41 protein-coding genes (1 of these 41 running past the window's edge) are annotated in these 57671 nt (G+C 45.1%); 32 read left to right on the top strand and 9 right to left on the bottom strand.

All coding sequences use genetic code 11. The annotated features are described in order from the left end of the window. On the top strand, positions 1 to 1458 hold the 3' portion of the coding sequence (locus ACED46_RS05610) for an ATP-binding protein (protein ID WP_371721055.1). 261 nt of this gene lie to the left of the window's left edge; 1458 of the gene's 1719 nt are visible here — the last part of the coding sequence; its start codon lies beyond the left edge, outside the window; the stop codon is at positions 1456 to 1458. Between the two features lie 162 nt (positions 1459 to 1620). Here the strand turns inward: ACED46_RS05610 and pabB are convergent, their stop codons facing one another. Continuing rightward, a complete protein-coding gene (gene pabB, locus ACED46_RS05605; RefSeq protein WP_017065426.1) occupies positions 1621 to 3000 on the bottom strand; it encodes an aminodeoxychorismate synthase component I in 1380 nt (459 codons plus the stop codon). Positions 3001 to 3254: 254 nt separating this feature from the next. On the opposite strand from pabB, the gene ACED46_RS05600 reads away from it, so the two are divergent. The 8 genes from ACED46_RS05600 (at position 3255) to ACED46_RS05565 (ending at position 11182) form a co-directional block, all read left to right on the top strand. Then, a complete protein-coding gene (locus ACED46_RS05600) occupies positions 3255 to 4772 on the top strand; it encodes a fumarate hydratase (RefSeq protein WP_102320448.1) in 1518 nt (505 codons plus the stop codon). Positions 4773 to 4936: 164 nt separating this feature from the next. Next, a complete protein-coding gene (locus ACED46_RS05595) occupies positions 4937 to 5122 on the top strand; it encodes a hypothetical protein (RefSeq protein ID WP_004734731.1) in 186 nt (61 codons plus the stop codon). Between the two features lie 223 nt (positions 5123 to 5345). After that, positions 5346 to 6719 (top strand): YcjX family protein, encoded by a 1374-nt coding sequence (locus tag ACED46_RS05590; RefSeq protein ID WP_371721054.1) that lies wholly within the window; start codon positions 5346 to 5348, stop codon positions 6717 to 6719. A 14-nt stretch (positions 6720 to 6733) separates the two neighbouring features. Next, the gene (locus tag ACED46_RS05585; RefSeq protein ID WP_371721053.1) at positions 6734 to 7786 is read left to right on the top strand and encodes a YcjF family protein; all 1053 of its coding nucleotides are present in this window, start codon (positions 6734 to 6736) and stop codon (positions 7784 to 7786) included. Between the two features lie 123 nt (positions 7787 to 7909). Continuing rightward, the gene (tyrR, locus tag ACED46_RS05580; protein ID WP_017067720.1) at positions 7910 to 9454 is read left to right on the top strand and encodes a transcriptional regulator TyrR; all 1545 of its coding nucleotides are present in this window, start codon (positions 7910 to 7912) and stop codon (positions 9452 to 9454) included. A gap of 18 nt (positions 9455 to 9472) precedes the next feature. Continuing rightward, positions 9473 to 10060: a ribosomal protein S5-alanine N-acetyltransferase gene (rimJ, locus tag ACED46_RS05575; protein ID WP_017065430.1), complete on the top strand. Its 588-nt coding sequence runs from the start codon at positions 9473 to 9475 to the stop codon at positions 10058 to 10060. Between the two features lie 164 nt (positions 10061 to 10224). Next, positions 10225 to 10698: a DUF2947 domain-containing protein gene (locus ACED46_RS05570; RefSeq protein ID WP_017060433.1), complete on the top strand. Its 474-nt coding sequence runs from the start codon at positions 10225 to 10227 to the stop codon at positions 10696 to 10698. A gap of 268 nt (positions 10699 to 10966) precedes the next feature. Beyond that, the gene (locus ACED46_RS05565) at positions 10967 to 11182 is read left to right on the top strand and encodes a hypothetical protein (RefSeq protein WP_017065431.1); all 216 of its coding nucleotides are present in this window, start codon (positions 10967 to 10969) and stop codon (positions 11180 to 11182) included. 171 nt (positions 11183 to 11353) lie between these two features. On the opposite strand, the gene ACED46_RS05560 is transcribed toward ACED46_RS05565, so the two are convergent. The 3 genes from ACED46_RS05560 to ACED46_RS05550 form a co-directional block, all read right to left on the bottom strand. Then, positions 11354 to 14194, bottom strand: a complete 2841-nt coding sequence (locus tag ACED46_RS05560) for an Hsp70 family protein (protein ID WP_371721052.1) — start codon at positions 14192 to 14194, stop codon at positions 11354 to 11356. Positions 14195 to 14347: 153 nt separating this feature from the next. After that, positions 14348 to 16312: an Hsp70 family protein gene (locus ACED46_RS05555; RefSeq protein WP_371721051.1), complete on the bottom strand. Its 1965-nt coding sequence runs from the start codon at positions 16310 to 16312 to the stop codon at positions 14348 to 14350. Continuing rightward, positions 16312 to 16944, bottom strand: a complete 633-nt coding sequence (locus tag ACED46_RS05550) for a DUF2760 domain-containing protein (protein WP_371721050.1) — start codon at positions 16942 to 16944, stop codon at positions 16312 to 16314. The genes ACED46_RS05555 and ACED46_RS05550 overlap by 1 nt, the downstream gene beginning before the upstream one ends. 350 nt (positions 16945 to 17294) lie before the next feature. Here ACED46_RS05550 and ACED46_RS05545 point away from each other — a divergent pair, with 350 nt between their 5' ends. Both ACED46_RS05545 and ACED46_RS05540 read left to right on the top strand, forming a co-directional pair. Beyond that, positions 17295 to 18833, top strand: coding sequence for a sensor domain-containing diguanylate cyclase (locus ACED46_RS05545; protein WP_017067723.1), 1539 nt, complete (start codon positions 17295 to 17297; stop codon positions 18831 to 18833). Positions 18834 to 18920: 87 nt separating this feature from the next. Beyond that, complete coding sequence (locus ACED46_RS05540; RefSeq protein WP_017060438.1) at positions 18921 to 19451, top strand: 3'-5' exonuclease; 531 nt, start codon at positions 18921 to 18923, stop codon at positions 19449 to 19451. A gap of 122 nt (positions 19452 to 19573) precedes the next feature. Here ACED46_RS05540 and ACED46_RS05535 read toward each other — a convergent pair whose 3' ends face one another. The 3 genes from ACED46_RS05535 to ACED46_RS05525 form a co-directional block, all read right to left on the bottom strand. Further along, positions 19574 to 20023, bottom strand: a complete 450-nt coding sequence (locus tag ACED46_RS05535) for a TerB family tellurite resistance protein (RefSeq protein WP_371721049.1) — start codon at positions 20021 to 20023, stop codon at positions 19574 to 19576. 153 nt (positions 20024 to 20176) lie between these two features. Further along, entirely contained in the window at positions 20177 to 22204 is a 2028-nt protein-coding gene (locus tag ACED46_RS05530) for an alkaline phosphatase family protein (protein ID WP_371721048.1), read from the bottom strand. Between the two features lie 24 nt (positions 22205 to 22228). Next, on the bottom strand, positions 22229 to 22714 hold the full coding sequence (locus ACED46_RS05525) for a hypothetical protein (protein WP_371721047.1): 486 nt from the start codon (positions 22712 to 22714) through the stop codon (positions 22229 to 22231). An 81-nt stretch (positions 22715 to 22795) separates the two neighbouring features. Here ACED46_RS05525 and ACED46_RS05520 point away from each other — a divergent pair, with 81 nt between their 5' ends. From ACED46_RS05520 to ACED46_RS05460, 13 genes are all read left to right on the top strand, one after another. Continuing rightward, positions 22796 to 24124 carry a MipA/OmpV family protein gene (locus ACED46_RS05520; protein ID WP_371721046.1) on the top strand — a complete coding sequence of 443 codons (1329 nt, stop codon included), beginning with the start codon at positions 22796 to 22798 and terminating at the stop codon, positions 24122 to 24124. 409 nt (positions 24125 to 24533) lie between these two features. Next, entirely contained in the window at positions 24534 to 25835 is a 1302-nt protein-coding gene (locus ACED46_RS05515; protein WP_371721045.1) for a hypothetical protein, read from the top strand. Positions 25836 to 25850: 15 nt separating this feature from the next. Then, positions 25851 to 26813, top strand: coding sequence for a hypothetical protein (locus ACED46_RS05510; RefSeq protein ID WP_371721044.1), 963 nt, complete (start codon positions 25851 to 25853; stop codon positions 26811 to 26813). Between the two features lie 154 nt (positions 26814 to 26967). Further along, positions 26968 to 28092, top strand: coding sequence for an ABC transporter ATP-binding protein (locus ACED46_RS05505; protein ID WP_371721043.1), 1125 nt, complete (start codon positions 26968 to 26970; stop codon positions 28090 to 28092). 44 nt (positions 28093 to 28136) lie between these two features. Next, positions 28137 to 31481 carry a GH36-type glycosyl hydrolase domain-containing protein gene (locus ACED46_RS05500; protein WP_371721042.1) on the top strand — a complete coding sequence of 1115 codons (3345 nt, stop codon included), beginning with the start codon at positions 28137 to 28139 and terminating at the stop codon, positions 31479 to 31481. A 95-nt stretch (positions 31482 to 31576) separates the two neighbouring features. Then, positions 31577 to 32566, top strand: coding sequence for a LacI family DNA-binding transcriptional regulator (locus ACED46_RS05495; RefSeq protein ID WP_137001156.1), 990 nt, complete (start codon positions 31577 to 31579; stop codon positions 32564 to 32566). Between the two features lie 7 nt (positions 32567 to 32573). Next, positions 32574 to 33821, top strand: a complete 1248-nt coding sequence (locus ACED46_RS05490; protein WP_137001155.1) for an extracellular solute-binding protein — start codon at positions 32574 to 32576, stop codon at positions 33819 to 33821. A 22-nt stretch (positions 33822 to 33843) separates the two neighbouring features. Continuing rightward, a complete protein-coding gene (locus ACED46_RS05485) occupies positions 33844 to 34719 on the top strand; it encodes a carbohydrate ABC transporter permease (protein ID WP_137001154.1) in 876 nt (291 codons plus the stop codon). A 2-nt stretch (positions 34720 to 34721) separates the two neighbouring features. Next, positions 34722 to 35543, top strand: a complete 822-nt coding sequence (locus tag ACED46_RS05480) for a carbohydrate ABC transporter permease (RefSeq protein WP_102553179.1) — start codon at positions 34722 to 34724, stop codon at positions 35541 to 35543. Next, on the top strand, positions 35543 to 36028 hold the full coding sequence (locus ACED46_RS05475; protein ID WP_137001153.1) for a hypothetical protein: 486 nt from the start codon (positions 35543 to 35545) through the stop codon (positions 36026 to 36028). The genes ACED46_RS05480 and ACED46_RS05475 overlap by 1 nt, the downstream gene beginning before the upstream one ends. A 3-nt stretch (positions 36029 to 36031) precedes the next feature. Next, positions 36032 to 38188 carry a glycoside hydrolase family 3 N-terminal domain-containing protein gene (locus ACED46_RS05470; protein WP_371721041.1) on the top strand — a complete coding sequence of 719 codons (2157 nt, stop codon included), beginning with the start codon at positions 36032 to 36034 and terminating at the stop codon, positions 38186 to 38188. Positions 38189 to 38410: 222 nt separating this feature from the next. Then, the gene (gene hrpA, locus ACED46_RS05465) at positions 38411 to 42478 is read left to right on the top strand and encodes an ATP-dependent RNA helicase HrpA (RefSeq protein ID WP_371721040.1); all 4068 of its coding nucleotides are present in this window, start codon (positions 38411 to 38413) and stop codon (positions 42476 to 42478) included. 143 nt (positions 42479 to 42621) lie between these two features. Continuing rightward, a complete protein-coding gene (locus tag ACED46_RS05460) occupies positions 42622 to 43116 on the top strand; it encodes an outer membrane beta-barrel protein (RefSeq protein ID WP_017065440.1) in 495 nt (164 codons plus the stop codon). Between the two features lie 155 nt (positions 43117 to 43271). Here ACED46_RS05460 and ACED46_RS05455 read toward each other — a convergent pair whose 3' ends face one another. Together ACED46_RS05455 and ACED46_RS05450 are read right to left on the bottom strand one after the other, a co-directional pair. Further along, positions 43272 to 44054, bottom strand: coding sequence for a hypothetical protein (locus ACED46_RS05455; RefSeq protein WP_017067728.1), 783 nt, complete (start codon positions 44052 to 44054; stop codon positions 43272 to 43274). Further along, complete coding sequence (locus ACED46_RS05450; protein ID WP_136982501.1) at positions 43975 to 44760, bottom strand: hypothetical protein; 786 nt, start codon at positions 44758 to 44760, stop codon at positions 43975 to 43977. The genes ACED46_RS05455 and ACED46_RS05450 overlap by 80 nt, the downstream gene beginning before the upstream one ends. A gap of 545 nt (positions 44761 to 45305) precedes the next feature. On the opposite strand from ACED46_RS05450, the gene ACED46_RS05445 reads away from it, so the two are divergent. The 8 genes from ACED46_RS05445 to ACED46_RS05410 all read left to right on the top strand — a co-directional run bounded on the left by ACED46_RS05445 (position 45306) and on the right by ACED46_RS05410 (position 57664). Next, positions 45306 to 46091, top strand: coding sequence for a TetR/AcrR family transcriptional regulator (locus ACED46_RS05445; protein ID WP_004741595.1), 786 nt, complete (start codon positions 45306 to 45308; stop codon positions 46089 to 46091). Positions 46092 to 46262: 171 nt separating this feature from the next. Beyond that, the gene (locus ACED46_RS05440) at positions 46263 to 48725 is read left to right on the top strand and encodes an RND family transporter (RefSeq protein ID WP_371721039.1); all 2463 of its coding nucleotides are present in this window, start codon (positions 46263 to 46265) and stop codon (positions 48723 to 48725) included. 44 nt (positions 48726 to 48769) lie between these two features. After that, complete coding sequence (locus ACED46_RS05435) at positions 48770 to 49576, top strand: outer membrane lipoprotein-sorting protein (RefSeq protein ID WP_136974813.1); 807 nt, start codon at positions 48770 to 48772, stop codon at positions 49574 to 49576. A 9-nt stretch (positions 49577 to 49585) separates the two neighbouring features. After that, the gene (locus ACED46_RS05430) at positions 49586 to 50794 is read left to right on the top strand and encodes a hypothetical protein (protein ID WP_371721038.1); all 1209 of its coding nucleotides are present in this window, start codon (positions 49586 to 49588) and stop codon (positions 50792 to 50794) included. A gap of 202 nt (positions 50795 to 50996) precedes the next feature. Then, complete coding sequence (locus ACED46_RS05425) at positions 50997 to 52106, top strand: GGDEF domain-containing protein (RefSeq protein WP_371721037.1); 1110 nt, start codon at positions 50997 to 50999, stop codon at positions 52104 to 52106. 218 nt (positions 52107 to 52324) lie between these two features. Next, the gene (gene pheS, locus ACED46_RS05420) at positions 52325 to 53308 is read left to right on the top strand and encodes a phenylalanine--tRNA ligase subunit alpha (protein WP_004734764.1); all 984 of its coding nucleotides are present in this window, start codon (positions 52325 to 52327) and stop codon (positions 53306 to 53308) included. A gap of 18 nt (positions 53309 to 53326) precedes the next feature. Beyond that, positions 53327 to 55714, top strand: a complete 2388-nt coding sequence (gene pheT, locus ACED46_RS05415; protein WP_371721036.1) for a phenylalanine--tRNA ligase subunit beta — start codon at positions 53327 to 53329, stop codon at positions 55712 to 55714. Positions 55715 to 55966: 252 nt separating this feature from the next. Next, entirely contained in the window at positions 55967 to 57664 is a 1698-nt protein-coding gene (locus ACED46_RS05410; RefSeq protein ID WP_371721035.1) for a hypothetical protein, read from the top strand. Positions 57665 to 57671 lie beyond the last annotated feature (7 nt).

The following is a 57671-nucleotide window of genomic DNA, read 5'->3' as shown; positions in this document are numbered from 1 at the left end:
ACGACCAACGTGACTAACAGTTACTTAATCGAAGCCAGTCGTTTGATTCTACCTCCCAAGCTCATCCCTCAGTTACAGACCTATGATTATGGCGATGAGACTGTCGAGGTGTTAGAGCAAGACATTCAAGAACCTCATTGGCAAGACAACCTACTGACCGTGCCCTTAGAGGTTGAAAAAGTCATAGTTGGTGCGTTAATCGTCAGAGTCAGATTGTTAGACCAAGACTACGAGTTTATCCAAAGCCAACTGTTGTTGGTCACGGACCTTATCTGCAGTGTCTTAACCCATCAACTAGCAATCAACCGAAATATTGAATCACGTAAACGAGCGGAAGAGTCCGAAAGGGCAACGCGTGACTTTGTGGCCATGATTAATCATGAGTTAAGAACTCCACTTAATGGCTTACTAGGCAGTGCCGAGTTGATCAGTGATACCGAACTGAATAGCTCTCAGCGTGAGATAGTGAACAACCTGAGCCAATCTGGAGAGTTTCTCCGAACCATCATTAATGATCTATTGGATTACAGCAAAATCAATGCAGGGATGTTGGAGCTTATTCCAAAGAAATTTGCCCTACGTGATTTGAGAAACACGATTGAAAGCATCTTCGTCAATCGAGCAATTGAGAAGCAGCTCGAATTCAATATCAGTGTTACGTCAAACGTTCCCTCCCATTTCCAAGGCGATTTAGAGCGCATCACACAACTGTTTGTGAACTTAATAGGTAATGCGATTAAATTTACAGAAGAAGGGCATGTGAATGTTGATATTGAGTGGGACAAAAACCAATTTGTTTTCTCTGTAGAAGATACCGGAGTCGGAATTGCTGAATCAGCACATAAGACGCTGTTTGAACCTTTTACGCAGGCAGATAACTCAAGTAGTCGGAACTATGAGGGTACAGGACTTGGGTTAGCGATTTGTCGCAAACTGGTGGCTCTGATGAATGGTGATATTGGGGTGACCAGTGTCGTTGGTTCAGGCACGACGTTTACCATCTCGATTCCTCTTCAAGTTGTCGATGTTCCGGCAGAGAGTGATAGTGTCGCCAAGGGCTTTGAGTATGAGGCGGAATTGTCACTACTTAAAGTGCTGGTGGTTGATGATATTAAGATGAACCAGATCATCATCCAACAGATGCTCCGTAAACATGAGATTGAACCAGCTATTGCAAGTAATGGTGTCGAAGGGTTTGAGCTCGCGTCAGACAACGAATACGACATTGTATTCATGGATTGCAGAATGCCTGTTATGGACGGGTTTGAAGCAACAGAGAAGCTAAGAGAGAAGGGTTACGTTAAATCTATTGTGGCACTGACCGCCGGAACGACATTGGAAGAACGCGAACGTTGTATTCAGTGTGGAATGGATGACATTTTGAGTAAGCCTTACACCGCCAACGATCTGAAAGAGATGCTCAAGAAGTGGGGTGTCTCAGCGGTGAAGGTCGCTTAAACACGCGAATAAAGCGTTGTGAGTTATGTACTCTAACTTACAGACTAAAAAACCGAAGTGATCTTACGATCCTTCGGTTTCTTTTTATATCGAACTTTTGCTAGCCGTTAAGCTACGGAACTCGTCATTAAGTCGCGGAACTCGCAGTTAATGACACTAGGTTTAGCAATCTTCAAGTACCGGTAGAATTCGACTCAGCTTATCCAGTGTTTCTTGGTATTCAGAAGCACAATCACTATCAAATACCACACCACCGCCAGCCCAAGCATAAAGCGTGTTGTTCTCGGCGACTAATGTACGAATGGTAATACTGGTATCCATTCTGCCATTTCGGCTGATGTAGCCAATACTGCCGCAGTACGCTGAACGTCGATGCGGTTCTAACTCTTCAATGATCTGCATCGCGCGAACTTTTGGTGCGCCAGTAATCGAGCCTCCAGGGAAACAGGCTCTCAGAAGGTCAGTTGCAGAGTATTGGTCATCAAGGTCCGCTCGTATCGTGCTCACTAAGTGGTGCACGGCAGGGAAGCTTTCAATATCGAAGAGCTTTGGTACATGCACTGTGCCCGGTTTTGCTACTCGGCCAATGTCATTACGAAGTAGGTCGACGATCATCAAGTTTTCCGCCTGATCTTTATCGGCGCTTGCTAGGTCTTGCGCGTTGGCATTATCAATCATCGGGTCCTCAGAACGAGGTCGTGTGCCTTTGATTGGCTTGGTTTCAATGACGTTGTCTTTGAGTTCTAAGAAACGCTCTGGCGAAACACTGATGATTGCGCAGTCGGCCAAACGGATAAAACCCGAAAAGGGCGCTGAGTTGTACTGTTCTAACTTGTCATAAGCCAGCCATTCACTACCTTGGTATTGGGCATTGAAGCGCTGAGCTAAGTTAATCTGATAGCAGTCCCCGGATAACAGGTACTCTTGAACACTATCGAACTTAGTGGCGTAGCTCTCTTCGCTCATATTGGATTGCCACGGTGTGGTTAACCCAAAGGGCGCATGTGATAGGTGTGATTGAGCCATCTGCTGCATTAGCCAATCATGATGTTCATCGATATTGCTACCGACAATACACGCCGTTTTCAATTGGTGGTCAACGATAACAGCCCATTCATACAAGCCAACTGCCATGTCAGGTGCTTCAATATCACGCTTTGCGAGTGATGGAAGTGTCTCGACTCTGCGCCCTAAATCATAGCTAAAATAGCCTAAAGCGCCGCCAACGAATGGCAACTGAGTGTGCTCTTTAGTCGCAGGCAATAATTGTTGCTGATATTGGTCGAGTAGTTCGAAAGGATCAGAGTCTGAAACCTCGCACGTCTCATTAACATTAACGGTCGTTTCTGCACCGATTGTCTCGAAGGTGGCGATGGGTTGAGCAACTAAAATATCGTATCGACTATCAACGTGGCTTTCTGAAGCGGAGCGTAATAGCATTGCCCACGGCAGGTTTTCAATATGGGAAAACAGCTGTTTAGCTAAAGTTGATTGATATTCAAGCGGCTTGATTTGGATAGAGCGAAATTCGTTGTTATTCATTTGTTTAATTTGTGACAAAGAGTTCGATCACTGCATGGCGTGTGAGAGGAAGCAAGAGTATCATAAATTGAAAATAAAATGGGTTCTTGATTAGAACGGAGTAATCCAAGTGGTTTAGTTTAAAGCTATGCAAGCGATTGCTAAAGCAACTAAATACAGCTCAACACAATAAAAAGCTAAACCACCTAATTCGATTTGGCACATATAGTCAAACTGTGAACCCACATGGAACCAGAACAATAAAGAGGCATGCAATGACGGTTATTCGTAAGCAAGATGTGATCAGCAGTGTCGCTGACGCACTTCAGTACATTTCTTATTATCACCCTTTAGACTTTGTCCAAGCCCTAGAAAAAGCGTACGAGAAAGAAGAGAGCCAAGCAGCTAAAGATGCGATCGCTCAGATTCTTATCAACTCGCGCATGTCTGCGGAAGGCCATCGTCCAATTTGTCAGGATACGGGTATTGTTACTTGTTTCGTGAACATCGGTATGGATGTTAGGTGGGAAACGGATCAAACAGTACAACAGATGGTTGATGAAGGCGTTCGTCAAGCTTACAACAACCCAGATAACCCATTGCGTGCATCTGTCCTAATGGACCCTGCAGGTAAGCGTATTAATACCAAAGACAACACACCAGCGGTTGTCCACATTAATATGATTCCAGGCAACAAAGTTGAAATTCAAATCGCGGCTAAGGGCGGCGGTTCTGAGAACAAAACCAAGATGGTTATGCTGAACCCTTCTGATGATATTGCAGAATGGGTAGAGAAGACGCTGCCAACAATGGGTGCAGGCTGGTGTCCACCGGGTATGCTAGGTATAGGCATCGGCGGTACGGCTGAGAAAGCAGCTGTGCTAGCGAAAGAATCTTTGATGGAACACATCGATATCCAAGAGCTTATCGAGAAAGGTCCTGAGAACGCAGAAGAAGAGCTTCGTTTAGACATCTTCAACCGTGTAAACAAGCTTGGCATTGGTGCACAAGGTCTTGGCGGTCTCACTACTGTGGTTGATGTAAAAATCAAAACAGCACCAACTCATGCTGCTTCTAAGCCTGTATGTTTGATCCCGAACTGTGCAGCAACGCGTCACGTTCACTTCACACTAGATGGCAGCGGCCCAGCAGAGCTAACGCCACCTAAGTTAGAAGAGTGGCCAGACATCACTTGGGAAGCGGGCGCAAATACACGTCGTGTTAACCTTGATGAAGTGACTAAAGAAGACGTACAAGAGTGGAAGACCGGCGAAACGGTTCTTCTGTCAGGTAAGATCTTAACCGGTCGTGATGCTGCTCATAAACGTATTCAAGGCATGCTAGAAAGCGGCGAAGGCTTACCAGCCGGCGTTGATTTCAAAGGCAAGTTCATTTACTACGTGGGTCCTGTTGATGCTGTAGGTGATGAAGCGGTAGGTCCTGCGGGCCCAACAACTTCAACACGTATGGATAAGTTCACTGACATGATGCTGAACGAAACTGGCATTATGGGCATGATCGGTAAAGCGGAACGTGGCCCTGCAACGGTTGAATCAATCAAAGAGCACAAAGCGGTTTACCTAATGGCGGTTGGTGGTGCAGCTTATTTAGTCGCAAAAGCAATTAAAAAAGCACGCGTTGTTGCGTTTGAAGATCTCGGTATGGAAGCGATTTACGAGTTTGAAGTTGAAGATATGCCTGTAACGGTAGCGGTTGACTCTAACGGCGTGAACGCACACCAGATCGGCCCTGACACGTGGAAAGTGAAGATTGCTGAAGCTGAGAAAGCGTAATTAATCGACGCCAAAAAATCGTAATTGTCGCTAACTTCAGCGTTTGAATTGCAATTTTTGACAGAAAGTTAAAGACAAAAGTGCAGCATTATCTGCACTTTTGTCTTATTATCAATGATATAGTGATAAACACATAGTTTGATATAAGAACATAGGAGAGAGGAATGCCTCGTTTTATTCAGATCCTACAGATTATCTTGGCAGTGGTGATTGGTGCTTTTGTTGGCTACGACCTGATCTTGAAAGGGATCAGTATCTTTGATAATAAATACGTGACGATTACATGTGCGCTTTGGCTAATTGCAGAGATTGCGCTGTTTGTTATCTACAAGTTGATTGAAGACGATTAAACGTCGGATATCGTGCAAAAATTCTAAAGCCCCTGATTATGAATGTAGTCAGGGGCTTTTATTCATCTAGCATTAAGAATGTGTATTGCATACTCATCAACATCAACATCAACATCAACATCAACATAAGCAAAAGCATACAAACTATCCCAATTGGGAAAGAACATAGGCTTGCCTCTCTATTATCATAACCAGCTAGCCTAACTATCACGGAGTCGTTCAAATGAAACACCTAACTCAAGAAATGAGTGACTTTATAAGCAGAGGAACGGATTCTCATATTCGAGTAGCGGTCACGGGGCTTTCTCGTGCGGGTAAGACAGCATTCATAACTTCGCTGGTTAATCAGCTTCTTCACACGTCTACCCATAAAAACCTGCCACTGCTTGCATCGGCGAGAGATGGAAGAATTATTGGCGCAAAGCGCATCCCGCAACACAACATGATGATTCCACGCTTCTCTTATGATGAAGCGATGGAGTCGTTGAATGCACAGCCACCAGAATGGCCAGTGCCAACGCGTGATGTCAGTGAGATTCGTCTAGCAATCAAATATAAGCCTGCGAAGGGCGCGAAAAAGCTACTGAGTAAAAACAGCACCCTTTATCTCGATATTGTCGATTATCCAGGTGAATGGCTGCTTGATTTGCCGTTACTGGATATGGACTTCGATACCTGGAGCCAATCTCAGTTTGCAGCATTGAAAGGCGACAGAGAAACTTACTCGCAACAGTGGAACGTAATGCGTGGTGATATCGATTTGCTAGCAGAAGCGGACGAAAAGAAACTGGTCGCGATTGCCGATAGCTACACTCAGTACCTTCATACTTGTAAAAGTAACGGGTTGCATTGGGTTCAACCGGGTCGATTCGTATTACCTGGTGAGCTTGAAGGCGCGCCTGTGCTGCAATTCTTCCCGTGTATCGCACCTGAGGGTAAGTTCTCAAAAACAAGTAACTATGCGGTACTGAAAGCGCGTTATGAAGAGTATCAACAGAAGGTCGTCAAAGCGTTCTACAAGAATCACTTCGCGACGTTCGACAGACAAATCGTGTTGGTGGATTGCTTACAGCCACTTAATGCGAGCTATGACTCTTTCATGGATATGCGTGGCGCGTTAGAACAGTTACTTAAGAGCTTTAAGTACGGTCGAAGCAATATCTTAAGACGTTTATTCGCGCCGAAGATCGACAAGATCTTGTTTGCAGCCACCAAGGCTGACCACGTGACACCGGATCAACATCCGAACTTGGTGTCACTGTTACAACAGATGGTACATCCGGCTTGGCAGCAGGCGGCGTTTGAACACATCGACATGAGTTGTATGAGTATCGCGTCTATTCAAGCGACCAGCGCGGGTTATATCTCGTCTGGCTCAGACAATGTTCCGGCGTTGCAAGGTGTGACTTTGGATAATGTCCCTCAAACCATGTATCCGGGAGAGGTGCCGCGTAAGTTGCCCAACAAACAGTATTGGGAAACCAACCAGTTTGATTTCACGAGCTTTAGACCGATGGAGCAACATTCCGATGAGCCTTGCCAACATCTAAGAGTCGACAAGGTTTTAGAGTATCTCATTGGCGACAAGTTGAAGTAATTGAGGCAATCAAAATGAGTGAATTAAAAACAAAGCAGGTCTTTAATGAACCGTTGAAGACCTCTTTTGATGAGCAAGACAAGACCGACGTTGGCCTGGATTTAGGTGCTCAACAACTGTTCACAGAGCAAGAGAAATTTGTCCCTGTCGCACCGCAAGTGGAAGCCGAACTTGATGGTGAAGCTGAGCAGCAATTGGAACAAGTGATTCGACCGAGCAAAAAGAAGAAGTGGTTTGGAACGGGTTTATTGGTCGCTTTTTCTGGCCTAGTTGGATGGCAAGCAATTGAATCGGTCATTACCGCAATTCAAACTGCTGATTGGCTTGCGTTAGGTTGGGCAGGCTTTATTGCTGCCATTGCTTCATTGGGTTTAGGCGCAATAGGCAAAGAGCTGTGGAAACTGCGTTCACTTAAAGATCACTTTAGTGTGCAAGAGCAGAGTGAAGAGCTACTCCAAAGTCAAAGTGTCGGCAAGGGCAAAGCGTTCTGTGAAAACATCGCCAAGCAAGGCGGCATTATCGCTGAGTCTCCTTCGTACGATAAGTGGCGAAACAGCATTAACCCTGCACACAGTGATGCAGAAGTGTTGGATATGTACGATGCGTTAGTCGTGAGTCAACAAGACAAAGTAGCGACTCAAATCGTCACTAAGTTTTCGACCGAATCGGCGGCTTTGGTCGCGGTGAGTCCATTGGCGGCGGCTGATATGTTGTTGGTGGCTTGGCGAAATTTCACCATGATAGACAAGCTTGCTGATGTGTATGGCATTGAGCTTGGCTACTGGTCTCGCATTAAGCTATTTAAACTGGTGTTAATCAACATGGCCGCTGCAGGAGCAAGTGAGCTCGCGATTGATGCAAGTATGGATCTCGTCTCGATGGATCTTGCAGGCAAAGTCTCAGCTCGAGCAGGGCAGGGGCTAGGTGTCGGTATCCTTACTGCAAGACTGGGCTTAAAAGCCATGACATTGCTGCGTCCTATGCCTTGGCATAACGAACGAAAAGTAAAACTGGCAGACCTCCGCAAAGCCGTCCTTTCAGAAATAAAGCGTATCACTCTCAAATAAAGCATTTAAAGCTCAATAGTTTGAGAAGAAGAGTAAACATATGTTTACTCTTCTTCTTGACTGAACTCAGAGCTTAATCCACACTACTGTCAACTTATCCTGACACCTATAATAGGACTATTTGTGCGTCTTGAAGTATTGTGTGAAGACAGACTCGGCTTAACACGTGAGTTGCTCGATATCTTGGCCTCAAAAAGCATTGATTTAAGAGGAATCGAAATTGATGTTAAAGGTATTATTTATCTAAACTGCCCTGATATTGATTTTGATGCTTTTAGTGAACTTATGGCTGAAATTCGCCGAATTTCAGGTGTGAAGGATGTACGTAAAATCCAATTTATGCCAAGCGAAAGGCATAACACAGAGCTGATTGCTCTGCTGGCAAACCTACCTGATCCTGTTATTGCGATTGACCTTAAAGGCTCAGTCGATATGGCTAACCACGCTGCATTGAACCTTTTTAATAAGCAAGAAGACGCAGTCATCGGTGAACCGCTAGCGACGTTTGTTCCTAGTTTTAACTTTGCTCGTTGGATCGAAGGCGATGTAACGCGCCATCGTGAAGTTGTCGTGTTGGATGGTTTAGATTTCTCGATTGAGATCCTGCCGATTTACCTTGGTGGTGATGTCAACGAAGCGGTACTGGCAAGCGCAGTAATGACGATTCGTTCTTGTAATCAAGAGATGAACTCGCCAGATTCAATCCCAGAACAGAACAACCTAGGTTTCGAACATTTTGTTGGTGTCTCTAATCGCCATAAAGCCTTGATCAGCCAAGCTAAGAAATTGGCTATGCTGGATCAGCCTCTATTAATTGAAGGCGACACAGGTACAGGCAAAGAGATGTTGGCGAAAGCGTGTCATAACCGTTCAAATCGATCGTCTTTCCCATTCTTGATTCTAAGCTGTGCATCGATGCCTGATGACGTAGCGGAAACGGAATTGTTTGGTCATGCGCCGGGTTCATTCAACCATGAGCAAGGTCATAAAGGTATTTTCGAACAAGCGAATGGCGGTACGGTATTTTTAGATGAAATTGGCGAGATGAGCCCGCATCTTCAAATCAAGCTGCTGCGTTTCCTACAAGATGGTTCATTCCGTCGTGTTGGTGAAGAAGAAGAGATGCACGCGGATGTTCGTATTATTGCATCAACGCGCCACCGTCTTTCTGAATTAGCCGACTCGGGTTCGTTCCGTGAAGATTTGTTCTACCGCTTGAATGTACTGACTCTGTCTATTCCAGCATTGCGTGAACGCTCAAACGACGTAGCGCCACTGTTGGAACTGTTCGTTGCAAAGTACGCGCAGCAGTTAGGTATGTTAAAACCAAAACTGACTCAAGAGTTAGTCGACCAGCTTGGTAATTACCAATGGCCGGGCAACATTCGTCAGTTAGACAACATGGTTCTACGCGCACTAACAGAGTTGGATTCAGACACGCTAACGGTTGAGCAATTCCACTTGCCACAGCTTGAAACAATGACGGCTGGAATGGCGAACCTGAGCTTAGACGGCTCGCTCGATGAGATCATGAAAGACTATGAATCTCAGATTCTAGAGAAGCTTTATCAGTCTTTCCCATCAAGCCGTAAGCTAGCAAAACGTTTGAATGTTTCTCATACCTCAATTGCGAATAAGCTTCGTGATTACGGTATCAGAAAGAACTGATCGAATAAGAACAAGATTATGGAAGATTTGAGTACACCAGAGCGCATTTATAAGCATGATGGTAATCTGATTCTACGCACGGCTGAAATCGATGATGCTGGCATGATCAGCGAGTACTTTCAGGTTAACAGAGAGTATCTGAAACCTTGGGAACCGATTCGCGAAGACGCGTTCTTTGATAGAGCGAGTTGGGCGCAGCGACTGATCAAGTTAAACGAGCTTCATAAAATGGGGCTAGGCTATTACTGTTTACTGATTAACGCTGACTCTAATGAAATGTTAGGCACCATATCGTTCAGTAATTTGTCTCGTTTCCCGTTCTACGCTTGTAATGTCGGTTACTCATTGGCGCAAAGTGCACAGGGCCACGGTTACATGCGCAGAGGTTTGAACATGGCCAAAGACTACATGTTTGATGTGCAGAACATGCACCGCTTAATGGCGGGCTACATGCCTCACAACGAACGCAGTGCTGGCGTATTAGAACATCTTGGTTTTGTCCGAGAAGGTTTTGCTAAAGACTACCTACAGATTAACGGTAAATGGGAAGACCATATACTGACAGCATTAGTTAACCCAAATTGGGAAGATAGACGCGTTATTTAGCGGCAATATTGCTAAGACGTAGTACTAGTTAAAGGCCAATAGCTTTTAAACGTAAACAAAATTTAGACGCAGCGTATATCAAGCTTTGCTAATCGCCGCTGCATCAAAAAGAACAGATAGGCATGGTAAATCCATCAGCCTGAGCAGATATTTGAGGAATTTTGATGTCATACACAACTTTGGACGAATACCAAAGAAAATGGATTTTCACACACCAGTCAATGCCGCTTCCGGCAGAGGACTTGGAAAAGATTAAGCCAATGACACAGGCGAGAGCATCTCAGTTCTGGAAAGAGAACGTGAGCCCTCAAAGCCCAGACGCAGAACGACTGAGCTCGCAAGACTGGCCAAGCAAAGCATCGAACTGGAATGAAGAGATCAGTTGGATGGCGCATTGGGAAGCGGATGAGCCTGAAATGCCAGAAGAGATTCTTAACTTTATTGATTGGCAAGATGACGTAACTGTTTATTTTTGTTACGAAAAGTACAATGTTCTTGAAACCAAATGGGCGATTTTCAAGAAGCATTGGAAGAACTTCTTGTTCTACGATGATGGCCCGATTCTAATCGGTCGTCGTCGTTCAGAAGCCCTTTGGTTTGCTACCAATGGCAAGGTGAAAATTGGTAACCGTGCTTAACCTCGGTGTGATTTAATCGAGCTAGTGCTGGTAATCCGAGCAACAGATAGATAAACAAAAAGCGAGCATTGAGCTCGCTTTTTTTGTGCCTAATGATCTTCGAAGATCATGGAGAAGTGCCCACTATTTGAGTGCTGACAAAGGTGACCATTTTCACTCGTTCAAAGTGGGTAAATTACGAAATTGAGATCGCTATCTCATTGGGTTAGTTGAAGTTTTATGGGGTTGAGCTATCTTTATATTACTGCCTTAGTGGAGGTGAAGTATTATGATTTGGGATACTCTCGAACGTGTAAATAAACTTCGCAAGGAAGCAATGGAGGATCCAGAGTTTTTGGATTCAGCAAAAATGCATGAGGAATGGCTTTTAAGCGAAACTCATAATCAATCGAACAAAGGAGCAAAAGAGAATAAACCGAAAAAACTATCTGACATTTATGAAAATACGGATTTTCCTATCAACCCAACTGGAACCAAACATTAACAATGATGAACTGCAACACGGCTAAGGCTCTTAACCAAAAAGCTATAAGTCGATTACACATACCAGCCTTAAGCCACCAATAAAAAAGCCACTTTCAACGAATCGAAAGTGGCTTTTTCTTTTCTTGCTAGCTTCTTTACCATTAGTAACGAAAGCTAATCGTTTTTAAACCTAATTATTAATGAGGCTTAATCCGCTTGGTAATGCGTCACCAAACACACGCTTAGATTCGCTCTCAGAAAGCTCAGTCACTTCACTCACTAGTGTTAACCATGAATCAGGTACCTTGCTTTGCTTAAGCTTCTCAATCACTTGATTGCGATAGTCATCAGAGATATCAAACTGACGGTCACCAGTTTTACGACAAATCATCACCGCTGCAAAGGCGATCATCTGCTCTTTCTGCCAGTTCTGCTCGAGCAGTTTCGGTAACCATTGTTCAGCTTGTTCTCTAGGAATCACGCTGTGTTGGCTACCATACAAAGGTGTTCTTGAAGCCAATCGACCCAGAGCCCACCAGTGCGCTTGTTCAAATTGGTTATGGTTGATCGCTTTGCTTAAGAACCAACTTGCCAGCAGCACTTTGTCTTCAACCTCAAGTTGCTCAAGTGACGCCGCTAAACGGACCATGGCTTCATAACCGTTATCTTGCGCATCTTTGGCTGTCTTAGGGTTCTTCATTGCACCTGGGTGAAGGTATTTAGCGATGTCCGCCAAGATACTCTCTTGCTGCTCTTGGTTTAGCCCACCAGCGACACGACGCCAGAATACCCACCAGTCTGTCCAGCCTTGGTGGTTCTTGAACTGAATGTTCTGTTGGTAAAGGCCCCAAATCTGTTCGATACGCCATGAGTCAGTCGGATCGCCAAAGCCAGGACGTAGCGAGTATCCCGCCAAACGTAGCCAGTTCTTCTCGTGTGCTTCTGAGCGGCGACGACGTTTACGACCTAATGAGAAGGTATCAAATAGATGACGAAGGGTCGTGAAGTCCCATTCATCGCGTTTACCTAGTCGCTTCTCAAGATCTTTCGATAGTGTTTTGATCTCTTTCGATTCAGCACTCTTCTTGTTGCCGCTGTACAGGCGAGAAATCAACTCCTTACACTCTTCCAATCTTGGGTGAAGCGCGGAGGTATCAGATTCATCGCCTTGCTTGTTTCTTACTTCAAACTCAAGCAACCAACGCTTAGAGTCATCTTCTATACTCACACACTCCATTTTCAATGTGCCGACTTCGGTTAACTGACAAGCGAGCAGTACTTCAACACGCTCTTTTTGGTTGGCTTGAAGTTCTGCAGTACCTGAGCCTTCCAGCGTAGAAATATACGGTGGGAGAGGGGAGAACAAGTCGGCATCCACATTGACCATCACACCGTTTTGAATGGCGGTGTCATGAGCAATTTGATCGTGTGTTGAAGTCAGAAGATTAAATCGTACTGGCTCACCTAAAGTCAGCGAGAAACGACGGCTGTTCAAGCGTATCTCTTGGCCTTCTTCGGTTCCTTTGGCAAGCAGACAAAGCGCTTTACCCATCTTGTTTTTCTCTTGCAGATGCAAGAAGTAAGAACGGGCAGCACCGCCACCGATTTTCAGCTGTGCACCGCGGCGTGCTTTACCAAAGGCAACCGCGCCAAGGGCAACAGACCAATCTGGATGAGGGTTATCAAGCACTGTGATAGGAGAACCGTTCCAGTTGCCCAGTAGCTGAGTAATTCGCTCTGTTACCAGTTCACTGTTAAACACACCACCATTGAGCAGCACGCCAACTGGAATTGCAGGTTTGGTGTCATCGAACTCAATAGAGTCTGAGTTTTCCAATGCGGCTTTAGACACTTGTTGGTGCGTTGCTAGGAATTCTGCAACGTGCTTACTCACCGCAGGGTCAGCCACGTAAGGCAGACCAAACTCAACCACAGCACTGCGGCGTTTGTCGGGTGTTTCAGTAAACTCAGAAAGCGGGAAGAAACCTTCCAATGCGATTTGATGGACTTCTTGTTTAGTTAAACCAATACTCTTAGTACCGCCAAGCAGTTTTGAACCGCTGCCCAGCATGGTGATCTTTACATCATCGGGCGCATTGGCAGAAAGCAGGCTCTCTTTTGCGGCGCGAGTCTGTTGAATCAATTTGGTTAGGCTAGAGGCATTCAGTTTTTTGTTTTGATTGAAGCGTTGCTCTGCAAGGTGGGCAAGGGCTAAATCGAGGTTATCACCACCAAGCATCAAGTGTTCACCAACACCAATACGGTCGAGTGCGAGCTCGTTATTACCGTCGCTGTTCGCATCGAATTTGGCTTCAATTAAGCTTAAATCGGTGGTACCACCTCCAACATCACACACTAGAATCAGTGGGATTTGTTGAAGTTCATCTGCTGCGGTTTGTTGGTGACGGGCATACCAGTCATAACAAACGGCTTGCGGCTCTTCGAGTAATAGAATCTTACCTAAGCCCGCCAGTTCTGCGGCTTCGAGTGTTAGCTTGCGTGCTGTCTCATCGAAGGAAGCAGGAACGGTAACCACAACATCTTGGTCTTCAAGCTTGTTGCTCGGGTTACGGTAGTTCCATGCTTGGCGAATGTGGTTGAGGTAGCTTGCACTCGCCACAACTGGCGAGACTTTATCGACATCTGCTGCGCCTGCCCAAGGCAGAATGTCGGAGTTACGATCCACCGCTTGGTGTGACAGCCAACTCTTAGCACTCGATACTTGGCGGCCTTCAACCTTAGCGCCTAATTCACGTGCCCATTCACCGACGATAACGTTCTTAATATCGCCTTCAACGGGGCTTGGTTCCCACGGCATTGTCAGGTCAGAAGGGGGTATTTGACCTTGTGCTGGGTGGTAACGAAAGGATGGGAGTAAGGGCTTGCGAACCACTTCACCGGGGCCGATGAGTTGGTCAATATCGAAAAGAGAAACGGGAGCATGTTGTAGGTCGTCGTTGATTTCACAGTAAGCGACAACCGTATTGGTTGTACCTAAGTCAATGCCGACTAAAAAACGAGGAGTTGCCATACAAAACCTTATTCTTCCAGAGTGATGACCAGTTTTTTGATAGCTTTGGTCTTATTGTTGTTATTCGTAAACGTCATTCCTGAGAAACAGGCAGGACTAGATTGAGAAATGCATTGATAAAGTAACGGCACCCGCTAAGGTGCCGTTGATTCATTATGCTTGTTCGTTTGAGTCGTTATTCGAGTCTTCACGAACATCGAACTCAACGTGCCACTTCTGACCGTTGTCAGTAGCAATCGCTTCTAGGTGTAAGGTGCCTAGCTCAGTAACGCGAGAAGCCAAAGTCACTGGAACCACTTCACCTTCGCGACGGCCTTCAGAAACCGGCAATGTCACTTGGATTTCAGGAAGCTCATCAAGCTCTTCAGGCGCCCAGTGATCAAGGTGCGTACCCGCTTCATCTTCACGACGAATGGTTGAACCGAAGAACTGGAAGTGTACTGGCTGACCAATCACTAGACCGAATTCTTGGCTAGGTACTTGTACGCTTGAACCTTCTTCCATACCAAATGGTGCAACACACAGTGCTTCCATTGGAGGAGCCATACCTGGGATAGCTGGCATCGCGCTTTCAATTCCAACATAGTAAGAAGATGCGATACCACCACGGATACGAACGCCTTGGCCACGACGAACTGCGCCGTAGTAAGAAGCGCCACTTGCAACCGCTAGGTCTAAGTCGAAACCTGAAAGTTGTTTAGCAAATTCAGCGTCGGCATTAATTAGCCATTCATTGATCGTGTCTGAAAGACGATCAGCAAGTAGATTCGATTTTAGAACACCACCATTGAACAGTACCGCTGTTGGTTTGATGAAGTCTGCCACTGGCGCTTCTGACCCTTGCGCTTCTGTACCGGGCATACCGGGCATGTTTGCAAACGGGTTGAAATCTTGCTGAGCGGTTTCACTATTTCCAGAAAGCGCGTTCGCTTGCTTAGAAAGGAATGCAGCAATGTGACGAGTAATACCTGCGTCTTGAGCATAAGGCAGACCCATTTGAGTCAGTGCGCCACGCGTCTTTTGTACTGGGTGCTCAGTCACCGCTACTTTCGGGAAGAAGCCATCAACCAATGTTTGTTGTACTTCTTGCTGAGTCAGATCGGTTTTCAGTGTTGCGGCCAGTAGTTTAGAACCGCGGCTAGGTACAACGATAGGCACAGATTGCAGTTCAGCATCGTTTAGCAGTGCTTCTTTCGCATCACGACATGCGTGAGTCATTGCTTGAACCTGCCAAGGAGCCAGTTCTTTGCCTTCTTGCGCCAGTTTCATCTTCAAGCGGTAAGCCAGTGCTAAGTCCATGTTGTCGCCGCCAAGTAGGATATGTTCACCTACTGCGATACGGTTCAGGCTTAGGTTGCCGTCATCTTGTGTTACTTCAACTAACGAAAGGTCGGTTGTACCACCACCGATATCGACAACAAGAACGATGTCACCAACGTTTACTTCATCACGCCATGTGTCGTTGCTGTTATCAATCCAGCTGTACAGAGCCGCTTGTGGCTCTTCAAGAAGCGTTAGGTGAGTGAAACCAACATTACGTGCAGCTTCTGCTGTTAGGTCACGAGCCGCAGGATCAAACGAAGCTGGAACCGTGATCGTTACATCTTGGTCTGCCAGTTTGTGTTCTGGGTTTGCGTGGTTCCATGCGTCTTTAAGATGCTCAAGGTACAGTTCAGTTGTCTTAAGCGGAGATACTTTTTCTACTTCTTCAGGGCTGCCTGCAGGAAGGAAAGCATCGCGACGGTTTACACCACCGTGGCATAGCCAAGATTTTGCACTTGCTACCAAACGAATAGGGGTTTTAGAGCCAAGGTTACGAGCAATCGCACCCACTAGTGCTTTCGGCTCTGAAGACCAAGGAAGAACGCGAGAGCCCGCATTCATTTCATGTTCGTGCGGTTGGTATAGGAACGAGCCAAGTTGGCTGCGAGTTTCTACTGTACCTGGCGCCGTCAGTTGAGGGATTTGCATCACCTCAACGCGAGCGTCTTCATTGCTTGTGTCGATGTAAGACAAAACGCAATGTGTAGTACCTAAATCGATACCAACACTGAACTTGGGTGCCTGGTTTTGCTCTTGAGAAGATGGCTCTTGAGCTGAATGACTTTGGTGTTCCATTATAGCTCCACCTCTGCCGGTGCAATTACAGATGCATCGTAGTTTTCAGCAAGCTTAGGCAGGTTCATGTCAGTTGCTTTCCAACCTTTGTGAACTAGTGTGCCGTTGAATGGTGCATTGCCCGTTACGTTGCCAGTTAGGCGAATTTCTTGAGGGTTGAAACCTTCAGCGATAGTGATACGTGTTTCTTCATCTTCAGTGCGGATGTGAGACAGCGTTACGTAATCAGCCAATACTTTTTGACCGCCAGTGTGAATAACACGAGCTGCTGCGCCAACTTCTTCATCAGAGAATGACGTTAGGTCTTCTTTTAAGAAGTCGATAAGGCGCGCTTCTTGCTGCATGATAGACAGTAGCTGCATTGCTGAATTAGTAGGTGCTGTAGCAAGCTTAGATTCAACTTCTACTACTTTTTCGATCACACGTTCAACTTCTACTACTTTCTCTACTTCGACAATTTTCTCAACTGGCTTTTCAACTTCAACGACCTTTTCTACTGGTTTTTCTACGACTTTCTCAACCACTTTGGTTTTACGAGAAACGGCAATTAACAGTAGTAAAACGCTTGATGCAGTTAGGCCTGCGTGAAGCATATCAAACGTTTGTGGGATTAGGTTCAAATCAACGATCATAGTGATTTCTCTTTAAAATTGATTTAACGGTATATTCGTCGGTTTAAAGGAATATACAGGTTGGAAAGAAACTCAGTGGCATAAGGCCGAAATGGTCACTTTCAAGCTATAAATATGGGTGGATACTAGCATATTCAAGGCTTAAGGGCTTTATTTAATGTTTTCAATAAACTGGCTTTTTGGTGAGTTAGCTTAAAAGTTAATCGAGATTTGTTGGTTTATTAGCCGTAAATGTCCATGGGTTGTAAATAGTGTTAGTTTTATCCCATTGTGAGAGTCAAAGATAAATAGAGCCTAGCATTCCGGCAGTGTATACTTTCGACTCAAAATAACATCATATGGGAAGCTGTATGCCCCACACTACCGACCCTATAACAGGGTTGAAGAAACGAACTTTGCCGTTAGTTGTCTTTTTTGCCACATTTTTGATGACGGTGTTGTGTTTTGTTTTGGTTGCGGCGAATCAAAATAGGTCTTTGAATGAGAATCTGGATAGCTTTGCTCAGCATCAAACGCTCAGTTTAAAAGCGTTTATTGATAACGATGTCGCTTATATCGGTTCCGGTGCAAATTTTTTCTATTCTAATGATGTCGATAGTCGGGATCGATTTGATCGTTTTGCTCAGCAAACGATTAACGGTTCGAAAAGCCTGATCGGATTGCAGTGGATGCAAAAAGTAGCGGTAGAAGATATCGCCGAGCATACCGCCAAAATGAAAGCTCAATACCCATCCTATAGAATGTTTACTATCCCTAAACATGGGCCAAAAACTTATGGTTATGTCTTGGATGGCGAGCCCGTATTTATCGCGACAGATATTTATCCGAATGATCCAGTGAACAACGGTGTTTTGGGTTTTTACTCTTCTCGTGAGCGGTTTAATCTGGTCATTGATAACATTAAAAAAACACGTGAAGCGAATATTTCAGACAAAGTTCGTCTGTTGCAAGACGGTTTAGACAGCAACACACCTAAGAGCGGAATGTTGGTCTACCACCCTGTGTTTGATGGTCAAACGGACAATTTGTTAGGGGTTGTGATTGGTGTTGTTCGTACCACATACTATTTTGAGAAACTTCTGGCATCTACTGTCGGCGATATGGACGTTTATGTGCGTGTTACCGATAGCGGTTTTGAAGCTGAAGATGCCCCGATAATGTTCGAAACCAATGGTTATGAAGCGGTAACTGGGCAGCACATTACAAAGACGATTACATTAACTAACCGTGAATGGATTATCGACTTCAAGATAGATGCATGTATTTCATTTAATGGTTACTTAGTGTTGGCGGGAATCGGCATAGTTGGTACCACTATCTCATTACTGCTTGCTTATATTGTGAACCTGCAAATTCGAGAGAAAGAGCGCTTATATCGAATGATTGATGAAAGAACAGAAGAACTTCGCTTTCTTGCCAATCATGACAGTTTAACGGAAATTTATAATCGCCGAGCTTTTAATAAGATGCTTGGTCAATCGATACAAAGCGATAAGCCGTTTAGCTTAATAGTGTTTGATGTTGATAAGTTTAAAGAGATCAATGATAAGTTTGGGCACCCAGCCGGTGATGCGTTACTTATTCATGTGATTAAGGTTATCTCAGTGAGCTTGAAGTCTGGAGATAACCTATTCCGGATGGGAGGGGATGAGTTCGGTATCATTTCGAGCATCACTGAACATGACTCATTGTCTCGCTATTTAGAATGTATTTTAGATACGGTGAGTGAGTCTCATTGCGAGCATTCTGGCCAGCTATTGAGTTGCACTCTAAGCATCGGGGCTACCATCCGCACTAATGAAGACATTGAAGCGCTCCTTCAAAAAACTGACAGCATGTTATACCTAAGTAAGTCAAATGGCCGAAATCGAGTCACAATTGCAGGCTAAATGAGCACTTGATGCAACTGGGGTCGAGTTCTTTATTAGGCTCATGTACAATTTCACGAAATTTTTGACGAGAGAATTAGGCGACGTATGAATCACAATCGAGTGGTGTGTTTCGATTTGGAAATGTGCTGTTGGAGCGAAGACGGTGTAGGAACAACAGGGGAGATCATTGAAATTGGTCTTGCTGAGATCGATCTTGTATCTGGAACCATCGTGAAGCGCGCGCAATATTACGTTAAGCCCGAAAAAGACGAAGTCTCTCTATTTTGCGCCGAGTTAACGGGCATTACCCCTCGTAAAATCGAAAAGCAGGGTCGCCCATTAGAGTCTGTTATCAAGTCGATGATTAAGAACTTCGGTGGCCCAAAGAAAATCTATGCAGCGTGGGGACGCGACGATCTTATCTTACACAAAGAGTGTATTGAGAAAGGCATTGAACCTCCGTTTAGCGAGTTCTTAAACATCGCAACGCTTTACCGTGTTCAGAATCGCTTGAAAGACAAACGCATTGGTCACCGCGCTGCTCAAGAAGCCAAAAATATTGAGTGGGAAGGTCGTCAGCACTCGGGTTATGTCGATGCTTATAATCTTGCGAAACTCACATTAACTATGTTGTAGCTAAATTTTTAGCTCCTCTCAGCCCTGTTTAGTCAGCTTTCAGTTTACCGATTCAAAAAAGCGACCGGTTTCTTAACCCGTCGCTTTTATTTATTTCAGTTTCCAATTCATTATTTCAGGCACTAATTTTCGCCTAAAACACTTAACTTACTCTTGATGAAGTCACAGTGGTCGACGTAGAGCAGTTCTGCTGTTTTACGGATCACAGAATCTTCGATAGGGTCAATTTCCCCGTCGGCATGCGCTACTTCCCACATCGCTTTGATTACGTCGATTCGCACTGGCTGAGATAGGTCTCTGAGTTGCGATGTAAAGTCATACAGCGATACTGATTGCTCTACTTTCGGCTCTGCTTGCGCGAGCAGTACCTTTGCTTGTTCTTCATCTAAATCCAGCAAACGCTGCAGAAGCTGTAGCTTAGCGACTCTTTCTGATTCATTGATCTGATGGTCGGCACCCGCGACTTCACACAACAAACTCGCGATGGCGATATTAGGTGATGTGCCTTGGTTTTTGCTTAGGTCCTGGCCTTCAATCAATTGTTTAAACATTGATGTGAGAGAATTGAACATAACGAGCTCCAGTTAAAATTTGTATCGAGTTCCGTAACGCTGATAGCTATCAACTATAACCATAAGCATAACTATTGGGTCTACAGAGTGTGATCGCAAGCGTCTTTACTAAAAACTGACATTACGGATACGCGAGCGATAAGGAGCATTTTATCAATCGGGCTCTGGGAAACGGGTAATTTTACCGTCGCCACTGAGTGTCGTGATCGATTGCGGTTTCCCATCAGTGTCTAGCCTCAATTCTCCAATCGCACTGCGGTTTGAAAGGCGATAGAAGGTCTGATTGTCAGGGCTTCGCTTTTCGATCTTCAAGCGTTTACGCTTAGTGAAGTAGTTCAAAACTGAGCGAGGGCTGTATAACAGGCGGTCCCATACATCGCAGAATTTAAGCAGCGGAGCAGGGAACTGATTTTTAATACCACTGCAGGTGATTTGATAGATGTTCGGGCTGTTGCGACGATACCTAAGCTTGATGTCATAAGCGAAGGAGTAGTGAACATCGCCAGAAAGTACCACGAAGTTGGTCGGTGTTTTGGTATGGGTAAAGATGCTGATCAGCGTATTAGCACTGCCCGGATGTGCCATCCAGTTTTCAGCGTCAATCACTAATGGCTTGCCGATTGTGGTCGCCATCTTTTGCAGTGTTTCAATAAACTTCACGCCAAACATCGGTGCAGCTGAAACGATCACCACTTTATCTTGATTCATTAACTGATGTTGAAACTCAATCAAGGCTTCCCAGTCCATTAAACCTGAAGGCTTGTTCATGCGAGACTCTGAACGCCAACGACGCGTACGAGTATCCAACACAATGACTTTGGGTGAGGTATCTATTGTGTAATGCCACTCTTCAAAGCGACTCAGCATCTCAATAAGGGCTTGATGCTTGTCTGGCTCGATGTTGCCAATAGAGTGAGTAGTCGCTGCATTGCCGGCTTCATTATGAGTTTGTTTACTAATGCGCGGTTGTTTAGTAATGAGCGGTTGAGCGACAAAAAGCTGTTTTGTTTGCTCGATAAACGTTTCGTCGAAGCTCTCCGGTTTGTTACCCCAACCTTGACACATCCAGTAAGCCGCAAGGCCGTTACCAATGACTTGGGTCGCGAACTGGTTTTGGTCGACGGCATGCTCCCAACCCACGGTAAGGTTCCAATCATCCGTCACATCGTGATCATCAAAGATCATGTACGTTGGAATATGCGCGAACAGACGTTGCACTTGCGGTAAGCCAGCAATGAAATCATCCATGATGACGCTTTCATCACGCCATTGTTGCTGCTCAGTCGGTGTTAATTGGCGTCCACCTTGAGTGAAGTTATTCTCAATTAAACGCTCTCGATTGACGCATTGCCACAGTGTCGGAGACCAAACCAATAAGTACATCGCGATAAACTCAGACAGCGTGACCAAGTGGTTTTCACAATCGGTAGAGCTAAAAATCGGCACGCCACGGTTCGGGAATAACTTATCGATCATCGATTCTGAAGCTGTGTGGTGCGGCAAATAGTGATGACGCTGGTATAAGTGGTATTCACTGTTATACAGAGCGTCACTGTTGTTGATTTGTTTAATTTGCGAGTCAGTCGGTAAGCTTTCGCCTACAAGGCCAAGCAGGTGAATCACTTGTTGAATAGCATCAAGTGTTGGGCCTGCCACATGGTCGGCGTAGATCTGATCGCCGCTCATCATCAGCATGTCGGGTCTTTCAGCGACGGTTTGATCGGCCATCTTGTTATCGGCTGCAACTAGGCTGTCTTTGCTTGGATGATGCGGGTTGCGGCAAGAGCCATGAAGAATGTAATCAGCTGAGGTCGATATCTTAAACTCAACGCGAGATTTACCGTTGTAAACAAGGTGAGGGGCGAGCTCTTTTAGTGAACCTGACTCTGTGTGAATGTCATATTCAAGCAGCGTATTAGTCGGAAACTCACCTTGTAAGCGAATTAGCGTTATCCACGCATGTGTACCGATTTGAATCGAATCATGTTCTTCAAACGATGAGGTATAAAACGGCTGGTCTTGTGCTGCTTCAGAATCGTCTATTTCTTGAGTATGAAGCTCGGCTCTGCCTGTAAGAGGCGAGCTGGTGGCTAACCAAAGTACTACTTCAGTCGCGGTGGTTTTTCTTAAAATGGGTCCGGCGAGTAACAGGGGAAGAGATGATGTCGTAGAGGGTTTCAATACGGTACCTAAAATCGTTGGTGGCTAGTCGTCGTGGTGTTCTTTTGTTTCGAGCTTGTTCGTGTCTGGCTTTGTGGTTCCAAGCGTTGATGCTTCAAATTCTACTGAGTCAGATTCTATTGATTCAAGAACTTCGATAACTTCTGAGCTAGAAAGTTCATGGCCCATTAGAAATATTGCCAATAGGGCATCGGCTTTGGTCTTGGTATCGGAAGGCTCGTCTAATAACAGTTCGAGCTTTTCTCGAATCATAGCAATCTCGTGCTCAACAAAGCCACGGCCTTCTTCATCCCCTTGATTGTCTTCAGGGGCATTATCGAATTCAAGAAATAGCATGTCACCGTCTAGGTTGGTATCCACCAAACGCTCAGGCAACCACGCCTCACCCATAACAATATCTGGATCGGAATCTTTGGGTAAGTGATCTATAATGTTTTGTAATTCGGAGACTTTCACAATACTTTCATTTAACCGAGAATATTCTACATTGTAACGGTCAATGCCGAGCAAACCTAAAAATAGTTAGCCGTCATGGTTAATAAATGTCTAATCAGTAAAACAATATTTTTTTCAAAGAGTAATTACACAAGAATGAAGCTCAAATATTTACCGACTCTTCCTTCATCTGGATTGGTTTTACTAGGTAGCGCTTTCCTAAGTGGCATTTTCGTAAGTGCTAATGCGTGGGCCGCTGAAGAGCAAGAGTGGGGCATCGCTGCAATGTTCCGTACAGCAAGCATCCCTTATGACACGTCTGGTGGCGACCAATCGGTTAGCTCATTCGTACCGATGCTGTTTTTCAAGAACGATTATGTGTTTATTGACGGTACTGAGATGGGGGTATACCTCTATCAAACTGACGATGAGAAGTGGTCTTTCAATGCTATCTCTCGCATGCGCTTTATTGATATTCCTGCATCTGAGCAGAACGCGATTGAAGGCGATACGGCGGACTTTGGTGCTCAACTGACCTACCAACTTGATGATTCTTGGTCTGTCGAGACGGAGTTAATGAGCGACAGTGAATACAACTTCCACGGTAACTTACGAGCTAAAGCCAAGTATGAAACTGGAGATTGGGAGTTTTACCCGAGCGCGACGCTGCGTTATAAAAGTGCTGATTTCAACAGTGAGTATTACTCCGCATCTAATGAAACCATTGGTGCTGGTGTTGACTTAAATGTTGGTGTTGAAACGCGTTACCATGTGGTTTCTAACTTGTACTTATTGGGTTCAACCAGTGTGACTCGATTGGACGATAACGCTTACGATTCTTCGATTGTTGAAGACCGTTATCAGGGGGAATTGTACCTTGGCTTTGGTTTCTTTAACGACAAAGAGAAAGCGCCAAAACCTAAACTGAGCAATGCGCCGTACTTACGTGTCGCACACGGCTGGGGAACGCCATCCAATATTGGCGACATCATGAAGTTCAATCGAGAGAAAGACGAATACAACAACCAGTTGACCTCGTTCTTCTATGGACACCCGTTAACCGATGAGATCTTCGGTTTGCCACTGGATATCTATTTAACCCCAGGTATTGCGCACCACTGGAGTTCAGACGTTCAATCGAGCAGCACCGAATACATTATCGCAATCAAGGCGTACTACACCTTTGATTGGCCAACTCAGTGGCGTGTTGGTGTGGCAGAAGGTATGTCTTACATCGATTCGATTACCTATATCGAAGGCTCTGAGATGGACCGTAAAGGTTACACCGCAAGCCATCTATTGAACTACTTAGACTTCTCATTCGATGTCAACGTTGGCGACTTGATTGGTAAGAATGACTTGAACAACTTATGGTTCGGTTATTCATTGCATCACCGTTCTGCAATCTTTGAAAAATCCTCTCAGTTTGGACGAATCAAAGGCGGCAGTAACTACAACACGGTTTACTTCCAATATGAGTTTTAACGACAACCTGTAGTTTAAAGTTCAGTTTAACGTCATACAAGCCAACTTCCGTTTACGGGGTTGGCTTGTTTTGTATGGCTTTCACAAAAGTGGCGTGATCAATGTATTTTCTGCTTTTTGTATAAACGACTTATGTATCCTTTTTATTTGTAACCTTGCCGTAACAGCGATATTGCCTCACTCGCTCTCTATTTATCTACAGAAAACATGATAACTCTCTCACATGTTTAGCTTAAATGCTTAAAGGTTTAAGCATTAAATTTTGTTCGGGTAATCCCATAATCACAAAAGGTAAATGACCACATTGCTGACAGTGTTACTCAGATGGGAATATCCGTTGTGAAACGTTTATACACAAAGGTCGATACGAGAAATGATAAAAAAAAGCCTTTTAGCTACCTGTACCCTCATGGCTAGCATGTTTGCGTTCGCTGATGTCACAATCACCGAACTTACCGTTAATCCACAGCTCTACCCAGTAGGGTTTGAACAACATTTACAAAGAAACTTGGACTTCTTTGTTGATGGCGTAGGTGTTGATCAAAAAGCCAAAGTTCCATACGACACGATTTTCGTCGATAAAAATGGCCAGATTGAACACGACTATTATGTCAACACAACAGAGATTGGCCTGTACCTAAATGTGCTTGTTGAAGCACATAAAAACGGCAATGCTGATGCACTAATACGTATCCATGAAACACTGGATGCGTTGGCAGGGGCTCCTACTTGGAAAGGTCTGTTCTTCTGGCCTTACGATATTGAGGGAGAGCAACTGAAACCAAACAAAGATGGCATTGTTCCCGCCGTAGATAACGCAAACTTAGCATTTGCTCTTGCTGGTGTAGCCGGCGCTTATCTTGACTCAAAGCAATCCGACGAAAAAGAAGTCGTTGCTAAGGTTGACTCTATTCTTAAGAGCCAAACAGATGGTTGGTCAGCACTCTATGATGAAAGCCGAGGTCTGCTCTATTCTGGGTGGTCAACGAAGAAAGAAGCGCCACTATCATATCATATAGATCGTAAGGCAAATGAGAGTCGATTAGCCCCAGTCTGGGCTCACCTGATTACTCAAAACTCAGAAAATACGGTCCCGAAAACAGCGTTCAATGATATGGAGTTATATACGCAAGACTACTACCTCGATGGCAAAAAATATTCGCCTATGTTGACTTGGGATGGTGCTTACTTCCAAGGCATGCTTTCGATGATTTGGTTGGAAGAACGCTCATTGATCCCAGATTTCTCTATGATCGAAGATATGACAGAGATCCAAAAGTACCACGCTATCAAGCATCAAATTCCTTTCGTGTCGTCCGCAGCAACGGTTGACGATGGTTATGCGGCATTCGGTGTCCCAGAGCTATCAGAGTCTAAAGTCCGTTTTAACAATACTGATATTGCTGGTGGTGATACCGGTACACCTCATGCGCTAGCGCTTTCTTACATGGTGAATCCATTTGAAGCCGTAAAACTGTTGAACACAGTAATCGACTACTACCCACAACTTGAAACGCCATATGGCTGGTATGACGCGATAAACGGCAAAGGTGAAACCTCGACGAAAATTCTGTCTCTAGACCAAGGTATGTTTGTCGGTGCCTTCCTTTCACCGGCTATCAACCAAGATGTGCGTAAGTACCTAGAAAGTAAAAATTACTACGCAGCCATCGTGGATATGTACGAGACCTTTGAACCGAATAATAAATAGAAAAGGATTTGAGTCGTGAATTTTGAAAAAGCAGTGAACATTATCAAAGCAGCAAGCATTATCCCATTCATGGCAATTGCGATCCCATCCGTTGCTTATGCTGATGAAGCGCAAGAAGAGGTGGAAGTGGGTTTGTGGAGTGACCATCAATACCGCGAGTTGATTCTGGAAACGGAGTCGGCCAAAAGTAGTAATGCGTCACCTCGAACTCGTGCACTAACGGGTATCGAATACGAACACATTGATAACGAAAATCAACCCAATGAAGAGCTTCTTCACTATATCTACGCTGATGGTTTCACCCGTGTGACGGATAACTTCAGTATGGGTTACGTACTTAAAGAAATACACCATAGCCGAGGTGGTGAAAGTACTGGATTGAGTAATTATTCAGAGCTGATTCCAAGTTTTTACTGGCGTCAAAATGACAACGTTGCTTACAACTTGATGTTGTCGTACGAAAAAACGATCGGTGAATGGCATTATGACAAATACATGGCAAAACCGGGAATTGACCTTAGCTTTGGCCGCCACTTCTTACACTTAAGTGCAGAGCTTGGCTACAAAGATGAAAGGCAAGGCCCGGGCAGCCGAGGCACGTTCATTGAGTCTGAGCCTTTGTACCTTTACCGCTTAGATAACGGCATTAATATCGGTGCAAAGGTCATCTATGTTGAAGAGCATAACGACTTCAACTATGTCGAGTTTGCTGTTAAGCCTTTGGTCCAGTTCAACTTTGATAACGGCAACTACCTAGAGCTGCGTTATGAGAGAGGTACGTTGGACATGGGTTCAGATCCAAATAACCGCGACCATTTTGACTATGATGTTTATGCGTTATACGCGGATTTACCAATCAACGAACACTTCTCTTTCTTGGCAGATATTCAGGTGAAAGATCGTCACGCGGATCCGGCACCTTGGACAGGGGAACAATTGGTTTGGTTCTCTAAAGTCGGGATTGTTTGGAAGTTCTAACAAACAACTTTAGTTATCGTGGGGTTGCTATTCGGCTGAAACAAACGCGGATTTGACAACCCCACATCTAACCACTTGCACTATTGTTTGGATACACCGCGAAGGAAGGTGTGACCTAAATAGTGAGCGCATTTATAGATAGGAATGCAGAATCATGGCGAAAGTAACGCTACAAAATGTAAACAAAGTCTATGACAACGGCTTCCACGCTATTCACGATGTGAGTTTAGACATCAAAGATGGTGAATTCATGGTGCTTGTTGGTCCATCTGGCTGTGCTAAATCGACGATGCTGAGAATGGTTGCAGGCTTAGAAGGTATTACCGATGGGCAGCTTGTGATTGGTGACCGAGAGTGTAATGACTTGCCGCCAAAAGACCGTGGTATCGCGATGGTATTCCAGAACTACGCGCTGTACCCGCATATGACCGCTTACGAAAACTTAGCATTTGGTTTGGAAACGGCAAAGAAATCAAAAGCAGAAATTAAAGAACGTGTCACCAAAGCAGCCGAGCTTCTTGAAATCACGGATCTGCTAGATAGAAAGCCAAAGCAGATGTCAGGTGGTCAGCGTCAGCGTGTTGCCTTAGGGCGCGCAATGGTACGTAACCCGGATGTGTTCTTATTCGATGAACCGCTATCTAACCTCGATGCCAAACTGCGAGTGTCGATGCGTCGCCGAATCATTCGCCTGCATAACCAGCTTCAAGAGTCGGGTAAGCCAGCAACCATGATCTACGTAACCCATGATCAGGTTGAAGCGATGACCATGGGAGATCGTGTCTGCATCCTTAATCAAGGCCAAATCATGCAAGTCGATACACCAATGAATGTGTACCACAACCCAAAAAACAAGTTTGTTGCTGAGTTTATTGGCTCTCCAGCCATGAACATGCTTGAAGGCACTCTATTGGAACAAAGCGGAAAAGTGTGCGTTCAACTCAATGAACACACCATCGAACTGTCGCAAGCACATCAAGAGAAAGCGAAAGAGTGGGTAGGGCACCGCGTCCACCTTGGTATTCGTCCAGAGCACTTATCGGTCTCTAATCAAGCGAATCAAAACACGCTACCGGCAAAAGTTGAGGCGAAAGAAGAGCTAGGGTCAGAAGTCTACTTACACGTCACCATCTTCGATAAACCAGTGGTTTGTAAGCTACTCGATACCGAGCAAACACCTGATGTCGGCACTCATTGTCACATTCAACTTCAAGTCGAGAAATGCCACGTCTTTGATGACGCTTCTCAAGAAAATATCCACTACACAGAATCAAAATAAGTTTGGAGTAAAGCTTTATGCACCACATTCAACCTGGATCACAAATGAGCGTTGGCAATGAAAGCCTAAACCTCACGTTCAACGCAGATGGCGTACTAGGCGCAATTCGCAGTGATCGTTTAATGGTGTCTTTGTTCGATACGCCTGACTCAGAAATGGCGATCTCGAATATATTCCTTCGCGTTAAAGGTGAAGGCAAATTAAATGTCACACCATTGCTTTTTTTTAATAACAAGATTGAAACGTTTAAGCAGAGCGATGGTTCACTACAGTGGGTAACAACAACGGAAGACTTTGAAGCCGTTGTGTCGATTAAAACTGTTGACCATGCATTTTTCTACGATGTGAATATTACGAATCTCTCTTCACAGCCACTGATATATGACCTGATTTACGGTCAGGACGTTGGTCTTGCGGATGAAGGCGCGGTTAAAACTAATGAATTGTACTGTTCTCAATACCTAGACCATCAAATCTTTGAAAACCAAATGGGTTACGTGGTTTGTAGCCGTCAGAACTTACCTCAATCTTCAGGCAACCCGCGCATTCAATTGGGTTCTCTTTCTCCTGTCGTTGGCTACAGCACCGATGGTTTCCAGTTCTTTGGTAAGGAGTTTAAGTTAACAGGCGAGGCCGCAGCATTGAACGCGCCACAACTTGAAAACCAAAAATATCAATATGAGATGGGTTACATCGCGCTTCAAACTGAAGAAGTTACGCTTGCAACAGAATCGTCTAAGGAAATGGTTTTCTATGGTGTTGTCACTGCGGACTTCCCGAAATCAAATTCGGGCGAGCATATCGCACTGGAAGAGATTACAGCTAAGCACACTCAACTGACGTTATCTGAAGAGATGGAACGTGAGCCTTTATCTTGTGTGCACCAACCTAAAGGCGAGTACCTGCAGGGCGGAAAGCTGAGCGAGAAAGAGATCACAGAGTTCTTCGGTGATGATCAAACGTTCGCAGACGTTAAAGACGGTGAATTGCTGTCATTCTTCTACGGCGACAACAAATACGTGACTTTGCCAGAAAAAGAGAAGCACCTAGAGCGTATGACAGGTCATGTGATTGCGTCGGGCAATAATCAAGATTACCAGCAATCTATCATGAGCTCGACACACTACATCGGCGGTGTTTTCAACTCACAGCTAACGCTTGGCAATACCTCATTCAACAAACTATTGGGTGTGTGCCGAAACCCGTTAAACCAATTCACTCATGCAGGGCAAAGAGTATGGGTTGAAGTGGAAGGAACCTACCGCGCATTGGGCATGCCTTCGGCTTACGAAACTGGCCAAAACTATTCGCGTTGGATCTATAAACTACTTGGTGGCTACCTAGAGATCGTTTCGTTCTCAAGTGCGCAAAGCCCAATCATCCAGCTATATATCACTAAACACGGCATCGAGGCTCCGCTTTCAATCAAAGTGTCACACCAACTTGTTTTCGGTAACAACGAAGGTGAAGGCAGTGTTGAGATTGCAAGAGATGGCGAACTGTTCACGGTGACAGGCAAAAATGAACTGATTGATCAATTCATGCCGCAGCTGAGCTATGGCCTTGCAGTGTCAGGCATGGACGTAACGGCTGAAACGATCGGGCGTGCGGATTCTGATTCAGTGGAGTACTTGGTACTCAACGGTTCTCTTGACAGTCACTGTTCTGTCGCGATTGGCGGTAAGACGGGCGCGCTAGATACTACTGCACAATTTATGGCGTTTGAGGCAGAACGCGAGCAATACCAAAAAGGTATTAAGTCTTTGACCAAAGGCTTCAATGTTGATTTCAGTGAAGACAACGGCAACAGCCAGCGCATCAATACGTGTCTGGACTGGTTCACTCACAATGCTTTAGTTCACTACTCAACGCCACATGGCTTAGAGCAATACTCAGGTGCGGCATGGGGTACGCGTGATGTATCTCAAGGCCCATTCGAACTGTTTATGTCGATGCAGGAATACGCAAAGGCAAAAGCGGTACTAGCAGAGATCTACAGCCACCAGTATCAAGAGACGGGTACTTGGCCTCAATGGTTCATGTTCGACCAATACGCGACTATCCAACAAGAAGAAGCGCACGGTGACATCGTAGTGTGGCCGCTCAAAGCTCTGGCTGATTACCTAAATACGACGGGCGACATCAGTATTCTGGATGTTGAACTGCCGTACACGTTAGCAGAAGAAGGTTTTGTAAAGAGCGAAAACAACTTCACTTTAATGCACCACGTACAAACTCAAATTCAGCATATGCTTGATAACCTTGTGCCGGGTACATCGCTATCTTGCTACGGTGATGGTGACTGGGACGATACGTTACAACCCGCGAATCAATCACTGCGTGAGAACATGGTGAGTGGGTGGACAATTCCACTAACGCTACAAGCGCTTAAAGGTATGTACCAAGCACTTAAAGGCAGCGCACATCAAGACTACGCCGTTTCTTTGATGGAATTGGCAGACAAGATGGAAAGCGATTACCACCACTACTTGATTAAAGATGGTGTGATTGCTGGCTTTATCCACTTCGATCGTGATGAAGAGGGTAGTGTTAAGCAAATCGAGCACTTGCTGCACCCATCGGATCAAAAAACGGGTATCAGCTACCGACTATTGCCAGCAAGCCGCTCAATCATTTCAGAAGTGTTTGACCCAGAAATGGCAAGCACTCACATGGACATCATTAAGCAAAACCTTGTTCACCCTGACGGTGTTCGCTTGATGGATAAAATGGCCGAGTACAAAGCAGGTAAGCAGAGCTACTTTAAGCGCGCAGAACTGGCAGCCAACCTTGGCCGCGAAGTCGGTCTTCAATACTGCCACGCACATATTCGATTCATCGAAGCACTGTGTAAGTTGGGTGACGCGGAAGCAGTATTCGACAACCTGTACAAAATTGTCCCAGTGGGTATTCAAGACCACGTGCCAAACGCTGAGCTTCGTCAGTCTAACGCGTACTTCTCAAGTTCAGATGCGAAGTTCAATGACCGCCCAACGGCATACGACAACTTTGACCAAGTGAAAAACGGTCAAGTTGCAGTGAAAGGCGGTTGGAGAATCTACTCAAGTGGTCCAGGTATCTACGTGAACCAACTTATCTCTAATGTATTTGGTGTTCGATTCGCGCACAACGATCTCATTCTTGATCCAGTTATCTCTCCGCGAGTTGGTCAAACGAAGATCCACTTCGAGCTTGATGAGAAGCCTGTGACCTTAGTTATCGATTTGGTTGAAGGTTCACACACTCCAAAAACTATTTCGATAAACGATGAAGTGGTGCCATTCGAACTTACTGAGAACCGCTATCGCGCTGGTGGTGCGAAGATCTCACGCGAATGGTTGCTTCAGAGATTGAGTAGCGAAGAAAACACCCTTCATATCTCCCTTTAATAATCTGTTGGGCTCAGCGATGGGCCCAACCCAAAGGCTGAGTATGAGAAAAATGCAAGGTGTGAAGAGCTGGGCTCTTAAAGGAAGTAAGTGAAATGAAAGTGACCATTAAAGACGTAGCTAAAAAAGCGAATGTCTCCATCGCAACCGTTTCGTACGCAATGAATGACTGCAATCGCGTCAGTGAAAAGACGCGTCAGCATGTTCTCAATATTGCTAACGAGATGAATTATGTCGCTAACACCAATGCTAAGCAGTTGAAGCAGCGTCGTAGCTATGCCATCGGCCTGTTTTTAAACAACTGGTTTGGCCCGATTTACAGTGAGCTTGTCAAAGGTATCGAGAAGGTCTGTCACCAGCGTGGCTATGATGTCGTGGCTTGTAGCATGTATGGCAATGAAGACTCTACGGCTCACAAGTATATTCGAGATCGAGTCGTTGATGGCGCAGTGGTGTTAACCAATTCATTTGATACCGAGTTTCTAAAATCGGTCGCAGGCCCGGACTTTCCCATGGTGGTGCTAGACCGAGAGTTAAATGCTCCCGGCATCTACAACATCCTAATCGACAACTTTGGTGGAGCGTTCAGTGCAACCAAAGAGTTGGTGCTCAAGGGCTGCAAGGACATCTACTTCTTCACTGGACCTGACGACTCATACGATAGCAAAAAGCGATTAGACGGCTATATTTCCGCTTTGGGGTATTTCAATCTACCTGTCAAAAATCATCATTTGATAAAAAGCGACTTTACCGAAAAGACCGCTTACAAACAGATGAAAGACATACTTGAACAAGGACGTAGGCCTGATGCCGTATTTGCTGCCAATGATGAAATGGCGATTGGCATACTTCGCGCAGCTAAGCGTTATGAAATAGATATTCCCAACGAAATGAAACTTGTCGGCTTTGACAATATAAGAATGGCAGAGTTAATGATTCCAAGTTTATCTACCGTTACTCATGAAAAAGAGGGAATGGGGGAGCTAGCAGCATCAACATTGATCAATGCTCTCGATGATAAAACCGAAAAATTACAAGCATTAACGATTTTGCCAACCTCCTTAATTTTACGTGAAACTCTGTAGGATAGTTATGAAAAAGTGGTTGATTGGATGTGTGCTCGCATTAAGTTCGCAGATCACACTCGCAGATAATACCCGTATCGAAGTCATGACCCCAGTAGGTAATTATATGGACTTTGTCCGTTCTGAGTTAGTTCCTGAGTTCAAAAAAAGATACCCAAACGTAGATGTTGTTGTTTCAAATGATGAAAATTTAGAGACTCGTATGGCAGCAGGTGATGTGCCGAATCTCTATGCTGGAGTCTTTGGCTATCAACCTGCGAAATACGCAAAGATGGGCAAGCTAGCTTATTTGGAGCAGTTTGATGGGTTCAATGAAATGGTTGATAGGATTGACCCAGTTTTTATGCAAAAAAACTACGGTAGAAACTACTACATCCCTTGGAATGCAACAACGACATTGATGCTCTACAACAAAGAGTTGTTCATCGAAGCGGGCTTAGACCCAGAGAACCCACCTCAAACATGGGATGAATTCTTATACGCGGCTGAAAAGATTAGCCAACTACCTCCACGAGCAGACGGCAGCCCCGTGTATGGCACGGTTTTTTGGAACGAAGCGCTATCGTGGGGAAGTTGGTATTGGAGCATGTTGGCTCAGATGTACTACAACTTCAACGATGGCCAATACGGCCTGCTTAATCGTTTTGGCACCAATCCTATCTTCGATAGAGAAGAAGCGAATCTAGCGCTGTTCTTCGAAACTATGGCTAAGGCGCAGCAGTATTCTCCACTGACCATGGAGAAGAATTTTTTCTCACGCACTATTGGTATGTGGCCACAGTTTGGTTTCGGCTGGAAAGCAAACCTAACCGAAGCGGCAGGTAAACCGATGGTGGTGGGTGACGATGTTGGACTAGCACCGATTCCGACACTCAACAAAGGTGATACCTCATACTCCACACTCGATGGCCGCGCTCTGATGATCTTCAAAAACAGCGTCGAGAAAGAGCAGCTGTCGTGGGCGTTCTTACAACTGATGATGGAAGACGAGTTTAACCACAAAGCGAATGTAGCGCTGGGACAACTGCCAACACTGATCTCGCTAAAAGACCGACCTTACTACAACACATCAGAAGCCAAACCATTTGTTGAGCAACTACCAAATGCAAAATTGAATGAACCTTTTGCACTGTCATCAGACATGGCTGGCGTCATTCTTGAGCAGTATTCCAAAGCTGTGGTTAAGCAAGATGTTTCTGCTGAGGAAGCGGTAGAAGCAGCGGCAAAGCAAGCTGAAAAACTCATTAACGAATAGTGTGATAGGTCTAAGTGAAACTATGAAAAAAGATAACCTCATAACCGGCTACCTGTTCCTTGCACCATGGATTGTGTACTTTGCGGTCTTTTTGATTTACCCGTTCTTCTTGTCGTTCGAGAGTAGCTTTCTAAGCGTAAACATCTTGATGCCAGAGAACACCAAGTTCATCGGTTTAACCAATTGGATTACGGTGGTGACGGACTTCTTGTTCTGGAAGTCGTTGTTCAATGTGGTGTTTAACCAAGTCATCTTCGTGACGTTGAGCTTCGTGATTGGACTGGGTTTGGCCTTGCTCCTCAACGAGATCAAATTTTTGTCGAGCATGTTCCGCACCATCATGTTCATTCCAGTGGTGACCTCGATTACCGTAGCTATGATCATTTTTGACTTCATATCAGGTCCTTCTGGTCCCATTCAAAATACCATGGTGGGCGCGAACCTCCTTTCAGAACCGGTGTTTTGGAAATTCGAAGAGTGGTTACCAATGCCTGTGATTGCGGTGTTCAGTGCATGGAAGTGGTTTGGTGTTCAGATGATCATTTTCCTTGGTGGTATCGCCAGTATCGACAAATCTCTGTTTGAAGCGGCTGACATTGATGGCGCATCGTGGTGGCGTAAGACCAAGAAAATTACTCTGCCGATGATCATGCCGCAGATCGTGTTTGTGATGACAATGAACATTATCAACGGCTTGCAGATGTTTATCGAAGTGTTTATGAACTTCGACTTAAACGGCGGCCCTTACCAATCGGCACTCACCCCTGTGCTCTACCTCTACCAAACCGGTTTTGAGCAGATGAAGATGGGTGAAGCTTCAACCATTGGCTTAATGCTCGCTTGCGTAATTTACCTGCTGACGATGATGCAGTTAAAAATCACCAGTAAGGAAGACTAATCATGAATGCTGATAAGAAAAAGAACCTACTGATTTACGGCACACTTTTGGTTGCCACCCTTATTGTGTTGTATCCGTTCTTCTACATGGTGATCAACTCATTTAAGACGGGCCCAGAGATCATGCACAGCCCGAACAGCTTGCCAAAAGAGTGGTCGTTTGCTGGCTACATCAAAGTGTTTGATTCAGTGAACTTGGGGAGAGTGTTCTTCAACACCATCTTTATCTCGGTCACTGTCACGGTACTGAACACATTATTCTCGTCGATGGTTGCTTATTCGATTGTCAAAACCAACTTACCTGGCCGCGAGTTTTGGCTGAAAGTGATTCTTGGCTCGATGATGATTCCAGCGATTCTGTTCACCATCCCAACCTACATGATGATGTACGAGTGGAATTGGATTAACACCTATCGTGTGCTGATCATTCCGGGGGCAATCAGTGCGTACAACATCTTCTTGATGGTGCAGTTCATGAAGCAGATAGACAATGCTTACTTGGAAGCGGCACGTATTGATGGTGCGAGTGAGATGCGTATCTTCTTCAAAATCATTCTGCCTATGATGCGACCAGCACTGGCAACGGTCGGTATTCTGACCTTCATGGGTGCATGGAACGACTTTATGGGGCCACTACTTTACGTACGAGACGAATCTCTGATGACGCTGCAGCTTGCGCTGTACAACTTTAAAACTGAAGTACCGGGAACCAACCTGGAGCAACTGTGGGCGATGACCACCATGATTGCGGTTCCTGTTGTGATTGTCTTTTTCTGCCTACAGAAGAACTTCATCAAGGCATTTACTGGCGTAGGGGTTAAGTAATGAAAGTATCGACAGGATATAAATTGTTAGCGTTGGCCTCGGTTATCTTTATCGCATATGGCTCCGCTTGGCTGAGAGCTTACTCACTATCGGAAAACTACTTTGCATACGCAGAGCAGCAATACAAAAAAGGTGAGCTGGTAACAGCGTTAAAAGGGATGAACAAACTCGAACTCAGAATTGAAGATGAGTATTTAGGTGGTTACCAGCAAGTGATTGAAACTTGGCGAAGCGCAACGCTTGGGCCTAAGCCAGACGCTTACTATCAGTCGTTAGAAAAGCCCGCATTGATTATTGAGCAACTTAACGAAAAGCAGTTAATGGAGTTCATCGAGATCTACGTTCAGCTTGATTCTCGATATGTGCCAACGGCGGCCGATCAACTGCGAAGCTTAGCGAAACAGTCTGGTAATGACGCGTTATACCAAGAGATGACCGAGTTTCTAACCGAAGCTTTCCCACGATACAAATTGAAAGAGATCTAATCGATGGCTCTATACAAAGACAGCTCTGTTAGCTACCAAACTAGAGCGCAAGATTTACTGTCTAAGATGACGCTTGCCGAGAAGGTGGGTCAGCTTTGCCAATCGCCAATGCTGGATTATGACGACAATAAGCAAGAATACTTGATGAAAGTGGAGCAGGGTGCGTATGGCTCGCGCATCCTTGCTGACACAGCGTGGGCGGGTAATGCGCCGGGTGAATCGGTTGATCCGCACCAGCTCAATGAGATCCAAAAAGTGGCGATGGAAAAAAGCCGCCTGGGGATTCCAGTGATATTCGCGCGTGACGTGATTTACGGCCAAAAGACGGTGCTACCAATTCCCCTGGCTCAGGCATGTTCTTGGAACCCCAAGTTGGTTGAAGAAGCTTATGAGTGCATCGCGGCTGAAGCGGCATCGCTAGGCATTAACTGGACTTTTGCGCCGATGCTCGACATTGTTCGAGACCCTCGTTGGGGCAGAGTGATTGAGAGTTCAGGTGAAGATCCGTACTTAACCAGTCAGTTTGTAAAATCAGTAGTGAAAGGCTTCCAAGGTGATGACCCTTCACAACCAAATAAGCTGGTGGCGTGTGCCAAACACTTTGTTGGTTACGGAGCGTCAGAGGGCGGTCGCGACTACGATACGACTGAATTGAGTGATAACACCTTGCACAATGTGCACTTGCCGCCCTTTGCCGCGGCAGTGAAAGCTGGCGTTGCAACCATGATGTCTGGATTTAACGACCTTGGTGGTACGCCGGTAACCGGATCTCGACCATTAATTCGAGACTGGCTCAAAGGCGAGCATAAGTTTGATGGCATGGTCGTCAGTGATTGGGGCTCTATTTCCGATCTGGAATACTTCCAAGTTGCGAAAGACCCATCTACAGCTGCGTTAAAGGCGTTGGATGCAGGTGTTGATATGGCGATGACTCACGAGGCATATGAAGACACTCTTGAAGACCTGGTGAAGAACAATCCAAGCTTACTAGAAAATCTAGATGAAGCTGTTTACCGCGTACTGCTTACCAAATTCCGCGCTGGTCTGTTTGAACGACCATATATCGACCCTGAACTGCATAAGAGCATGCTGGGCCTAGAAGAACATAAGGTCAAAGCGCTAGCTCTTGCAGAAGAGAGCATGGTGCTGCTTAAAAATGATGGTGACTTGCTACCACTGAACTCACAAGGCTTAACCATTTCTGTGATTGGCCCTCATGCTCATTCACAAAGACAGCACCTTGGTTCTTGGTGTTTAGATGGCAATGCGGACGACGTTGCAACGATTGCAGATGGCATCCAAGCAGCAGCGCCAGAGAACACTATAATTACTGATTCAAGCGCATTTAGTGATGACATGATGGAGTGTGCGCATCGAAGTGATGTAGTCGTGCTGTGCGTTGGTGAAAGCCATCGTCGAACGGGAGAAGCGCGCAATATTGCCGAACTTGTTCTGCCACCGGGTCAAGAAGAGCTAATTGAAGCCATTGGAAAAACGGGCAAACCTTTGATTGTGGTGCAGTGTACTGGTAGACCCATACCGTCTCCTAAGATTGAGCAATACGCCCAGTCATTGGTTTATGCATGGCAAAGCGGTACAGAGACAGGGAATGCAATCGGTAACTTACTGTTTGGTCATAGTAACCCGAGTGGCAAGTTGACCATGACAGTACCAAGAAGCACAGGTCAAATTCCGATGTATTACGGTCGTAAGCCGATTGGAAAAATGCGAGCGTATCAAGAGTACATGCCATATAAGAATGAGCAAGATACACCGCTTTATCCATTCGGTTTTGGCTTGAGCTATTCGCAGTTTGAATATGGTAAGTTGACGGCTGTGACATCTGAAATTGCTGAGAATGAGAACCTGATTGTTGAAGTTGAGGTAGAGAATGTATCTGAAAGGGCAGGGCAAGAAATCATTCAATGCTATATATCACGTAAGGTATCTTCGACGACTCGCCCTCAACGAGAGCTAAAAGCATTTACAAAATGCTTTTTAAAAGGGAATGAACGTAAAACAATTAGGCTGACGATTTCAGCGGACGACTTAAAGTTCTATGGTTCTCAAGAGTGTTTTATGTATGAGGTTGGTGACATTGACGTCTACATTGGAGGAAGCAGTCTAGCGACCGAGTCGGTAACTGTTCATCTTGGGTAAACATTCAACTTAACGTAAATTGTTCGAAGGAAAGTAAAAGAGATTGGGTATAACCAATCTCTTTTTGTTTATACGTTGCGGTGTATCTGACTAATGTTGTACATGTTTAAACACTGTGCCTGAATAATTAAAACAACAGGCTAGGGTGGCTTTCCGTTCTATAGCCTAGCTCACTTGTGATATAATCGCGCGAGTTTAATAAGTACAAGAATAGGACACGCTTTGACTTCGTCTCCGGAAAAAGCAGATAACAACAAGAATGCAGCACAGCCAAGTTCTTCACAGAGCAAAGCCAAGCCAAACCAAGCGGCATCGAAAAAGTCTGCTGAACAATCAAATACCAAAAAAGCTGATCAATCAGCGACAAACAACAAATCATCTCAGAATAGCCCAGCCTCTCTTCGTAAAGCGCTCAACGAATGTATGATGCGCGATCGCTTCCGTTTGAATAAGCGAATTGCTGGTGCGAGTAAAATTAAGAACGAACAAGCTAAGCACGCTGTCTTTGATGAGATTGCGTTAGACATTGCTAAGTCGATGATGACGGCAACTCAGCGTGCGGCACAGAAACCAACGATTGAATACCCAGAAATTCTACCGGTTAGCCAAAAGCGCGAAGACATCGCGAAAGCCATCGCTGAAAACCAAGTGGTTATCGTGGCGGGTGAAACGGGTTCGGGTAAAACCACTCAGCTACCAAAAATCTGTTCTGAGCTTGGCCGCGGCCGCTTTGGCTTAATTGGTCACACTCAGCCCCGTCGTCTTGCGGCGCGTTCGGTTGCGAACCGTATTGCTGAAGAGATGGAAACACAGCTGGGTGAGTTCGTTGGTTATAAGGTTCGATTCAACGACCAAATTTCTGACAATACCCAAATCAAATTGATGACCGACGGTATTCTACTGGCGGAAATTCAACACGACCGATTCTTAAATCAGTACGACACCATCATCATCGATGAAGCGCACGAACGTAGCCTAAATATCGATTTCATCATGGGTTACCTGAAAGAGTTGCTACCAAAGCGTCCTGATCTGAAAGTGATCATCACGTCGGCAACCATCGATCCAGAGCGTTTCTCTAAGCACTTTAACAATGCACCGATCATTGAAGTGTCTGGTCGTACTTACCCAGTTGATACGCGTTACCGCCCATTAGGTGGTGATGAAAGTGATTCAGACCGCGACCAAATCGAAGGCATCTTTGAAGCCGTTGATGAGCTGTGTGATGAAGGGCTTGGCGATATCTTGATCTTCATGAACGGTGAGCGAGAAATTCGTGATACCGCAGATGCATTGAGTAAACGTAACCTTCGCGATACTGAAATTGTTCCGCTTTACGCGCGTCTATCGGCGGGTGAGCAGAACCGTATCTTCCAGTCTCATACTGGTCGACGCATCGTGCTGGCAACTAACGTGGCAGAAACCTCGTTAACCGTACCGGGCATCAAGTATGTTATCGACCCGGGTACGGCGCGTATCAGCCGCTACAGCTACCGTACTAAAGTACAACGTCTACCGATTGAGCCAGTGTCTCAAGCGAGTGCAAACCAGCGTAAAGGTCGTTGTGGTCGTGTTGCAGAAGGTATCTGTATTCGTTTGTACTCTGAGGAAGATTTCGAGTCACGCCCAGAGTTTACTGACCCAGAGATTCTTCGTACTAACCTAGCATCGGTTATCCTTCAGATGACAGCGCTAGGCCTAGGCGATATTCAAGCGTTCCCATTTGTTGAAGCGCCCGATAAGCGCAACATTCAAGACGGTGTAAGGCTGCTTGAAGAGCTTGGTGCGATCGCCACCGTTGAACCGTCAGCGAACAAAAACAAGAACCACGGCGACGACAAGAAGAAGCTAACCGCGATTGGTCGTAAGCTGGCAAAACTGCCTATCGATCCACGTTTAGCGCGTATGGTAATTGAAGCGCCACGTAACCGATGCCTACACGAAGTGATGGTGATCGCGTCTGCGTTGTCGATTCAAGATCCGCGTGAGCGTCCATCAGATAAGCAACAATCGTCTGATGACAAGCACAAGCGTTTCTTCGATAAAGAGTCTGACTTCATCACGTTTGTGAACTTATGGGATTACATCAAGCAGCAGCAAAAAGCATTGTCGAGTAACCAGTTCCGCAAACAGTGTAAGCAAGATTACCTCAACTATTTACGTATCCGTGAATGGCAAGATGTGTACTTCCAAATTCACCAAGCAATGCGTGAACTGGATACTAAGTTGAATACAGAACCGGGCAGCTACGATGGCATTCACATGTCACTGCTATCAGGTCTGCTTTCGCACATCGGTATGAAAGATCAAGAGAAGAATGAGTATCAAGGTGCACGTAATGCACGCTTCCATATCTTCCCTGCGTCTGGCTTATTTAAGAAACAGCCTAAGTGGATCATGTCTGCGGAGCTGGTAGAAACCTCAAAACTTTGGGGGCGCGTTATCGCGAAGATTCAACCGGAATGGATTGAACCGCTAGCGAAACACCTGATTAAACGTAGTTACAGCGAACCACATTGGTCGAAGAAGCAAGCGGCAGTAATGGCACACGAAAAAGTGATGCTTTACGGAATCCCAATCATTCCAAAACGCTTAGTTAACTACGGTGCGATTGATGCCACTGTCAGCCGTGAATTGTTTGTACGCAGTGCATTGGTTGAAGGTGAGTGGGAAACCAAACATACGTTCTTCAAACAGAACCGCAAGCTCCTGCAAGAAGTGGAAGAGCTTGAGCATAAATCGCGTCGTCGCGACATCTTGATCGATGATGATGAACTGTTCGACTTCTATGATCAACGTGTTGGCGAAGAGGCAGTGTCAGGCCGTCATTTTGATACGTGGTGGAAGAAGACCAGTCAGAAAACTCCTGAGCTGCTTAACTTTGAAAAGTCGATGCTGTTCCGAGGCGATGCTAGCCACGTTACTGATTTGGATTATCCGAACTTCTGGCACCAAAACGGTATTAAGTTGAAACTGAGCTACCAATTTGAACCAGGTGACGACAACGATGGTGTAACGGTACACATTCCGCTGCCTATCTTGAACCAAATTGACCAAAACGGTTTTGATTGGCAGATCCCAGGCCTGCGTCAGGAACTGGTGATTAGCCTAATTAAGTCACTACCTAAAACGCTACGCCGTAACTTTGTACCTGCGCCAAACTACGCAGATGCATTCTTGGCACGTGTGACACCGCTTGAAGCACCGTTACTGGATTCTCTTGAGAAAGAGCTACGCCGCATGACGGGTGTGGAAGTGGTACGTGATGACTGGAAGTTAGACCAGATTCCAGAGCACTTAAAGGTAACATTCCGCGCTGTAGATCATCGCAAGCGTAAGCTGAAAGAACAGAAAGATCTGCATGAGTTGAAAGAGAGCCTGAAAGACAAGGTTCAAGAAACGCTTTCTAAAGTGGCAGACGACGATATCGAGCAGCAGAACCTGCACACGTGGAGCTTTGGTGAATTACCAAAAGTCTACCAACAGAAACGTGGTGGCTACGATGTTAAAGCCTTCCCTGCGCTGGTGGATACCAAAGACAGCGTAGAGATCAAACTGTTCGAAACCGAGCAAGAGCAAATCTCGGCAATGAAATCGGGTCAGCGTCGTTTAATCTTGTTGAACGTGCCATCACCGATCAAATACTTGCACTCGAACCTGCCGAACAAATCGAAACTTGGCTTGTACTTCAACCCATACGGACAGGTACTCGATCTTATCGATGACTGTATCGCTTGTGGTATTGATAAGCTGATTGAAGAGAAGGGCGGTTTGGTTTGGGAACCAGAGCAGTTTGAAGCTCTGAAAGAACACGTACGTGCAGAGCTGGGTGATACCGTAGTAGAGATTGCTCAACAGGTTGAAACCATCCTAACCACGGCATTCAGCATCAGTAAAAAGCTGAAAGGACGCGTGGATCTTTCTATGGCATTCGCACTTTCTGACATAAAAGCTCAAGTAGAAGGTTTGATTTTTAAGGGTTTTGCCACAGAATGTGGGTGGAAACGCTTGCCGGATATTCTACGCTATATGAGAGCGATTGAACGCCGCATGGAAAAACTGCCAATTGACCCGAACAAAGATCGTCTTCACATGATCAAAGTTGAGTCAGTAATGAATGATTACAAAGAACTGCTGAATAAAATTCCAAAAGGGATCGCGGTTCCAGAAAATGTAAAAGAGGTGCGTTGGATGATAGAAGAGCTTCGTGTAAGCTTCTTCGCACAGCAGCTCGGTACGCCTTACCCAGTATCAGATAAGCGTGTTAAAAACGCGATTGATGCTTGCTAAAGGAATAAAGCTAGACGCAATGGCAAGGTTTGGGTATAAATCTTGCTTATTGCATTACTAATTGAATAGTTATTACATACAGGGCGACTTGGTGGCAATTTATTACCACTCAAGGCCTGCCACTAGGACGAAAAAGGTCGAATATGAAAAAAACGTTATTGGCACTAGCACTACTAGGTGCATCTTCAACAGCAATGGCTGATTCTTGGTTGTACGGCGGTGTAATGGGTGGTCAAAACTCATTCGCTGGTGAAGATGAAAACGCGGTGGGCATCCACGTAGGTACAGGTATCCTTCCACTAATCGGTGTTGAAGCGGGTTACTGGGATCTAGGTTCTTTCGGCAGCGTTAATTACGGCAACCGCGATCTTAAGAATTTAGACGCAAGCACTGCTTACCTAGCGATTAAACCAAGCATCGATTTTGGTCCTCTTCACGTATACGCGAAGGGTGGTCTTCACTCTTACGAGCTTAAAGCTGATGGCTTCAAGCAAGACGATGTTGATATCATGTACGGTGTAGGCGCTGAATACTTCATCTTTGGTCCACTATCTGTAGGCGCTAGCTACCAAAACTTCAAAATGAAAGATGACGACTCTGGCGTATTCACGCTAAACGCAACTATCCACCTACTGTAATTACTTGCAGTCAGTGACAGACGTACCGTTGGTCACGGATATTTGTAGAGTTCGTAAGAATTCGTAAAAAATGCCAGCTTGATAGCTGGCATTTTTGTATCTGTTAACCGTGTAATCGCTACTCTGTTTTCTTATAACAGATAGCAAGCGGATGGTTATTTTTTACTGTTCAGAATACGCTGAATTCTTGGGTTAATCGCTTTACCGTGTTTACTTTCGTACTCTTCACGTTTTAAATCGTTCAGGTTCTTTACAGAGTTAGCGGCAAGAAGGAATTCTGGTAACTCAGTTTCAAGCATGCCTTTCTCATCTAAACGTTTTGCTTCCAAGTAGTACTTCTTAAACAGACCATCCAGCTTGTTTTCAGCCGTACGCTTCAAGTCATACAGTTTGTTCTGAATCAGCCATTTTTCAATTTTGTTGGCAGCGGTGCGAGACAACACACGGATACGGCTATCCAGCAACTCTTCTTCAGTTAAAGAATCTTTCAGGATCCACAGCTCACCCATTTGCGGCGGCCAGCTGTTGCCAAGCTGAATACGTTCGTGGCAGTGCATTAAAACGCGGTTAAGGCCGTCTGAATCAACAGAGTTGGCAAACTCAATGAACTTACCGCTTGGCTCACTACCGTACTGATATTCCCACTGCGTTTCGTACACGCTCAAGAAAGAGCCGAACACGTGAATACACCAATCGGTTAGTTCCAGCTCTGCAGGATCTTGATCAACAACAGGTACTTGTTGAGACGCACCAGAATCCGCAGCTTGTGCAGCCGCTACTTTCACTTCGGTACTTTGCGCTTCAATCACTTCAGGTACTAATGGACCTGTAGCGTCAGGTACAACAGGTTGAGCTGGCTCAGAAGGTTGGCTTTTTGCCTTTTTGAATGAGCTGCTGCCTGAAGCGTTCAGATGGGCTAAGCTTTTGTCTATACCCATTTCCTTGAGCTTGTCCTGCATTTCCTGAATATTGAGAGGTCTTCTGCTGTTGTTGTCTTTCATTTTGCTTCTCGTTAACTAGCCAGTACTGCAGCTTGGATTCAATCCGAGATAATGGCATTAATTCATTGGCTTTGGCTTTATACCAGAGGACAAATTTCTTCCATACTAAACTATGGTCACCGGTCAAACCGGAGAATTTAAACGCACGTTCTGCCCATGATGGTATCTCTTCTTCGTTGAGATCATGAGTAGAGACGGTGTTGCTGTTCATTGAGCCTCGACCTTGTGGACGAGGGGCCTGCTGCATGTGTTGCATTGGTGCCGGAGCAGGCTGAAACTTAGGTGCAGGTGCAGGTGCAGGTGCAGGTGCAGGTGCCGTAGAGTAGACCGGAATACTATTGGTCGGTTGAACCTCAACGTGCGCCGCAGTTTGCTCTTGCTCAATGAGCATTTTGAAAACGTGAATCTCTTTTTTATCCCGATAATCTACTTTTACCTTATCGAGAAAACCTTGGTCGACTAAACACTTAAGACAGTCGGCTAAACCAAACGTAGAGAGAGCACAAAGTTGACCTGCTGTTTGTAGGCACACATTGGTGTAGCCGAATTCGTCAGCACCGTCTGCAAGCATCAATAAAACCAGCTTTTCTGCAGGGCTAGAAGTATTCACTTGCCAAGCTAAATAAGAATATTTGGCGCTCAATATCGTGTTCTCAAAAAAGGTAAGTCGTTGTCACTATTGTAAGTCACCCCTTACCGAATTTATAGCAACTTAACAGAAAACGGCATTAGTAAGCCAAATATTGACCATAAGGAGACGTCTGCCCCATAAAGTAAGCCTACAGTCATTCATTCTTGTGGTTTAAGCTAGGAATCATTGGGCATGAATACGCATAGCAGCTTAAAGTGCCTACATTCTTTGTTAGGTTAAGAATGCCCAATTCGCGTCCACATTCTGTTGGTCACAATACAGGTCTTCTTTTAAAGTCTTCTCTTTAGGTCAACTATTGATGATTTTCTTAGCTATATCCCATTTATTCTCTTTCCATTCACAAAATGTATTTAATTTATAAAACCCCTTGATACGATCAATGCTTGCGCTATTATGACGATGAGTCAGAAATGACGAAGCGTCACAAAATGGTTAACTACATGAATTTACTATTCGTGTTAATATATTGGATAGGAGTGTTTTAAATACTGGCGAAGCTTAGATAGCGGCTAAGCTCATATACGGACTTAAAAATTATGTTTGGCTTTGGTTGTAAAGGCGATAAACAAGGTATCTTTGGTTGCAAAGGCGTGTTGTCTAAAAAGCAGCAGTCTATTGCAGACCGAGAAGTAGAGTTGATGTTGTTAGCAAAAGATCTGGTTCGAGAACAAGGGTTCGGAAACCTCACGATGGACAAGCTAACGGCAGCGAGCTCTTATTCTAAAGGTACGATATACAATCACTTTTGCAGCAAAGAAGACGTCGTTTTAGCGTTATGTATTCACTCTCTCAAGACAGAAGCAATGATGTTTGCTCGCTCTGGAGAGTTTGAAGGCAACACACGTGAAAAGATCGTCGCATTGCACGTTGCTTACCGAATCTATGCTCGCATGGAACCGGTACTATCAACCTGTGCGATCATGGCTAAAAGCCCGTGGGTACTAGAGAAAGCGTCTAGTGCACGCGTCGCCGAGATGAATGAACTGGAAGAGTTGGTGATTGAACAATGCGACTCTATGGTTAACCAAGCGGTAGAAGCGGGTGACCTAAAGTTCTCTTCTGGCGTTGGCTCAGATGCCATCGTTTTTGCTAACTGGTCAATCGCATTTGGTTCAAATGCTTTGTCACAGAATGCATCAAACAGTCATTGTATTAAGCGGTTACAAGACCCGTATTCAGTATTACACAACGCGAACATGATTCTAGACGGCCTCAATTGGCAGCCCCTTTCTAGTGACTGGGATTACCGCAAAACTTGGCGTCGTGTAGAACAAGAACTATTCAGTGAAGAGATCGCTTACTTAGAGTCTGTAGGTCGATAGCTTCCGTTAAGCCCACACATGTGGGTTTATTAATAACCATTTTTGACGATTCGTCACAAACTTGAGGCTGACCGACTGTGGTTGCTGTTTTCTTGAGTGTTTGACTAAGCATTGTGTCTTTTGTCAGCTTCGGCTGGCTTTTTATGACACAAATATGACGAATCGTCACAAATGGAGACTGTGATGAAACATGACAGCCAGAAGCCCACGTTCGATCAGCAAAACCGAGATAACCCTAATGCCGATAGCGCAAACACAGATCTAAACAGTTGGCACTCAATACCTACCAAGCGTTCGTTTATCGTTCTGCTGGTGGTGTTTTCAATCATCATTCTCTCTGCATTAGGGGCTAAGAACCTCTACTTTAGAGGGGACTACAACATCTTCTTCGAAGGCACCAACAAGCAGTTGATGGCGTTCGATGAAATCCAAACCACCTTTGCAAAAACCGACAACCTTGCGATTGTTGTCGCACCTGAAGATGGCAATGTCTTCACCCCTGAAACTCTCACCCTGATTCAAAATCTCACGGTTGATGCGTGGCAGATCCCGTATTCAAGCCGTGTCGATTCCCTTGCTAATTATCAGCACACCGAAGCCATTGAAGATGATCTTTTGGTAGAAGACTTGCTGTATGAAGAGTACGAACACACACCAGAACGCATCGCCAAAGTAAAACAGATCGCCCTTAACGAGCCGTTGCTTAAGAATGCCTTGGTGTCGGCCTCTGGCGATGTGACGATTGTGAACGTCACCGTGCAACTGCCAGAAGTGGACAAAACCGCAGAAGTGCAAGAGGTGATTGCGGCAATCAATACCATGATCGGCAAGTACCAAGCTCAGTATCCTAATGTCGAATTCCATAAAGCGGGCATCATAGCCATGAACAACGCATTTATGACTTCGGCTCAACAAGACAGCTCAACGCTCGTTCCCTTGATGCTGTTGGTGGTACTGGTGTTCCTGACCTTTATGCTGCGCTCGTTCTTTAGTGTGGTGGCGACGCTCATTGTGATCATCTCTTCGATTGTTGCCACCATGGGATTGTCTGGTTGGGCAGGGATGTTCTTGAGTACCGCAACCGTGAATGTGCCAACCTTGGTTTTAACTTTGGCGGTGGCCGATTGTGTTCACGTGATTGTGACCATGAGACAAGCTATGCAGCGCGGTATGGAGAAAGCACAAGCCATTCAATACAGCATCAAGCTCAATGCGATGCCGATTCTGATCACCTCGGTGACCACTGCGATTGGTTTCCTGATGATGAACATGTCGGACTCACCAGTGCTGCGTGATTTCGGTAACTTATCGGCACTGGGTGTACTTATTGCGTGCTTCTTGTCTGTGACTATGTTGCCAGCGTTGCTAAAACTGCTGCCAGTCAAACGCCTACCTGCCAACCCTAAGGCGGCAGACAAAGTCACCTTCATGGATAAGCTGGGCGATTTTGTCGTAACTAACCGTAAAGCACTGCTGCCGATTTCTACGCTAGTGATTGTTGGCGCTGCCGCGTTAATTCCGCTCAACAAAGTCAACGATGAATCGGTGAAGTATTTCGATACCTCAAGTGAATTCAGACAAGCGGCTGACTTCATGGAAGAGACCGTAAGCGGCATGACAACCCTCAGTATCGCAGTGAAAACTAACGAGTCTCAAGCGATTGCTGATCCTGTGTTCTTGCAAGCGATTGGTGACTTTACTGAGTGGCTACGTGTTCAACCAGAAACCGACCATGTCGCCACGCTTTCTGATGTTTACATGCGTTTGAACAAGAATATGCATGCCGACGACGACAGCTACTACAAGCTACCGCTGAACCGTGAACTTGCCGCGCAATATCTGCTGCTTTACGAAATGTCTCTGCCGTACGGCTTGGACTTGAACAACCAGATCAACGTCGATAAATCATCGATCAAAATGGTACTCACCGTCGATAACCTTGGCAGCGTTGAGCTAGTCGAACTCGAAGAGCGCATTTACTCATGGTTTGCAGCCAATGCACCGCAATATGAAGTGGTGGCTTCGAGCCCGTCACTGATGTTTGCTCATATTGGCGAAACCAACATGGCGAGCATGCTATCAACTTTGCCTATCACCCTAGTGCTTATCTCTGGCTTGATGATCTTTGCATTGCGCTCGGTTCGCTTAGGCATGATCAGCCTAGTGCCCAACATTGCGCCTGCGATCATTGGCTTTGGTTTATGGGCGCTTATCTCAGGTGAAATCAACCTCGGTTTGTCAGTCGTGGTCACGCTCACGTTGGGTATCGTGGTTGATGATGCGGTGCACTTCTTGAGTAAATACCAGCGCGCAAGAATCGAAGGGAAATCAGCAGAAGAAGCGGTTCGATACGCTTTCCACACCGTAGGTCGCGCTTTGTGGATCACCACTGTTGTGCTAGTGGCCGGTTTCTCTGTACTGGCGATGTCGAGCTTCAGACTCAACTCCGACATGGGCTTACTCAGCGCGATTGTGATTTTCATTGCGCTGGTGGTCGATTTCATCTTGCTACCAAGCTTACTGATGATCTTCGACAAACAGACCCACTATTCAGCTAAAACTCAGCACGAATTAAAGCCAGATACCAAGTCGCAGCCTAGATCGACAGCCGAACTGACTACTTCGACCAAATAAGGAAACGTCGGCCTGCTGCGGTGGGCTGACTCAAGGAGATATTTATGAAAAGCGTTAAACAAACATTCGCTACTACATTACTTACTGTTAGCTCGTTGGCACTGAGCACATTCGCCGCTTTCCCAGCATTAGCAGACCCAGCGAAAGGCTTAGAAATTGCCGAACAACGCAAAGCCGTCGATATGGGGTGGGGCGATTCTGTCGCGACCATGGAGATGCTACTTCGCAACAAACAGGGCGAAAGCAGTACACGTCTGATGCGATTGAAATCTTTGGAAGTCGATGACGATGGCGACAAAGGCTTAACCATTTTTGATGAACCACGCGACGTAAAAGGCACGGCTTTCCTAAACCATTCGCACATCACCAAATCCGATGACCAGTGGTTGTATCTTCCTGCACTCAAGCGTGTAAAACGCATCTCTTCACGCAACAAATCTGGCCCGTTTATGGGCAGTGAATTTGCGTATGAGGACTTAAGCTCGTTTGAACTTGAAAAGTACACCTTCAACTACATTGAAGACGCGAAACTGGAAGGCGTAGACACCTTTGTTTTAGAGCAAGTACCGACCGATAAAAACTCAGGCTACACCATGCAAAAGGTATGGCTAGACCAACAGCACTACCGCCCAATGAAAGTCGAGTTTTACGACCGCAAAGGCGCACTGCTTAAAACTCTATCGTTCCAAGATTACAAACAGTACCTAAACCAATACTGGCGCGCACACACCATGGCGATGCAAAACCATCAAACAGGCAAAAGCACCGTATTAACCACGACAGATTTAGTGTTCCAGACCGGTCTTAAAGACAAGGATTTCCAAAAGAACACACTAAAACGTGCGAAATAAGGCAGGAATATGAAAAGGATTGTGGCAACAGGAACCCAATTATCCTTAACCTTGGCGGCGACCGTCGGGCTTATGCAGGTGTCGTTGCCTTGTGTGGCGGCAGGCTTTAGTCCTGATATCGCAGGGCAGGTTAACCTTGAACATAGGCAGTTCTTTAGCGACGGCTTACAAGGGCAAGACAAAGGACAAAGCTCACTGGTGTTGCAGCCAGAGTTTTACTGGGAGCAACAAGAGGGCAACGGCAGTATTACCTTCACCCCGTTTTATCGCCTAGACAGTGAAGACGATGAACGAACTCATGGTGATATTCGCGAAGCCTTGTATTTAACCTATTGGGATGATTACGAACTGCGAGCGGGTGTTGGAAAGGTATTTTGGGGCGTAACCGAATCGGCGCATTTAGTGGATGTGGTAAACCAGACCGATGCCATTGAATCGGTCGATGGCGAATCCAAGTTAGGTCAGCCTATGGTGCACTTCACCTCGATAAAAGAGTGGGGCACCATAGACGCCATGTTACTGCCGTATTTTTGTGAGCGTACCTTCGCAGGCGAAGACGGTCGATTAAGGCCAACCGTGCCAGTATCGGACGATGCGCTTTACGAATCTTCACGAGAAGAAAAACACGTTGATGTGGCATTGCGTTACAGCCAAACGTACGGTGATTGGGATGTCGGTTTAAGCTACTTAGGCGGCACAAACCGCGACCCTTATTACCGTGTGGAAGGCAATCAACTCAAGCCATACTACGCCCAAATGCAACACTTCGGATTGGATGTTCAAGGCATTATCGGTGACTGGTTATGGAAGCTGGAAAGCATTTATCGCGACAGCTACGACAACCATACCGGCGTGGCGACAGGCTTTGAATACACTTGGGTAGGGGCGCTTGAATCGTACTGGGACATCGGCTTCATCGCTGAATACCTGTATGACAGCCGAGGCAACAATGCCCAAACCATCGGCCAAAATGATGTGTTCCTTGGGGCACGTTTCGCTTTGAACGATGAAGACGGCACCGAAGTGCTTACTGGTATCACTCAAGACTTAGATAACAGTGATGTCTACAGTGCCAAGCTAGAGGCATCGAGCCGTATTAACAACAATCTCAAGTGGCGACTGAATGCTTGGTTGTTTGAGAACGAAACCCCAGAGGACTTGTTGTTCTTCGCACGCAAGGATGACTTTGTTGAGATGGCGTTGGAATATTATTTCTAATGTTAGCTTCGTGGGGCGTTCCTGTTGGGGGGGACGTCTCAAATTTAAGATGAGCCATATTTAGAATGTTCAAAGTCGTCTTTTTATAAAGTGGATCAAACAATCGAATAAACCTACAGGTAAAATGGTTATATTTTTTCAGTATCTATAACCTCAGAATATGCATGTAAATCGTGCTGGTGGTATCGGCCTTAAGGGATTTATGAATTCATTTAATTGGGATAAAAACTTTGAAACAGGCATTGGTGTTGTAGATGAACAGCATCAATATCTTGTTGGTATTATCAACCACTACGGAAATCTGTTGTCAGAGAACACTATCTCTATCGACGACATAAACGTCGCTTTACTCGATCTCACATGCTATGCCGAATTTCACTTTAAAGAAGAAGAATCTTTGATGAGAGATTGCGGTGTGTATGAGCGACACATTGAAGAGCATATCAAAGTGCATCGTGTATTTATGCAAGATATCTACAGTATGCAAGCTTTCATCATGGAAGAAGATCAGTCGTCAGCACGGCAGTTACTTGATTTCTTGATCCACTGGCTTGCTTACCACATCCTCGGCATCGACCAAAACATGGCGCGACAAATGACCGCGATAGAAGAGGGCGCGACACCTCTGCAAGCCTTTGAAGCGGAAGAAAAGCAGCAAGATTCTGCGACTGTCCCGCTGTTGGCTGCGCTTAACGGCCTGTTTGAACAAGTCTCTGAACGAAACAAACAGTTGTTACGCTTCAACCAGTTACTCGAAGATAAAGTTGAGGAACGTACGGCAGAATTAAAACGAGCGAATAAGAGACTTGAAGAACTGTCATTAACCGACTCTCTTACTAATTTGCATAACCGTCGTAGTGCTTTTAAACAGTTAGCGCTGCATTGGCAAGACTCCAAAGAACTGGGCATGCCTTTAGTGTGTATTATGATTGATGCCGACCACTTCAAGCGCATTAATGACACCAGCGGCCATGATGCAGGCGACTTGGTGCTACAAACCCTCTCGCGTGAACTGAAAAACACGTTCCGTAATGATGATATTGTTTGCCGGTTAGGTGGCGATGAGTTCTTGGTTATTTGCCCAAACACCGACCTTAAAGGTGGGATGTACATCGCGGAAACCGCTCGACAGAAAGTGTCTGAATTAGAGGTTGAAACCAGTCATCAAGTTTGGATTGGCAGTATTAGTGTCGGTGTCGCTGAAATGACCCAAGAATTCGAAACCATGAACGAATTGATTAAAGCGGCGGATGAGTCCGTCTATTTAGCAAAAAACGCAGGGAAGAACAGCGTTTGTTCTATTCAGATCTAGCCTTCAGGTCATTTCCAAATTAAGAAGTGGAACCTGTAATTGTTCCACTTCTTCCTACTCCTCATTAATATCCTGTTAAATTTGCCGTGTTTTTAGGCAATAACTTGTTCTTTTAGCGATTCAATTTGGCATTGGTTGCGTGTTTGATTACTATGTGTAGCTATCTAAAAAAACTAATCATCCGATACGGACACTACCAACTGGTAGATGAGGAAATGATGCAACATCTAGAAGAGATCATTGCTAATGCAACGACTGCTATTGATACAGCAGATTCGTTAGTCGCACTTGATGAAGTGCGAGTTCAGTATTTAGGTAAGAAGGGTGAACTTACTCTTCAACTACAAAGCCTAGGTAAACTTCCACCAGAAGAGCGTCGCACTGCTGGTCAAGAGATCAACAAAGCGAAAGGTGCTGTTCAACAAGCGATCGCAGCTCGCAAAGACGCACTACAACGTGCAGAGCTTGAAGCGAAACTAGCTGAAGAAACTATCGATGTGAGCCTACCAGGTCGTCGCATTGAGAACGGTGGTCTTCACCCAGTTACTCGCACTGTTGAGCGTATCGAACAGTTCTTTGGTGAGCTTGGCTTTAGCACTGAGTCTGGCCCTGAGATCGAAGATGCATTCCACAACTTTGATGCACTAAACATCGCAGACGATCACCCAGCTCGTACTGATCACGATACTTTCTTCTTCAACCCTGATCTAATGCTACGTACGCACACTTCTGGTGTTCAAATCCGTACGATGGAAAACGGCAAACCGCCATTCCGCTTCATTGCTCCGGGTCGTGTTTACCGTAACGACTACGATCAAACTCACACGCCAATGTTCCACCAAGTGGAAGGTATGTTAGTTGATGAGAACGTAAACTTCGCACAACTTAAAGGCATTCTTAACGATTTCCTTTGTAACTTCTTTGAAGAAGAAGTTGAAGTGCGTTTCCGTCCTTCATTCTTCCCGTTCACAGAGCCTTCAGCTGAAGTTGACGTGAAACGTAAAGATGGCAAATGGCTAGAAGTTCTAGGCTGTGGCATGGTTCACCCTAACGTACTTCGCTCTGTTGGCATCGACCCTGAGAAATACTCTGGTTTTGCATTCGGTATGGGTGTAGAGCGTCTAACGATGCTTCGTTACGGCGTAAATGACCTTCGTGCGTTCTTCGAGAACGACCTTCGTTTCCTTAAACAATTCAAGTAATCCGGGGCAGTCGAAACTATGAAATTCAGTGAATCTTGGCTACGCGAGTGGGTTAAACCTGCAATTAACAGCGAAGAGCTAGCTCACCAAATCACTATGGCTGGTTTGGAAGTTGACGATGTAGAACCTGTTGCTGGTGAATTCACCGGCGTTAAAGTAGGTAAAGTGGTTGAGTGCGGTCAGCACCCAGACGCAGACAAACTACAAGTAACTAAAATTGATATCGGCGAAGAAGAGCTGTTAGACATCGTATGTGGTGCATCTAACTGTCGTCTTGGCCTAACTGTAGCAGTAGCAACAGTTGGCGCAGTACTGCCTGGTAACTTCAAAATCAAGAAAGCAAAACTACGTGGCGTTCCATCGCACGGCATGCTTTGTTCTTTCTCTGAGCTAGGTATCGACGTAGAGTCTGACGGCATCCTTGAGCTACCAGAAGGCACAACGCTAGGCATGGACGTACGTGAGCTTCTTGAGCTTAACGACGTAACTATCGACGTAGACCTAACAGCAAACCGCGCAGACTGCTTCAGCATCCGTGGCCTTGCTCGTGAAGTTGGCGTACTAAACCGCGCAGACGTTACAGAGCCAACAGTTGACGCTGTTGCAACAAGCATTGAAGACACAGTATCTGTTGAAATCAAAGCAACTGATGCTTGTCCACGTTACCTTGGCCGTGTGGTTAAGAACGTAAACGTGAAAGCGGAATCTCCAATCTGGATGCAAGAAAAACTGCGTCGTTGTGGTATCCGTTCAATCGACCCAGTTGTAGACATCACAAACTACGTGATGCTAGAGCAAGGCCAACCAATGCACGCATTTGATCTCGCTAAGATCGAAGGCGGTATCGTGGTTCGTCTAGCAGAGCAGGGCGAAAAGCTAACACTTCTAGATGGCAACGAAGCTGAACTAAACAGCAACACGCTTGTTATCGCAGACCACAACAAAGCACTAGCAATCGCTGGTATCTTTGGCGGTCAAGATTCAGGTGTTACTACTGAAACGACAGACGTACTTCTTGAAGCAGCATTCTTCGCACCGGATCACATCCGTGGTCGCGCACGTGCTTACGGCCTTCACACTGATTCTTCTCTACGTTTCGAACGTGGTGTTGATTCAACGCTACAAGCAGCAGCTATGGAGCGTGCAACACAGCTTCTAGTTGAAATCTGTGGTGGTGAAGTTGCGCCAGTAAACGGCAGCGAATCTGAAGCTGATCTTCCTAAAGCAAACGTAGTTGCTCTACGTCGCGCTAAGCTAGATAGCCTACTAGGTCACGAAATCCCATCTACAGACGTAGTGGAAATTCTTACTCGCCTAGGTTGTAACGTTGAAACGACAGACGCTGGCTGGACGGCAACGTCTCCATCTTGGCGTTTTGATATCGCAATCGAGCAAGACCTAATTGAAGAAGTAGGTCGTATCTACGGTTACGATAACATTCCAAACCAAGCGCCTAAAGCGGCACTTAAAATGAATGACCACAAAGAAGCTAACCAACCGCTTAAGCGCGTTCGTGACCTTCTTGTAGACCGTGGCTACCACGAAGCAATCACATACAGCTTCGTAGAACCAGAACAGCAAAAACTGGTTGTACCTGGTGTTGAGCCGCTAATCCTGCCATTCCCAATCTCTGCGGACATGTCAGCAATGCGTCTTGGCCTAATCCAAGGCCTTCTAAACACAGTTGTTCACAACCAGAAGCGTCAACAGTCTCGCGTTCGTCTATTCGAATCAGGCCTACGTTTCATCCCTGAAGCAACTGCTGAAAACGGCATGCGCCAAGAAATGATGCTTGCGGGCGTTATCTCTGGTACTCGTGGCGAAGAGCACTGGGACATTGCAACTAACACTGTAGATTTCTTCGATCTTAAAGGTGACCTAGAAGCCGTTCTTGAGCTTTCTGCAAACGAAATCGCATACAGCTTCAAAGCAGCTAAGCACCCAGCACTTCACCCAGGTCAAACTGCGGCTATCGTCGTAGACGGCAAAGAAGTGGGTATCATTGGTACTGTTCACCCAGAACTAGAGCGTAAGTTTGGTCTTAACGGCCGTACTATCGTATTCGAAATCGAATGGGCAGCTATCAACACTCGCGTGCTTCCAGAAGCAGTAGCAGTATCTAAGTTCCCTGCAAACCGTCGTGATATCGCAGTAGTTGTTGACGAAGCAGTAGCTTCTGGCGACATCGTAGAAGCGTGTATCGCAGCGGGTGGCGAATTCCTAACAGGCGCTAAATTGTTCGACGTATACGTTGGCCAAGGCGTTGAAGAAGGTAAGAAGAGCCTAGCTATCGCACTTAGCCTACAGTCTGTAGAGCGCACACTTGAAGATGCAGACATCGCTGGTTCAGTAGATGCTATCGTAGCTTCAATCTCAGAGAAATTCGGCGCAGCACTTCGCGACTAATCTCTTCTGATAGATAGAAAAACCAAAGGCCTCGCATTGCGAGGCCTTTTTTAATCTCAAGAATATGACTAGATTATTGAAGGAAGGATGTTACAGACTAAGTACGTCAAGTAGGGAAAGTAAAATCTCCGAACTGAGTTAATACAAATTAGCCATTATATGTGCTTTATTGGATAATTGACTGTAAATTATTGTTTTGTAAGTAATAAAGTTATATTATCAGCACACTTGATATGATGGTGGTTTAGTATAATGTTAACAAAAAAGTTAGAACGAGTTGTCAAACATACAATAAATAAGCTTGGGAAAAAAGGTCATACAGTAGATAGGACTCATGCTGATTTTAATTTTCAAGCAAAGAAGTTTAAGCTTGAAGAGTTAATAGCTTTACTATCGCATCCAACACATATCAATAACTTATATAAAACATTTGGTCTTGATCAAAACTATCGTACTAATGAAATCTTTGTATCTCATACCAACGACATGCCTAACAAGTTTAACCTGAAACTATATTCAAAGTTTTGTAATGATAGTAAGGCTAAAATAAATCAGTTTGTTAAGTTACGGGAGCGCTTTGAAAACGCACTAATTTGTTCAGAATTTTCCACGGCTAAACTAATACTAGATGAAATAGATGATTGCTTTGGAGTTACTCTATGGAGTTATGACTCAAGAATGTCTCTATATACTCTCTCTAGAGATGAGGATGCATTAGAGAGCCTTTTGAATAAGTCTCAAGAACTTAGTATTGGTCATATAGCGAATGTCCTTAAAAAGAAACACTTATCAACAACCCTAAATACTTATTTAAGGCAAGTATTAGAGAAGCTACTATCAGAATATCGTGGTAACAATCAAAGCGAGTATATAGACTTTGTATCTTTTATTCTTGTTCACTACGAACATGATAGAGAAAGAGACCCGAACAATATATTAGCCTATATTCAACAGTTTGGTTTTATAGACCGCTACGTTTATTATAAGATGATCGTCTCAGAACACCTTTGTCATAGTGAAACCGAAAGTTATGACGATGATATAGTTGATTTTGTGAAAGGAATGAGCACTCTAAATATTGAGTACTTCTGGGAAAGAGCAGCAGATATCATCGCCGACGAATACCATATGAAAAATGGTGAAATCAAACATGACGAAATAATAAGGTCTTATTCGGAAGGTAATTATAGTAAAGCATTAGGTTTATGTAAGAAATCCTTGGTATCTCATCCTTCTAACTTAACTTTGTTTGAAATATCAGCTAAGTCAGGTCATTATTTAACTGGTTCTGATGAATTAGAAATGGATGCTTATGCTCGTATAGAGAGTATCGAAACTAATAGCTTAGTTGTGAGAATACTGGTTAGGCTATGTATTCTTTTTGAACAGTCATCTATATATGAACCTACACTGGATGAAATAAACACAATAATATTTAAATATAGGTGTATTGATAAGCTGAATCCACTAACTTCATTGGTATATACTGCGTATCCATATGTTAACGAGCATAAAGTATTATCCGCAAGCAAAGAATTTTATTTACATAACGAAACTATTACAAATAAATATTACTCAATTTTAAAAAGTAAAGACCCATTTAAAGGTAAAGTTTCTGATTACATAACAGATGAGGATGAAAATATATTATTATCTGAAAGTAGAAGGCTTCGTTTAGATATCGAAAGCCAACTTTCAGAAAATTGTTTAGAAGGAATCCACGGGAAGTTGAAAATAATGGAAGGGTTTAGTGATATAACAAAGCCAGAGTTTTATCACTTGATCTCATTATATTATATCAAGTCAAATAATTTAGAAGATCTAATTAAGATTATCGCGGAAGAGTGTGTAAGTCATCCAGATAATATTAGATTGTTCCCAATAAGAAAAGTTATATATGAAATCATAGACAGAACCTTAAGCACTAAGCTCAGCGTAAATTCCGTCTAACGTAATG

It is taken from the genome of Vibrio sp. 1S139 (assembly GCF_041439475.1).
Lineage (GTDB): Bacteria > Pseudomonadota > Gammaproteobacteria > Enterobacterales > Vibrionaceae > Vibrio > Vibrio crassostreae_C.
The sequence above is the reverse complement of the archived record's forward strand: the minus strand, read 5'-3'. Positions and strand labels throughout refer to the sequence as shown.

Coding starts and splice junctions, on each gene's coding strand:
- ACED46_RS05410 (WP_371721035.1), top strand. CDS start 55,967: ATGTTAACAAAAAAGTTAGAACGAGTTGTCAAACATACAATAAATAAG.
- ACED46_RS05535 (WP_371721049.1), bottom strand. CDS start 20,023: ATGTTCAATTCTCTCACATCAATGTTTAAACAATTGATTGAAGGCCAG.
- ACED46_RS05435 (WP_136974813.1), top strand. CDS start 48,770: ATGAAAAGCGTTAAACAAACATTCGCTACTACATTACTTACTGTTAGC.
- ACED46_RS05600 (WP_102320448.1), top strand. CDS start 3,255: ATGACGGTTATTCGTAAGCAAGATGTGATCAGCAGTGTCGCTGACGCA.
- ACED46_RS05550 (WP_371721050.1), bottom strand. CDS start 16,944: ATGATCGTTGATTTGAACCTAATCCCACAAACGTTTGATATGCTTCAC.
- ACED46_RS05560 (WP_371721052.1), bottom strand. CDS start 14,194: ATGGCAACTCCTCGTTTTTTAGTCGGCATTGACTTAGGTACAACCAAT.
- ACED46_RS05425 (WP_371721037.1), top strand. CDS start 50,997: ATGAATTCATTTAATTGGGATAAAAACTTTGAAACAGGCATTGGTGTT.
- ACED46_RS05470 (WP_371721041.1), top strand. CDS start 36,032: ATGGCTCTATACAAAGACAGCTCTGTTAGCTACCAAACTAGAGCGCAA.
- ACED46_RS05570 (WP_017060433.1), top strand. CDS start 10,225: ATGTCATACACAACTTTGGACGAATACCAAAGAAAATGGATTTTCACA.
- rimJ (WP_017065430.1), top strand. CDS start 9,473: ATGGAAGATTTGAGTACACCAGAGCGCATTTATAAGCATGATGGTAAT.
- ACED46_RS05520 (WP_371721046.1), top strand. CDS start 22,796: ATGAAGCTCAAATATTTACCGACTCTTCCTTCATCTGGATTGGTTTTA.
- ACED46_RS05460 (WP_017065440.1), top strand. CDS start 42,622: ATGAAAAAAACGTTATTGGCACTAGCACTACTAGGTGCATCTTCAACA.
- pheS (WP_004734764.1), top strand. CDS start 52,325: ATGCAACATCTAGAAGAGATCATTGCTAATGCAACGACTGCTATTGAT.
- pheT (WP_371721036.1), top strand. CDS start 53,327: ATGAAATTCAGTGAATCTTGGCTACGCGAGTGGGTTAAACCTGCAATT.
- ACED46_RS05440 (WP_371721039.1), top strand. CDS start 46,263: ATGGAGACTGTGATGAAACATGACAGCCAGAAGCCCACGTTCGATCAG.
- ACED46_RS05485 (WP_137001154.1), top strand. CDS start 33,844: ATGAAAAAAGATAACCTCATAACCGGCTACCTGTTCCTTGCACCATGG.
- ACED46_RS05430 (WP_371721038.1), top strand. CDS start 49,586: ATGAAAAGGATTGTGGCAACAGGAACCCAATTATCCTTAACCTTGGCG.
- ACED46_RS05480 (WP_102553179.1), top strand. CDS start 34,722: ATGAATGCTGATAAGAAAAAGAACCTACTGATTTACGGCACACTTTTG.
- ACED46_RS05590 (WP_371721054.1), top strand. CDS start 5,346: ATGAAACACCTAACTCAAGAAATGAGTGACTTTATAAGCAGAGGAACG.
- ACED46_RS05500 (WP_371721042.1), top strand. CDS start 28,137: ATGAGCGTTGGCAATGAAAGCCTAAACCTCACGTTCAACGCAGATGGC.
- ACED46_RS05540 (WP_017060438.1), top strand. CDS start 18,921: ATGAATCACAATCGAGTGGTGTGTTTCGATTTGGAAATGTGCTGTTGG.
- ACED46_RS05505 (WP_371721043.1), top strand. CDS start 26,968: ATGGCGAAAGTAACGCTACAAAATGTAAACAAAGTCTATGACAACGGC.
- ACED46_RS05595 (WP_004734731.1), top strand. CDS start 4,937: ATGCCTCGTTTTATTCAGATCCTACAGATTATCTTGGCAGTGGTGATT.
- ACED46_RS05495 (WP_137001156.1), top strand. CDS start 31,577: ATGAAAGTGACCATTAAAGACGTAGCTAAAAAAGCGAATGTCTCCATC.
- ACED46_RS05545 (WP_017067723.1), top strand. CDS start 17,295: ATGCCCCACACTACCGACCCTATAACAGGGTTGAAGAAACGAACTTTG.
- pabB (WP_017065426.1), bottom strand. CDS start 3,000: ATGAATAACAACGAATTTCGCTCTATCCAAATCAAGCCGCTTGAATAT.
- ACED46_RS05475 (WP_137001153.1), top strand. CDS start 35,543: ATGAAAGTATCGACAGGATATAAATTGTTAGCGTTGGCCTCGGTTATC.
- ACED46_RS05490 (WP_137001155.1), top strand. CDS start 32,574: ATGAAAAAGTGGTTGATTGGATGTGTGCTCGCATTAAGTTCGCAGATC.
- ACED46_RS05565 (WP_017065431.1), top strand. CDS start 10,967: ATGATTTGGGATACTCTCGAACGTGTAAATAAACTTCGCAAGGAAGCA.
- ACED46_RS05555 (WP_371721051.1), bottom strand. CDS start 16,312: ATGGAACACCAAAGTCATTCAGCTCAAGAGCCATCTTCTCAAGAGCAA.
- ACED46_RS05455 (WP_017067728.1), bottom strand. CDS start 44,054: ATGGGTATAGACAAAAGCTTAGCCCATCTGAACGCTTCAGGCAGCAGC.
- ACED46_RS05585 (WP_371721053.1), top strand. CDS start 6,734: ATGAGTGAATTAAAAACAAAGCAGGTCTTTAATGAACCGTTGAAGACC.
- ACED46_RS05445 (WP_004741595.1), top strand. CDS start 45,306: ATGTTTGGCTTTGGTTGTAAAGGCGATAAACAAGGTATCTTTGGTTGC.
- ACED46_RS05515 (WP_371721045.1), top strand. CDS start 24,534: ATGGCTAGCATGTTTGCGTTCGCTGATGTCACAATCACCGAACTTACC.